This window comes from Haloferula sp. BvORR071, assembly GCF_000739615.1.
Taxonomy (GTDB): Bacteria; Verrucomicrobiota; Verrucomicrobiia; order Verrucomicrobiales; family Akkermansiaceae; genus Haloferula.
The window spans coordinates 54,899-111,860 of sequence record NZ_BATP01000045.1 but is presented as its reverse complement, the minus strand read 5'-3'; the positions used below and the strand labels follow the sequence as shown (position 1 = coordinate 111,860).

General features: G+C 62.7%; 50 protein-coding genes (2 of these 50 cut by a window edge). 15 read left to right on the top strand and 35 right to left on the bottom strand.

The window, feature by feature from the left end; genetic code table 11:
• The 4 genes from BV071_RS33585 to BV071_RS23875 all read left to right on the top strand — a co-directional run.
• Positions 1-168 carry the 3' end of a DUF1800 family protein gene (locus BV071_RS33585; RefSeq protein WP_265594797.1) on the top strand. The gene continues 4,821 nt to the left of window position 1, outside the view, so the window shows 168 of its 4,989 coding nt (coding positions 4,822-4,989); the start codon falls outside the window, past its left edge; the stop codon is at positions 166-168.
• 5 nt (positions 169-173) lie between these two features.
• A complete protein-coding gene (locus BV071_RS23885) occupies positions 174-779 on the top strand; it encodes a hypothetical protein (RefSeq protein ID WP_035612438.1) in 606 nt (201 codons plus the stop codon).
• Between the two features lie 44 nt (positions 780-823).
• Positions 824-2,290, top strand: a complete 1,467-nt coding sequence (locus BV071_RS23880; protein WP_035612436.1) for a DUF1501 domain-containing protein — start codon at positions 824-826, stop codon at positions 2,288-2,290.
• A 155-nt stretch (positions 2,291-2,445) separates the two neighbouring features.
• On the top strand, positions 2,446-2,976 hold the full coding sequence (locus tag BV071_RS23875) for a hypothetical protein (RefSeq protein WP_035612435.1): 531 nt from the start codon (positions 2,446-2,448) through the stop codon (positions 2,974-2,976).
• 9 nt (positions 2,977-2,985) lie between these two features.
• Here the strand turns inward: BV071_RS23875 and BV071_RS33580 are convergent, their stop codons facing one another.
• Positions 2,986-3,774, bottom strand: coding sequence for a trypsin-like peptidase domain-containing protein (locus tag BV071_RS33580; protein ID WP_265594796.1), 789 nt, complete (start codon positions 3,772-3,774; stop codon positions 2,986-2,988).
• 140 nt (positions 3,775-3,914) lie between these two features.
• On the opposite strand from BV071_RS33580, the gene BV071_RS23865 reads away from it, so the two are divergent.
• On the top strand, positions 3,915-4,658 hold the full coding sequence (locus tag BV071_RS23865) for a hypothetical protein (protein ID WP_265594795.1): 744 nt from the start codon (positions 3,915-3,917) through the stop codon (positions 4,656-4,658).
• Between the two features lie 18 nt (positions 4,659-4,676).
• Here the strand turns inward: BV071_RS23865 and BV071_RS23860 are convergent, their stop codons facing one another.
• The 4 genes from BV071_RS23860 to BV071_RS23845 all read right to left on the bottom strand — a co-directional run bounded on the left by BV071_RS23860 (position 4,677) and on the right by BV071_RS23845 (position 9,573).
• Positions 4,677-5,480: a DNRLRE domain-containing protein gene (locus BV071_RS23860; RefSeq protein ID WP_035612431.1), complete on the bottom strand. Its 804-nt coding sequence runs from the start codon at positions 5,478-5,480 to the stop codon at positions 4,677-4,679.
• A 4-nt stretch (positions 5,481-5,484) separates the two neighbouring features.
• A complete protein-coding gene (locus BV071_RS23855; RefSeq protein WP_035612429.1) occupies positions 5,485-7,740 on the bottom strand; it encodes a TonB-dependent hemoglobin/transferrin/lactoferrin family receptor in 2,256 nt (751 codons plus the stop codon).
• A 199-nt stretch (positions 7,741-7,939) separates the two neighbouring features.
• Positions 7,940-8,755, bottom strand: coding sequence for a DUF6607 family protein (locus BV071_RS23850; protein ID WP_081886197.1), 816 nt, complete (start codon positions 8,753-8,755; stop codon positions 7,940-7,942).
• Positions 8,756-8,799: 44 nt separating this feature from the next.
• Complete coding sequence (locus BV071_RS23845) at positions 8,800-9,573, bottom strand: PEP-CTERM sorting domain-containing protein (RefSeq protein ID WP_265594794.1); 774 nt, start codon at positions 9,571-9,573, stop codon at positions 8,800-8,802.
• Positions 9,574-9,782: 209 nt separating this feature from the next.
• Here BV071_RS23845 and BV071_RS23840 point away from each other — a divergent pair, with 209 nt between their 5' ends.
• The gene (locus BV071_RS23840) at positions 9,783-10,640 is read left to right on the top strand and encodes an AraC family transcriptional regulator (RefSeq protein WP_035612425.1); all 858 of its coding nucleotides are present in this window, start codon (positions 9,783-9,785) and stop codon (positions 10,638-10,640) included.
• A gap of 63 nt (positions 10,641-10,703) precedes the next feature.
• Here the strand turns inward: BV071_RS23840 and BV071_RS23835 are convergent, their stop codons facing one another.
• The 21 genes from BV071_RS23835 to BV071_RS23740 all read right to left on the bottom strand — a co-directional run bounded on the left by BV071_RS23835 (position 10,704) and on the right by BV071_RS23740 (position 33,798).
• A complete protein-coding gene (locus tag BV071_RS23835) occupies positions 10,704-11,525 on the bottom strand; it encodes a hypothetical protein (RefSeq protein ID WP_052573811.1) in 822 nt (273 codons plus the stop codon).
• 41 nt (positions 11,526-11,566) lie between these two features.
• Positions 11,567-11,779 (bottom strand): hypothetical protein, encoded by a 213-nt coding sequence (locus BV071_RS23830; protein ID WP_035612423.1) that lies wholly within the window; start codon positions 11,777-11,779, stop codon positions 11,567-11,569.
• A gap of 25 nt (positions 11,780-11,804) precedes the next feature.
• Positions 11,805-12,005 (bottom strand): hypothetical protein, encoded by a 201-nt coding sequence (locus BV071_RS23825; protein WP_035612421.1) that lies wholly within the window; start codon positions 12,003-12,005, stop codon positions 11,805-11,807.
• Positions 12,006-12,037: 32 nt separating this feature from the next.
• The gene (locus BV071_RS23820) at positions 12,038-12,421 is read right to left on the bottom strand and encodes a cytochrome C oxidase subunit IV family protein (RefSeq protein WP_035612419.1); all 384 of its coding nucleotides are present in this window, start codon (positions 12,419-12,421) and stop codon (positions 12,038-12,040) included.
• Positions 12,422-12,484: 63 nt separating this feature from the next.
• Positions 12,485-14,206, bottom strand: coding sequence for a cytochrome c oxidase subunit 3 (locus BV071_RS23815; protein WP_035612417.1), 1,722 nt, complete (start codon positions 14,204-14,206; stop codon positions 12,485-12,487).
• 62 nt (positions 14,207-14,268) lie between these two features.
• Positions 14,269-16,209 carry a cbb3-type cytochrome c oxidase subunit I gene (locus BV071_RS23810; protein WP_052573810.1) on the bottom strand — a complete coding sequence of 647 codons (1,941 nt, stop codon included), beginning with the start codon at positions 16,207-16,209 and terminating at the stop codon, positions 14,269-14,271.
• Between the two features lie 26 nt (positions 16,210-16,235).
• Complete coding sequence (locus tag BV071_RS33575; protein ID WP_052573809.1) at positions 16,236-16,994, bottom strand: cytochrome c; 759 nt, start codon at positions 16,992-16,994, stop codon at positions 16,236-16,238.
• A gap of 27 nt (positions 16,995-17,021) precedes the next feature.
• Positions 17,022-17,756 (bottom strand): cbb3-type cytochrome c oxidase subunit II, encoded by a 735-nt coding sequence (locus BV071_RS33570; protein WP_052573808.1) that lies wholly within the window; start codon positions 17,754-17,756, stop codon positions 17,022-17,024.
• 48 nt (positions 17,757-17,804) lie between these two features.
• Complete coding sequence (locus BV071_RS23795) at positions 17,805-19,328, bottom strand: cbb3-type cytochrome c oxidase subunit I (RefSeq protein ID WP_052573807.1); 1,524 nt, start codon at positions 19,326-19,328, stop codon at positions 17,805-17,807.
• A gap of 28 nt (positions 19,329-19,356) precedes the next feature.
• A complete protein-coding gene (locus BV071_RS33565; RefSeq protein WP_052573806.1) occupies positions 19,357-20,157 on the bottom strand; it encodes a cytochrome c in 801 nt (266 codons plus the stop codon).
• Between the two features lie 39 nt (positions 20,158-20,196).
• Entirely contained in the window at positions 20,197-21,576 is a 1,380-nt protein-coding gene (locus BV071_RS33560) for a hypothetical protein (protein WP_052573805.1), read from the bottom strand.
• Positions 21,577-21,596: 20 nt separating this feature from the next.
• Positions 21,597-22,301 carry a cytochrome c gene (locus BV071_RS23780; RefSeq protein ID WP_052573804.1) on the bottom strand — a complete coding sequence of 235 codons (705 nt, stop codon included), beginning with the start codon at positions 22,299-22,301 and terminating at the stop codon, positions 21,597-21,599.
• Between the two features lie 48 nt (positions 22,302-22,349).
• Positions 22,350-22,904 carry a DUF3341 domain-containing protein gene (locus tag BV071_RS23775; protein ID WP_035612415.1) on the bottom strand — a complete coding sequence of 185 codons (555 nt, stop codon included), beginning with the start codon at positions 22,902-22,904 and terminating at the stop codon, positions 22,350-22,352.
• A gap of 50 nt (positions 22,905-22,954) precedes the next feature.
• A complete protein-coding gene (gene nrfD / locus BV071_RS23770; protein WP_035612413.1) occupies positions 22,955-24,442 on the bottom strand; it encodes an NrfD/PsrC family molybdoenzyme membrane anchor subunit in 1,488 nt (495 codons plus the stop codon).
• A 25-nt stretch (positions 24,443-24,467) separates the two neighbouring features.
• Positions 24,468-27,788: a TAT-variant-translocated molybdopterin oxidoreductase gene (locus BV071_RS23765; RefSeq protein WP_052573803.1), complete on the bottom strand. Its 3,321-nt coding sequence runs from the start codon at positions 27,786-27,788 to the stop codon at positions 24,468-24,470.
• 78 nt (positions 27,789-27,866) lie between these two features.
• Entirely contained in the window at positions 27,867-28,580 is a 714-nt protein-coding gene (locus tag BV071_RS23760; protein ID WP_035612411.1) for a cytochrome c3 family protein, read from the bottom strand.
• Between the two features lie 295 nt (positions 28,581-28,875).
• Positions 28,876-29,214, bottom strand: a complete 339-nt coding sequence (locus BV071_RS23755) for a hypothetical protein (protein WP_035612409.1) — start codon at positions 29,212-29,214, stop codon at positions 28,876-28,878.
• Between the two features lie 12 nt (positions 29,215-29,226).
• Positions 29,227-31,626 carry a serine protease gene (locus BV071_RS33555; RefSeq protein WP_052573802.1) on the bottom strand — a complete coding sequence of 800 codons (2,400 nt, stop codon included), beginning with the start codon at positions 31,624-31,626 and terminating at the stop codon, positions 29,227-29,229.
• A gap of 51 nt (positions 31,627-31,677) precedes the next feature.
• Positions 31,678-32,340 carry a hypothetical protein gene (locus tag BV071_RS23745; protein WP_035612407.1) on the bottom strand — a complete coding sequence of 221 codons (663 nt, stop codon included), beginning with the start codon at positions 32,338-32,340 and terminating at the stop codon, positions 31,678-31,680.
• 78 nt (positions 32,341-32,418) lie between these two features.
• Entirely contained in the window at positions 32,419-32,571 is a 153-nt protein-coding gene (locus tag BV071_RS35670; protein ID WP_265594793.1) for a hypothetical protein, read from the bottom strand.
• Between the two features lie 96 nt (positions 32,572-32,667).
• Complete coding sequence (locus BV071_RS23740) at positions 32,668-33,798, bottom strand: hypothetical protein (RefSeq protein ID WP_035612404.1); 1,131 nt, start codon at positions 33,796-33,798, stop codon at positions 32,668-32,670.
• A gap of 95 nt (positions 33,799-33,893) precedes the next feature.
• Here BV071_RS23740 and BV071_RS23735 point away from each other — a divergent pair, with 95 nt between their 5' ends.
• Entirely contained in the window at positions 33,894-35,072 is a 1,179-nt protein-coding gene (locus BV071_RS23735) for a carboxypeptidase-like regulatory domain-containing protein (protein ID WP_035612403.1), read from the top strand.
• Positions 35,073-35,140: 68 nt separating this feature from the next.
• Positions 35,141-35,503 carry a hypothetical protein gene (locus BV071_RS23730; RefSeq protein WP_035612400.1) on the top strand — a complete coding sequence of 121 codons (363 nt, stop codon included), beginning with the start codon at positions 35,141-35,143 and terminating at the stop codon, positions 35,501-35,503.
• An 18-nt stretch (positions 35,504-35,521) separates the two neighbouring features.
• On the opposite strand, the gene BV071_RS23725 is transcribed toward BV071_RS23730, so the two are convergent.
• On the bottom strand, positions 35,522-35,692 hold the full coding sequence (locus BV071_RS23725) for a hypothetical protein (RefSeq protein WP_265594792.1): 171 nt from the start codon (positions 35,690-35,692) through the stop codon (positions 35,522-35,524).
• Positions 35,693-35,880: 188 nt separating this feature from the next.
• Here BV071_RS23725 and BV071_RS23720 point away from each other — a divergent pair, with 188 nt between their 5' ends.
• From BV071_RS23720 to BV071_RS23710, 3 genes are all read left to right on the top strand, one after another.
• Positions 35,881-37,134 (top strand): hypothetical protein, encoded by a 1,254-nt coding sequence (locus BV071_RS23720; RefSeq protein ID WP_035612396.1) that lies wholly within the window; start codon positions 35,881-35,883, stop codon positions 37,132-37,134.
• A gap of 204 nt (positions 37,135-37,338) precedes the next feature.
• Entirely contained in the window at positions 37,339-40,392 is a 3,054-nt protein-coding gene (locus BV071_RS23715; protein WP_052573801.1) for an autotransporter-associated beta strand repeat-containing protein, read from the top strand.
• 199 nt (positions 40,393-40,591) lie between these two features.
• Positions 40,592-43,948 (top strand): transglutaminase family protein, encoded by a 3,357-nt coding sequence (locus tag BV071_RS23710; protein WP_035612481.1) that lies wholly within the window; start codon positions 40,592-40,594, stop codon positions 43,946-43,948.
• 114 nt (positions 43,949-44,062) lie between these two features.
• Here BV071_RS23710 and BV071_RS23705 read toward each other — a convergent pair whose 3' ends face one another.
• From BV071_RS23705 to BV071_RS23685, 5 genes are all read right to left on the bottom strand, one after another.
• Positions 44,063-45,088, bottom strand: a complete 1,026-nt coding sequence (locus tag BV071_RS23705) for a hypothetical protein (protein WP_035612392.1) — start codon at positions 45,086-45,088, stop codon at positions 44,063-44,065.
• The gene (locus BV071_RS23700) at positions 45,085-46,584 is read right to left on the bottom strand and encodes a prenyltransferase/squalene oxidase repeat-containing protein (RefSeq protein ID WP_035612390.1); all 1,500 of its coding nucleotides are present in this window, start codon (positions 46,582-46,584) and stop codon (positions 45,085-45,087) included. The genes BV071_RS23705 and BV071_RS23700 overlap by 4 nt, the downstream gene beginning before the upstream one ends.
• A gap of 287 nt (positions 46,585-46,871) precedes the next feature.
• On the bottom strand, positions 46,872-48,080 hold the full coding sequence (locus tag BV071_RS23695; RefSeq protein ID WP_035612388.1) for a hypothetical protein: 1,209 nt from the start codon (positions 48,078-48,080) through the stop codon (positions 46,872-46,874).
• Between the two features lie 69 nt (positions 48,081-48,149).
• Positions 48,150-49,424, bottom strand: a complete 1,275-nt coding sequence (locus BV071_RS23690) for a phospholipase D-like domain-containing protein (RefSeq protein ID WP_035612386.1) — start codon at positions 49,422-49,424, stop codon at positions 48,150-48,152.
• A gap of 112 nt (positions 49,425-49,536) precedes the next feature.
• Positions 49,537-50,052 (bottom strand): hypothetical protein, encoded by a 516-nt coding sequence (locus tag BV071_RS23685; protein WP_035612384.1) that lies wholly within the window; start codon positions 50,050-50,052, stop codon positions 49,537-49,539.
• Positions 50,053-50,275: 223 nt separating this feature from the next.
• Here BV071_RS23685 and pyrF point away from each other — a divergent pair, with 223 nt between their 5' ends.
• Complete coding sequence (gene pyrF / locus BV071_RS23680; protein ID WP_035612382.1) at positions 50,276-51,055, top strand: orotidine-5'-phosphate decarboxylase; 780 nt, start codon at positions 50,276-50,278, stop codon at positions 51,053-51,055.
• A gap of 30 nt (positions 51,056-51,085) precedes the next feature.
• Positions 51,086-52,015, top strand: a complete 930-nt coding sequence (locus BV071_RS23675) for an MBL fold metallo-hydrolase (RefSeq protein ID WP_035612380.1) — start codon at positions 51,086-51,088, stop codon at positions 52,013-52,015.
• A gap of 7 nt (positions 52,016-52,022) precedes the next feature.
• Here the strand turns inward: BV071_RS23675 and BV071_RS23670 are convergent, their stop codons facing one another.
• Positions 52,023-52,667: a hypothetical protein gene (locus BV071_RS23670; RefSeq protein ID WP_035612379.1), complete on the bottom strand. Its 645-nt coding sequence runs from the start codon at positions 52,665-52,667 to the stop codon at positions 52,023-52,025.
• A gap of 111 nt (positions 52,668-52,778) precedes the next feature.
• Between BV071_RS23670 and BV071_RS23665 the strand changes: the two genes are divergently transcribed.
• The gene (locus BV071_RS23665) at positions 52,779-53,780 is read left to right on the top strand and encodes a metallophosphoesterase (protein WP_081886195.1); all 1,002 of its coding nucleotides are present in this window, start codon (positions 52,779-52,781) and stop codon (positions 53,778-53,780) included.
• 7 nt (positions 53,781-53,787) lie between these two features.
• On the opposite strand, the gene BV071_RS23660 is transcribed toward BV071_RS23665, so the two are convergent.
• Together BV071_RS23660 and BV071_RS23655 are read right to left on the bottom strand one after the other, a co-directional pair.
• Positions 53,788-55,557: a methylmalonyl-CoA mutase family protein gene (locus BV071_RS23660; protein ID WP_052573800.1), complete on the bottom strand. Its 1,770-nt coding sequence runs from the start codon at positions 55,555-55,557 to the stop codon at positions 53,788-53,790.
• A complete protein-coding gene (locus BV071_RS23655) occupies positions 55,554-56,681 on the bottom strand; it encodes a cobalamin-dependent protein (RefSeq protein ID WP_035612375.1) in 1,128 nt (375 codons plus the stop codon). Before BV071_RS23655 ends, BV071_RS23660 begins: the two co-directional genes overlap by 4 nt.
• Before the next feature lie 94 nt (positions 56,682-56,775).
• Between BV071_RS23655 and BV071_RS23650 the strand changes: the two genes are divergently transcribed.
• On the top strand, positions 56,776-56,962 hold the 5' portion of the coding sequence (locus BV071_RS23650) for a hypothetical protein (protein WP_035612373.1). Its footprint extends 353 nt past the window's final position; 187 of the gene's 540 nt are visible here — the first part of the coding sequence; it begins with the start codon at positions 56,776-56,778; the stop codon falls past the right edge of the window.

Sequence of the window (56,962 nt, the reverse complement as noted above, 5' to 3'; positions counted from 1 at the left end):
GCACTGGTCGACCACATGAACCTCCTGATCTGCGCCGGCTCCATGACCACTCGGACCCGAGGGATCATCGTCAACGCGATCTCCAACTCCGCGCTCACCGCCAAGGATCGCGTGGCGCTCGCCGCGTGGCTCGCCATGTGCTGTCCGGAGGGCAGTATCCAACGCTGAAACCGATGCGCGCGTTCCTCTATCTTGTGCTCACACTCTTGTTCTCTTGCCGCCTTTGCCACGGCGCGGAGGAGGCGGAGGCTGGCGGGAAACCTCCGGGAGAAACCCCGCTCACATCTCCCGGCAAGGCATTCTCGATCGTGAGGGTGAACAGGGAGCCGGCTTGGGAAGATCCACATTGTATCGCGGAGAAGGTGGTCTTCGCCAAGACCAGCCTTGGCGAGGCCCCTCTTGAGGTCATGACTTGCCGCGGAATCTACTTCGTCTCACCCGATGAGCGCTGGATTCTCCGCCATCAAAAGACCGAGTTGGGCAACAGCATCGCAATGCTCTACCGCGTCGAGGAAAACGGCCGCGTGGGTTCGATCCAAGGATTCGACGAAAGGATGTGGGCAGCTTCCGATGCTGTTTCGCCCATCAAGTTCAAGGACCTCTACACCGCTGCAATCTACAGGGTGAGCTGGTCTCCCGACTCGAAGACTCTCGTGCTCAAGATCGGCGGCTCCCACTTCTCAGACGGCCTCGAGGCCTTGGTCAGCTACGATCTCAGTAAGAACACATTTCAGGTAAAAACTCCGCCTGACAACCAAGACGAGCAAGGCACCAAGTAGCCGCCTGTCGCCCCCCGGACATCAGATTTCAAATTTCGCCACCCATGCGTAGCCGCCGCAAATTCCTCGGGGAAGCCAGTTGTGCCGCCATCGGCTCTACCTCGGTGCTATCCACCTTGCTGAACCTGACCATGGCCAACCACGCCGCGGCCCAAGGGGGCTTCGGCGGGCAGCGCAAAACCCTGGTCTGCGTCTTCCTCTCCGGTGGCTGCGACACCTTCAACCTCCTGATTCCCACGGATGCGCGCTATGCGGAATACGCGGCCTCCCGCTCGAACCTCGCGATCCCCCTCAACCATGCGGATCCGACCAAGAGCGTGAAGCCGCTCACCGGCACCGGCTTCGGCGTCCATCCCTCCTGCGGCAAGCTCGCCGAGATGTTCAATGGCACCGGTGCCTTCGCCGGCAAGAAGCGCCTGTCCTTCGTCTCGAATGTCGGCACCCTGATCGAACCGATCACCAACAAGCAGGCCTATCTCAACGGTAGCATCAAGATTCCCAAGGCGCTCTTCTCCCACCGCGACCAGATCGAACAGTGGCAGACCTCGGTCCCCCAAGGCATGAATGTGCTGAGCGGCTGGGGAGGCCGCGCGGCGGACATCATCCACTCCACGCTGAATACCGAGCAAACCGCCGGCTACTACATGCCGATGAATTTCTCGATGGCTGGCAACTCCGCCTTCCAGATCGGCCAGAGCGAAGGACAATTCGTCATCACGGGCGAAGGAGCGCTGAGCTTCACCGGTACCGGCGGCACGTCGCCCGCCCTCGTGGCGAAGGACCAGGCGATGCGAGATATCATCGCCAGCCCGGTCGAGGATCATTACAGCAATCTCTTCCACCGCACCCACGCCCGCACCACCGCCAATAGCGTGGAGCGCGGCGCGCAGTTCCAGCAATCCTACACCGCTCCCGGCACACTGAATGGCAAGAGCGTCGCCACGGTGGTGGCCAATGCGCCATTCCCCGCTCACTACATCTCCGCGCAATTCCGAGCCGCGGTGAAGACCATCGCCATCCGCCAGCAGCTCAAGCTCGCGCGCCAGACGATCTTCATCGAGTTCGGTGGCTGGGATCATCACGCCGAGCTGCTGGAGAATCACAAGAACATGCTCTCCGTGCTGGATGGAGCCCTCTATGCGCTCCAGTCCTGCTTCGAAGAACTTGGCCTGGCCAATGACGTGATCACCTTCACCTGCTCCGACTTCGGCCGCACCTTGCGCTCGAACGGCCAAGGCACCGACCATGCCTGGTCCAGCAATCAGCTCGTGATGGGTGGTCCGATCCTCGGTGGCCAGGTCCGCGGCAGCTTTCCCTCTCTGGTCATCGACGGTGCGGACGACATCGGCCGCGGTGGACGGATCTTCCCGAAGGTCTCCGCAGACGCCTATTTCTGCGAGCTGCTCCGCTGGTTCGGCGTGACAGCCGGTGACATGGACGATGTCCTGCCGAATATCCGGAACTTCTACGATCCGGCTAGTAGTGCCCATCCGGTCGGCTTCCTCGCCTGAACTTGGGCATGGCCGGCTCAGCGGAATTCCCCCGCGTCTAACCGGCCACAAGAACCGTTATCCGCGGTGGGTCGACCGATCCAATTTGCCAAGCCGGGCCGGCTAACGTACAGCTTGTCCAGCCCACCCTGAACCCTAGCCCTGGCTGCCCGGTCATGACCCACCCGCGCGCGCTGCTCATTGCTGTTACCCTTGCCCTGATCGCCCTCCTCGCCTGGCGTTTCTTTCCTTCTCGAAAGGCTGCCCCGCCCGAGACCTCTCGCGAGGACAGCCGTGGCCAGGGCATCGCTCCCGCCGCAGCACAAGGAGCGACGGCTGCGGAAAAGCTGCTTGAAGGCTACGGCGAGCCAGACACCTCGCCGATCGAAGACCTGCGCAAAATCCATCGCGTGATTACCGGCTACTTCTCGGTGGTGAAGGACGCCAGCCGCAACCCCATCGGCGGCAATCTCGATCTCGCCGCTGCCCTGCGCGGGGAGAACCCGAACCGCGAGGTCTTCGTGCACGATAGCAACCCGATCTTCGGCAAGGACGGCAGCATCGTCGACCGTTGGGGTTCGCCGATCGTCGTCCATCCGGAGGAGTTCCGGCGCATCGGCCTGCGCTCTGCTGGCCCCGACCGTTCGCCCTACACGATGGACGACCTCGTGCTCAGCCCGAACGGCGCGCAAGAACAAGCGAAGTGAAGTGATCACTCACTTTGGGGCCGCGGCTGCAGCAGCCGCCAGCGTCTCCCGCACAAAGCTCGCATGCAGGATGATGCCCATCCCCAAGGGCAGCTTGACCGTGCTCTCCTCGAAGGCGCTCGTCGTCTTGATCTCGTGATGGTGCTGGCCGATCACGATTCCCGCCACGCGCGGATGATCGCCCTCGCCTGGAATGAAGACCGGTCCGCCACTGTCGCCCGCGAAGGTGGTGAAGTCGCCCAGGAAGGTCGGGTGGCTCTTCTCCGGCAATAGCGGCGGACTCGCAAAAATCCCCTGCCGCGCCACCGGAAAGCCTGCACCATTCGCCTCGAAGCGCTCCGGAAAGGTCAGCACGAAGAGCGGGCTGCACAGGTGCACGCCCGAGGCCCTCAAGCCCGCTTCATCTAACAGTGCCGACTCCGGCAGACCTGCCACCTTCACCGGCAGCTCGCCCTCCAGCTTGAGCACCGCCACGTCCTCCTTCGCATGGCGTGTCCACAAGGCCTGCTCGCCACGGCGGATCGTGATCGTGTGGTCATGGCGACTATAGGATCCGTCCTCCTCGGCCTGGCGCAGCACCAAGGTGGCGGTATCCCCCTTCGTTCGCTCCAGCGTGTGTGCGCAGGTCACCAGATAGAGCGCCGGGTCGGCCTCGCGGCGCACCAATACGCAAGTCGAAGTCGAGTCCGGGTGGAAGAACTTGAAGGTTGCCCCCAGCATCTCCGTGGCGAAGTCCGTGGCCTTCGCACTCCGCAGCGTGAGGAAGGAAAGTAGTAGGGCAATCAGGACGCGTTTCATGGGCAGGCGGAGGGTACGCGGGAGAGCCGCCGCCCCTTTCATCCGGTAGCACTTTCCGTTTCCCACAAGCCGACAATCCAGCGCCAGACTTTCGCAAGGCCGCGGGAGCAGGCACCGTGGGTCGCGGCTATGGTGCTCACATGTCCGGAACATTTCATTCCCGCAACACCGGAGTCGCTCATCGTTTGCAAGGACCGCTGGCCCAAGTTCTCAACCATCTCTGCTTGCTCGGCGAGGGCACCCTTATCCTTCGCGAGGAAGGCCTGAGCCTCGCAAAGGTGACTTCCTTCGGCCTCTGCGTCACTGATGGCCGCCAAGGCTGGCATCTACTACGCGACGCCATCAGCGGCTTGGAGACCGATCTCTGCTCCGCGCGCAATGCTTATCTCCTGCCGGATCCCGATGACGGCGTGCCCGTCTTCGCCACTGCCGGCATCAGTGGCGAGGTCGATCTCTCGCTCCGCTTCGAGTCGCTGAACTGGCGCTCGCGGCCGATTCTCGGATTGCTCGACCAATGTCAGGCCATCCCCATCGATCCGCGCGAAGGCCGCTGCCTAGGAGCGGGTGCGTGGCTCGACGATTGGAAGACGAGCAGCACCCTCACCCAGACCACCGATTGGAATCTACTTTCCGCGCTCGACGCCTGCCGCTGCCTTGAGCTGGAGATCCACTCCGGCCTGCATCGTTGCGCTGTCGCCTTCCGCCCCGCTTTCCTTGATACCGATGGCAGCGTCATCCGCATCGCCGATGCCAGTCGCAAGCATGTGGTCTTCGCCGATGCCGGCAGCGCCGAACTCCATTTCCAAAGTCTCGCTCCCGGTCACTTGAAGATCTGCCGTGAGAGTCGTCGCCAAGCCGTTCGCTTGTCGGCCCCCGCGGCCTGATGTGATGCGAGGGGGCGCCTATTTGCTCAGGCGGTAATATTTCGAGCCTCCGCTCACAGGCTGTGTCACCCGCCACAAGCCGCTCGCCGAAGTCGCGCTGGCTCCGCTGGCCACCCACGGCCCTGCGGGAGATAGCGCCTCCTGCAAGACCCACCCGCTGCTCCCGCTCACCGGCCATTCGAGCGCGACTTGGGCGTCCTGCTGGGTGAGGGATAGCACCGGCGGCACGGCAAGCGGCTCCGCCCGTGTCACCACCAGTTGCGGCTTGAAGTTGGTCAGCTCCATGGAGGCGAACTCGACGTTCAGCCACGGCTCCGCGCTTTCACTCTCCGGCTTGAGTGCCACCCCGTAATTCGGTTTCGCTCCGGAGGCCCACTGCTTCACCAGTTCAGTGATGTCGGCTTCCACCCACGCGTCCTTGGTTGTCGCCGTCATCACCAGGGTTCCCGCCAGCTCCTGCGGTTGGATGTTATTCCAGCGCAAGGTGGTGTTCAGGTTCCACGCCGTACCTTGACGGTGGATGGAAACATTCCCCGGTCGGTAACCACCGCCGTTCGTCGAGTTCGGGATCATCGAGAACAAGCGGATCTTGGCCGTGCCGATCTCCGCTGCGGGTATCGTGAGCGATGCAATATTGAACTGGATCAGCGAGCGGTGCCCGTGAGCCTGATTCGGATCCGCGCCCACATTCAGCGAGTCCGGCGTAAAGGATGGCGCATCGAAGAAGGCATAGACATCGCTATCCTGGGAAGGAGTGAGCGTCACGGTCTCCGCGGCGGCGCTCCCCAGGAGCGTAAGAAAAGGCAATGCGGCTTTCATCATCTTGTTAGAATGTCTTGGTGATCGAGACGCTGAAATTCCGGCCGGGCGCGGTGCTACGATCCGTGGTGCCATTGCCACCGAGGTGGCCGTTGCCACGGCGCACCGATCCCCAGGCCCAGTATTTCTCGTCGAAGATGTTGTTCAGCCCCGCATTGATCGCGAGCGTCTCGGTCGGCTGCCACCAGGCCGCGAGATCCAGCGTAAACCACGCCGGCGGCCGGAAGAAGGCCCCTTGGTTGGTGCTGTCGTCAACGCGGTCGACCTCCGCGGTATAGATGCCGGTCAAGCGCGCGCCGAACTTGCCATTCGGATCTTCGTATCCGGCGAATGCGGCGGTTTTCCATGGCTCGATCGAATTGAGAGGGACGTCGTCCGTTAGATTGGTACCGATCGTCTTGCCGGTGCTCAGCCCGAGTTGCCAGCCCTCTACCTTGCTCGACCAGTAGCCAAGATTATGCACACCGCCGAGTTCGAAGCCGTAGATCTCCGCCTCACCGCGGTTCATCGTGGTCACGATCTCGCGGCCATCCTCATCCAGTTCACCGGTGAAGACTCCGTTCTCAATGAAGTCGCGGTAGCGGGTATAGAAGAGCGCCGTCTGGAAGCGCCCGGCACTGCCTTCCGCCTTGTAGCCCAGCTCGAAGGAATCGCTCTGCTCCTCCTTCAAATTCGGATTCGGCACGGTCAGGGCACCAGCCGGACTACCTCCGGACGGCGGGTGATCAAAGATCATCGACAGCTCCTCCGCAGAAGGATTGCGTACCCCACGCGACCAGCTTCCGTAGACCTGCATGGTATCGACTGGCTTCCATGCAAGGTTCAGCCGCGGCGCGATCGAGAAATTCTCATACTCATCCGGCGGCTCTTGCGCGAAGCGCCCCAGGCTTGCCAAGCGATCCAGATATTCCTGATTCGGATCCGGCTCGATCTTCTGCCAGTCAAAGCGCAGCCCCGGCGTAATGAACCAGCGCCGCGCGATCTTCACCTCATCCTGGAGGAAGAAGCCAAGCCGCGTGGTATCGGTCGGCGCGAAGGCCGTCCGATTGTGGTCCAAGGGCGCGCCGGAATCGACGCGAGTGTAGCGGTTGTCGCCGCCCTCAATCGAGAAATCGAGACCTGCCATCACCGCGTGCAGCACGGCATCCTCACTGCCGAAGTCCCGGCGAGCCGTTGAATTCACACCGGCGATATCCGTATCGAAGTTGATGCGCTGCTGCCGGGTGCGCTGGGTCCCCGGAATCGGCACACCGCCGATCACCCGCGGCTTCGACGCCGAATCGTTGTCGCTCTGGCTTCCTGCATGCTGCCAGTAGACCAGGCTATCGAGTTGATCCACCCAGCCGGCCTGTGGCGTGTATTGCCACTTCAGGCTGGCGCGCTGCCGGTCCAACAATTGGTCATTGTAAACGTGGTCTGTGAAGACCGGGAAGGGCGAGACCACCGCACTCCGCGCATTGATCGAGGTATCGCGCTCGAAGATCTCCAGGGCCAGCTGCAGGAAATGCTCATTCGTCCGGTGCTCCGCCTTCAGCAGCGCGGAGTGCGAGGTGAAGTCCGTGGGATTCGGCGGCTCCACACCGTTGTTCGCCGTTTCCTGACCCTCGCGTCCGGCATACAGCAGCATCACCGCGGTATCGCCTTCCTTGAAAGCTCCGCCGAACTGTCCTGCCACACTCTCATTCACCGAGAAATACTGGGCTCGCGCCAAGCCTCCCACCTTGTGACCCTTCAGCAGACTCTCCGGCTCCGGGGTCCTGAAGGTGACCACGCCGCCCAAGGCATCGCTGCCGTAGAGAGCACTGGTACCGCCCTTCAAGACCTCCACCAGATCGAACATCGCCGGGTCGAAATAATCCCGGCCAATGCCGCCCGCACCGTCGCCGCTGCCCATGTCGAAGGAAGTGGAGACGTACTCTGGCGGCTGGCGGATTCCATCCAGCTCGATCGCCACGCGGTTGCCCTCTGCGCCGCGGATGTTGATGCTTCCGTAGCCGGATTGCCCGTAGGCAAAGGCTCCATCACCGCTGGCGAAATCGAAGGGCAATGAAACCGTCGGATCATACTTCGCAAAGCCTCCGAGATCCTGTGCGCCGCTGCGCAAAAGGTCATCCGCAGTGATCTGCAGCACCGAACCACTGGCATCGATCCACGGCTGCTCGGTCCGAGTTCCGACCACCACCACCTCATTCAGGCCGCCACCCTCATCCCCGGCGGCGGACTCCTCCTCAGGATCCGCCGCCGGAGCGGGTTGCAGCGCCATACCAATGGCGACAATTACCAGGAAAGATAGTGGAAGGGCTGCCCCCTTCAGGCGGGGCGAGTCTCCGGAGAAAATCGACATCATTGAATCGAGGGGATGTCCCCGCCGCCACTGCGCGGCAGGGATGGATCCTTCACTGCGCCACCACAAAAGGCTTCAGCTTCTCGCGGATCTTCGCGAGGTCCGGTGCCTTGCCGTCTTACGTCTCTTCCACCAGATCCGCGACCACGTCCATGAGCAGCCCGGGGTCGGCCTTGGTTTGCACTTTGACGCTGCCTTGGGCGGCGTAGAACTCCTCCCAGACTTGACGCACATCTTTCCAGAAGGCGGAGGTCTTGTCCCAATAGGCATTCGCCTTGGCGAAGTCATGGTCCTTCACCTTAGTATAGGGATTGAAGCCGATCTCCCGCACCAGCGGATACTCCTTCCCTTCACGCTTCACCCACTTGGTGTTGTCCTGCTCGTGGAACCAACCCTCGGAAGTGATCGTGTGGCGGTTGGTCACGACCAGGAGATCGTAGTCCTCGCGCTTCTCTTCGCGCCGCGGCTTGGGTCGATTGGCCTGAGCGGTCCACTCGCTCGCTTGCTCATGATGCTCCCAGGCAGCGATGCCCTCGTAGCGCGGCGAATCATCGACCTGCGTCACGCGCTGGCTCCACTTGCCCTTCACCTCGGCGGGCTCGATCTTCTTGGTAGTCCACACCCGGTTGCCCTGAAATTCGAGGATCTCCGTGTCCTCATAAGTCCAGATCTGGGCCCAATGCTTCACCACCGCCGGCCCAGCCAACAGGATGTGCTGGAGGATGATCCGCTTCCCGGAGTCTTCCACCACCTTCACGGTCTCGAAGGCCTCCTCTTCGTAGGGCTTCTCCACCGGCTTGTAGTCATCCCGCAGCGAGAAGGTCTCCCTAAAGTAGAAGCCCACCTTGAACTCCCCCGCCATCGCGAGGATCGCCTTGCGATCCTGATCGAACTTCTCGTCGGCGGCAGCTGGCAGAACGAGGGCCAGCAACATCGAAAATACTATAGGTCTCATAGCTCCTATCAGTCTTATGGGGCCTATCGGCGGCGACGGATCAGCAGACCCACACCCAGGAGCGACAGCAACATCCCCGAAGGCTCCGGCACGATCGCCGTATCCGGTGCATAGCCGCTGCTCGAGAACACAGTGTCCACCTGCAGGTCGGTCACCGACAGCACCGAGCCACCGCTTGAGCCCTCTTGCCCGAAGATATCCACGGTGTAGCTGGCCGCATTGCCCGGCAGCTCCCACTTCGCCCACCACTGGGCCGTTCCGCTGGCATTCCGGGTGATCAGATACTCCGGTTCGATGCCATTGATCTCGCCGAAGCCGAAGCCATCCAGCGCGCCACTGAAACCAAACAGCGCGCCGGACAAACCGGAGCCCTGGATAATGATCGTCGTGAAACCTTCAGTCCCCACCGTTCCGGCGGTCGGGATGTGGAGTTGCAAGTCGGCACCATTGATGGTGTTCACATCGGAGTAGATGTTGTTGCTGCCGGAGACGATATCGATGCTCGACCCTTGGGTGATGAACCCGGCGCCAGGCAGGCCACCCGGGTTGATCGAGGGCGTGCCATTGATAATGTCCGGGCTGGGATCCGGCTCACCCACCGCTGGCGGCGGATTGCCATCCCAAGTGCCATAAGCCCAACCGAAGTAGGTCGCCGCGGGACCATTCCGGAAGGAGGGGGCAAACAATCCGGTCCCCTCGTACACCACAAACGCGGCGGAGGCGCTGGGGCCAGCCAGAACGGCGGCAAGCGCAGGCAAAAGGAAGAGCGGGCGGCGAGAACGGCGGGGTGCTTTCATGTGTTCGGACGGCTGGCTGCAGCCGATGCGCGATGCTCCCGCGCGCTCCCCCACTCCGCTCCCGCCGACTTGCCTTTCCGTGGCGATGGCTTGCGCCCGGCCCTCCTTCCCTATAAGCCGCCGCTAGTCCGGCGCAATCTGGCGACATCCCGAAATCTTCTTCTTGCGACTCAATCGCAATTAAGGCCCAATCTGCCCCGAGCCACCCCATGTCTGCCTTCCTCCACCCCACCATTCTTCACCAAGGAGAGGGCGTTGCGGTCACCGGCATCGACGTCGAGCTCACTCACGCGGTGGATTGGAGCGCCCTCCTTCGCCCCGCCACCGGGCATTTGGTCCTGAATCTCGACGGCCACGCGGTGATTTTGGGTCACCGCATCCGCCTCGGCATCGTGCCTGGCACGGTTTCCCTGTTGAGACCCGGCGAGCGCGAGAGCATTCACGCCAGCCGTCTGCCCGGCGGTGGCCGCCACCGCTTCGTGGTCCTCTCCGCCACTCCTGCTTGGCTGGAAACCAATTTCGGAGACTCCGCATCAGCCCTGCATCCGGTCTTGCAAAGCGCTGACCCAAGCGGTCTCCCGCAGTTCGGCCAACTGCGCTCCATGAACCTCGCGGAGCGCGACCTCTGCGAATCCCTGCTCCAGCCGCCGGTCCCCCGCTCGCTCCGCGCCGCTTGGTTCCGCGGCAAGGGCCTCGAATGCTTCAGCCTATTCGGTGCAGCCCCAAAGCCGGGCAGCACCTCCAACGATCCGCTCCGTCAACGGATCGATACCGCCACCCTCTGGCTGCGCGAGCACTTCCGCGAAGACCTCGACCTGCACGCCGTCGCCCGCCACGTCGGCTGTGCGCCGCATTACCTGAGCCGTCTCTTCCGCCAGCACAGCGGCAAGACGCTCAGCCAGAAGCTCCGCGAGATCCGCATCGACCGCGCGGCCGTGCTGCTGCGCGACGGCAGTTGCAATGTCACCGAGGCCGCCTTCGAGGTCGGCTACAATAGCCTGAGCCACTTCACCAAGGCCTTCGTTACTGAGAAGGGCCAACGCCCCTCCGACTGGCGGGCGGGCTAGGCACGAAAAAGGGCGGAAGGATCTTTGCCCCTCCGCCCTTGGGAAATCTCTTCTTGGTGTGCCTTAGCGGCTCACCGTCTCCACTGCCGGAGCTCTCTGGGCTTCCGCCGTTGCGGGAGCCGCCGGAGCGTGGGTCTTCAGCGCGGAAGCCGACTGCTCGTCAAACCAGCTTTGGAAGGCCTTGTTTTCCACCACTTCCATCTGGCCGACCATGTTGCCGTGACCTTCGCCACAGAGCTGGGCACAGACGACTGCGGTTTCCAGCGTCTTGATCGGCGTGAACCACATCGGGATCTCCTTGCCGGGGATCGCGTCCTGCTGGATGCGCATCGGCACGATCGCGTAGTTGTGGATCACATCGTTCGAGGTGATGGCCAGAATCGCCGGGCGGTCCTTGGCGATCTTCAGGGTCGGCGTGATGAAGTCGTCCTGGGCGTTCGGATCATCGAAGTCGATGCCCGGGTCGCTGTTGCTGGTGATCTTCTGCGGATTGATGCGGCCGAACTTGCCGTCCTTGCCGGCATAGTGGTAGGTCCAGCCGAACTGCCAGCCAACCACCCGCACCCGGATCGGGTCGAGCTTCTGCACGTCCGTCCAGCTATCCGTGCGCTCGTGCCAGAGCGGAAAGGCGAAGCCGAGCAGCAGCACGGCCTCAATGATCACCACCGCGATTTCGAGGTGGCTCGAGATGTGGTTGCGCACGCCGTGATACGAGGCACGCGGATGCACCGAGGCCCGGAAACGGATCAGGCAGTAGGCGAAGAACAGGAACCACCCGGCGCCAAGCGCGATCATGAACCAGTGGACCACGTCAATCAGGTGATCCACGCGGCCGCCGTGGGCGGAAAAGCATTCCGGGATGCTGAGGAATTTCGAAGGACTCATGAAGATCGGTCGGTCGGTCGGGAAGGAAAGAGAAAGGAGAACTAGTGCGGGGCCAGATCACGCGGATCGCAGAGCTCCGGGTCCAGGGTTTGGGCGCTGCGGCGGGCCATCCGCACCAGGAAGAATACCACGGTGCCCAGCATCGGCAGGATCACTCCCAGCATGAAGAAGATCGACCAGCCAGCGGCATTGGTCGTGTCGTTCTGGTTGTTGAGCTGGCAGGTCGCGCAAGCGATCAGGGAAAAGCTGTCCATGGCCGTTCGAGGGTGTTCGGTTCGGTTAGACGATGATCTTGCGGGCCTTGCGGTAGAAATAGACCCCGTAAACCGGCATCCCCAGAGCCGCGGCCGCGCTCACCGCGCCGAGTCCTGTAATGATCGCCGTGCGGTCCGCCGCGAAAGCGAAGGCCCAGACCGCCAAGAACGCGAAGAGCAAGGTGCTCACCGTCACGAAAACAATATGGAAAGCTTTCAGGGACATACGCTTGGGCGGTTGGAATTAAGGTTCGTTGCTTACCGGTTTTCCTTGAAGGGCACCACGTGCTCCGAGCCCGGAACGCCGGTCTTGAAACCATTGTAATGGATCGGATCCCACTTCGCGAGGCCGATGAGGGCGACCAAGAAAAACGCGGCGACCAAACCAAAGCCGAAAAGCCAGTAAACCAGGCGCCGCTCGTGGTTAAGGTGCATGAAGATCAGCGCCACCAGCGTCGCCTTCACCGTGGCGATCGCCAAGCCGATGCAAAGGTCCGCGGTGTCGAAGCCATGCTGGCCGAAGTCCAGCCACGGGACCATTGCCACCGCCACCGTGAGCAGCGTGCCGCCGAAGAGGACAGCGCCGATCAACAGGTAAAGCCGGACGGCCTTCTTGATAGCTTCTGGAGAATCACCAGCCATGGGAGTCGATTAGAAGAGTGGGAAAAAGAATCAGATCGTTCGGACCTCGCGATCCGGGAAAACTTACATCAAATACAGGATCGGGAAGAGGAAGATCCACACCAAGTCCACGAAGTGCCAGAACAGGCCGCCCACTTCCACGCGGTTGGCCAACCACTCCGGGTTGCTCAGATACATCTTCTTGCCGAAGAACAGGTAGTAGGCGAGCACCAGCGCGCCACCGATGACGTGCAGGCCGTGCAGACCGGTCATCGTGAAGTAGATCGCGTAGTAGGTGTTCCATGCCGGCGCGAACTTCGAGGCGAAGGCCACCTGCTCGCGCGGGATTTCCAAATGCGGGAAGGCATGTTGCTCGGCGCGGCCTTCGTAGTTCGGGCCGAAGAATTGCTCCTTGGGCTGGGTGTCCACGTGCGGCATCACATACTTGCCCGCATCGATCTTGATATCCGCCAGCGGAGTGGTCGCATAGTAGGCCATCTCCTGCCAGTTGATCCGGTACTTGTCCTTCTCGGTCGGCACCCGCTTGTGGGCGGCGAGCTCGGCAGCCAAGAGCCCCACAGCCTTCTGCTGCTTCTCCCAGATCTCCTTGAGCTCCGGGTTCTTTGCCATCACCCAGCTTTCTTCGATCGCCTTTTCGATCGCACCGTCAGCAGCGTCGGAGTGTTCGTCCACGCCCAGCTTCTGGCGGACCTTCAGTGCCAGGTAGCGGAAGTCGAGCGCATCCACGTAGTGGAACACCATCGGGCTTTCCTCAAGCTTGCCGGTCAGGGCCGTGCCGTCGCGCAGGGTAGCGGGGCTGCCGTTTTCCTGGATGTCACGCGGGCGGAAATGGAACACTGTCTCCGGAGCCACCGTGAAGGCAATCGCGGGCTGCTCGTGATGCAGGTCGAGCTGGCTTTCGTCGATCTTCACGTCCGGCGCCAGTTGGCGGTCGGTCTTGCCCGAGGAGTTTTCGTCGGCCACGGTCCAAGCCTTGCGGAAGGCGGTGATCCGCAAGTCGGCATTGTGGGCGCGGGCGTCCTTGTGCAGCTCGGTGATGCGCTCCAGCAGCTTCATCGAAAGCGCACTACCCTTGGCGAAATTGTCAGCGCGGGAAAGCGGGGTGGTCGCCGGCTCGGTGTTGCCGTCCTTGTCCACCTTGACCTGCTCACCTTTACCCATCACCACGTCTTCCTTCAGCGTCACGGCCGTGCCGCCAGCTTCCGCGTGGGCGATGATCTCCTCCACCCAGTCGTGGTGGTAGCGCACCGTGTTGAAGCTCACTTCACTGGTGCTATAGTTGATCGTGTCTTCCTCGATCTTCTTGCCGTGGTGGTTCAGCGCGAAATCCTCTTCCTTCGGCTGCTCGCCGTGGCCGACGTGCACGCCTTCCTTGAGCTCAAAGCCCAAGTGACCTTCGAGGATCGCATAGTCCTTCAGGCGCACCGCCTGGTGGTGGAACTTCACGTTGTACTCGATGCCCTTCAGCACCATGAAGATCCCCGCGCAGACCACAGTGATCGCCATGAAGATCTGGAACTGGCGCCACTTGCGCAGCTTCAGCGACATCCACGCAAAGATCACGGTCACGGAGGAACCGATCAGAACGAAGGTGTTAATCAGACCCGGCAGCACCGGCAGGGTGCGCTCCGGCCACGGATAGTCCGCACCCAGGCGCAGGAAGATGTAGGCGGAGAAAAAGCCGCCGAAGAGCATGACTTCCGAGGCCAGGAAGAGCCAGATGGCGATCTTCGAGTTGACCAGCCCCGTGTCCTTGCGCGGGGTGAAGATGTAGGGGATTTCCATGGGGAAAAATGTTCAGCTTCCCGCTTCAAGCCCGCAGGCTTGAAGCCGGATCGATCTCAGGCTCAGTGGGCGGAAGGATGGGTGGATGCTTGGCCGGGCAGCTCAGAGGCGGCAGGAACGGCACCTGCCTCACGCTTGGGCTCTTCCCACTGCGGCAGATAGTCATCCTCGCAGTCGGGGCGGCTGTATTCATACGGGCCGCGGTAAACGGAAGGCTCGGTCAGGAAGTTGCCGTGGCCCGGAGGCGTCGGCGTCGCCCATTCCAGCGTCGTCGCGTCGTACGGGTTGTCGTTCTCGACCTTGCGGCCGAAGAAGAGCGAGCCGAACAGGTTGATCACGAAGGGAAGCTGTGCCAGTGCCATCGCCCATGCCGCCATCGACATCAGGATGTTCAGGTCGATGTGCTTCTCGACGATCAGGCTGAAGACGTTCGTGCTGCCCTCGCCGCTCGGCATGTAGGCATCACCACCGTTATACCAGCGGCGGTGGAAGCCGGCCATCCCCTGCGTCAGCATCGGGAAGAAGATCAGGTTCATGCAGATCAGGCTCGGCCAGAAGTGCAAGTGAGCGAGGAACTTGCTCATGTGCTTGCCAGTGATCTTCGGATACCAGTGGTAGACCCCTGCGAAGAGGCCGAAGAGAATCCCTGGCGCCACCACGTAGTGGAAGTGGCCGATCACATAGTAGGTGTCGTGCAGGTGCAGGTCCACCAGGTTGAAGGCCAGCGGCAGACCGGTCAGACCGCCGATACCGAACATCGGCAGGAAGGCGCAGGCCCAGATCATCGCCGGGGTGAAGCGGATCGAACCGCCCCACAGCGAGATGATCATCGAGGTGAGCAGAATCACCGACGGGATCGAGATCAGCACCGTGGTGGTCTGGAAGAAGGTCGAAACCACCGGACCCATGCCGGTCAGATACATGTGGTGAGCCCACACGATGAAGGACAGGAAGCCCAAGGTCATCACCCCGTAGACCATCGCCTTGTAACCCCACAGCGGACGGCGGGTGTTCACCGGAATGATTTCCGCCACACAGGCGATCGCCGGGAGCAAGAGAACGTACACCTCCGGGTGACCGAGGAACCAGAACAAGTGCTGGAACAGCAGCGGCGAACCACCACCGGAAAGGTCAGCCAGGCCCTCGCTCTTCGAGAACAGGCCGGAAGGCATGAAGAAGGACGAGTGCGAAACCCGGTCCATGAGCTGCATAATGCCAGCGGCTTCCAGCGGAGGGAAGGCCAGCAGGAGCAAGAAGCCTGTTACCAGCATCGCCCACACGAAGAAGGGCATGCGCATCCAGGTCATCCCGCGGGCCCGCAGGTTGATGATCGTGGTGACGAAGTTTACCGAACCGAGCAGCGAGGATGAAATCAGCAGCACCAGACCGATCAGCCATTGCGTCTGACCGGCCAGCCACTGGTTCACGATCTGCCCGTCAGCGAATCCCGCCAGCGGTGAGTAGTTCGTCCAACCGGACTTGGCCGCACCGGACTCCATGAAGAAGGAAAGGCACATCGTCAGGCCGCCGAGCAGGTAGAGCCAGTAGCTCGTCATGTTCAGCTTCGGGAAGGCCATGTCCACCGCACCGATCTGGAGGGGCGTGACGTAGTTGCCAAAGGCACCGAAGCCAAGCGGCACAATCCCAAGGAACACCATGATCGTGCCGTGCATGGCACCGAACATGTTGTAAGTCTCACCCGTCACCTTGCCGTCCACCAGCCAGCGTGCCTTCCACGTGTCCGTGAAGATCCAGGCCATCCACTCCGGCAGCGGCCGGTGCGGGTAGGCGATGCTCCAGCGCATCACCATCATCAGGTAGAAGCCGAAGGCCAAGAAGGCCATCGCCGTCAGGCCATACTGGATCCCGATCGTCTTGTGGTCCGTGGAGAAGACGTACTTCTTCCAGAACCCCGGATCGTGATGGTGATGGTCATCGTGACCGTGACCATGGCCGTGCTCATGGTCGGAGTGGTGATCGGCGTGTGCGGCGTGGGCGCTCATGCTTGGCGTAAAGGGAAAAAGTCAGGTTACTTGGCGACCGCCTCGAGGGTGATCGGATCGACCATGTCGTCCGCTTTGACGGCGGCACCCGACAGGGTCTTCTTGTGATCGGCGTTCAACTCGTCGCCGGTGACGGCTGCACCGGCCTTGGCGCGGCCGGCGGAAATCTTGATGGCCTCGGCGGCCTGGGCCTTGCTCACCACATCGCCAACCTTGTTGCCGAAGTTGTTGCGGACGTAGGTCATCACGCAGGCGAGGTCTTCGGGGCTCATGCCCGCGCCCTGCGCTGGCATCACGCCGAAGGTCTTGCCATACGAAGTCGGTCCGGTCAGGCCGTTGAGAACGATCATCGCAAAGCGCTCGTTCTCGCCCTGCGCGAAGGCGGAACCCGCCAGCGAAGGATAGGCATTGCCGTCACCCTTGCCGTCCGGGCCGTGGCAACCGCTGCACTTCGAGTAAATCTTCGCGCCTTTCTTGGAGTAGGCTAGGACGGCGGTCATTGGCTCAGCCTTCGCACCATCGTCATCCGGAGGAATCACCTGCACGTAGCCTTCGCGGACCGTATCCTTGTAGGAGAACAGCGGCGTGCCGTAGCCGAAGGCAGTCCAGCCGGCGAACATCACCGGAATGAAGCACAGCGCCATCACCCACATCGAGACCGGCTCGGCACCGTTCTCGGTGAGCCGGTTTTCACGGGATGCCGCGGCCGCACCGCGGAGGACGCGCTCGTGGGCCTCGGTGACATTCACCGATTCCTCGAGGTCGGGCTTGGTAGGATCGTGCATCGGAAAGGAAAAAGGAAAATTGCGATGTTAGCCCTTGGGAGCGGCGGCGGGGGCGGCAGCCTTGGCACCACCCTTCGGGGCGGGCGGCAGGTGGTTCATCGAACCTGGAACCGCGTCGTCGTGTTTCATGGACATCAGGTAGTCCACCAGCACATCGGCTTCAAAGCTCGGCACCACGGCTTCGCCATCCTTGACCACGATGGCGTTGGCCGGTGTCTGACCTTGGATCTTCTTGGTCTCGAACAGGAAGGGGAAGGACGGGCACTTCGAGGTCACCAGCTTCGGATTCGCACGCGGATTGTAGAGATGGTTCAGCAGCCAGACCTTCGGATCGCTACCCTTGGCATACTCCTTCTCGACCCGGAGGCCGACATTCGAAAGGTCAGGACCAAAGCGGTTCTCCCCGATCTGGGCGAACTTCTCGAATTGATAGTCGAAAATGTTCGATTGGCGGCGGGTGTCGCCACGCTCCTCGTCGCTCTTCAGGCCAGCCCAGTCCGGACGGCCCAAGTCATTGCCAGCATAGACCGGACGGATGAGCTGGCTGTGGCAGTGATAGCAGCCGTTCGCGGCATAGACTTCCGAACCGTTCACCAGACGGCCGGTCGCTTGTGGCCTGTAAAGGCCATCCTTGCCATCGGTCGCTTCATTGTATGCCACCGGCTTCAGGTGGTGCATCATGAAGAAAGGAATGATCACGATGGCCACCCACGGGACGAGGAAGCAGGCAGTGAGGCCGAATGCGAATTGGCGGAAGCTCATGAAAAGTGATTTTGAAATCCCAGTTCGGAAGTTCGAAACGTGAAGGTCTTAGTGGGCGTGCGGATGCGGATTCTGGATCACCGTGCCGGGACCGCCGTTGTCGATATCCCCTTCCGGACCGTGGGTCGCGTCGTGGAGATCATCCGCGTGGTGTGCACCCAGCAGGGTCGGGTGCGAGCTGCGACGGCCGAGGCGCAGCCACATCAGCGTCAGGTGGAAGAAGAAGAAGACGTTCGAGAAGAGCAGGAAGCACCAGGCCAGCGTGGTTGCCACCGCATAGGGGTTCGCACGGGTCATCGCGTCTTCAAAGGGCTGCTTGTAAGCCTCCAGGCCGATGCCCTGCATCGCGCCACCGAAGACTGCCACCAGCACCACGAGCGCCACTCCGTAGATCGAGAAGTAGAAGTGCATCTTGATCAGGCGGCTGGACAGCCACTCACGGCGGGTGATGCGCGGCACCACGAAGTAGATCACGCCGAAGGCGATGAAGCTGAAGAAGCCATACAGGCCCAGCAGATCGAAGCCGTAGTTGGCCATCGAGAACTGGGTGCCCGGCAGGACCGCCGGATTGTTCAGGAACACCGCCGCGCCACCCAGCACCAGCAGGCCGATCACACCGGCCAAGGTGAAGTGCAGCGAAGGGCTGTTCGCCACCGTTTCCGGCGCACCGGAGGCGGTCTTGAGAAGATTCACCGATACCGCGATCGCCGGGATCGCGAACAGGATCGTCGCAGCGGCACCGAGGTAAGGCAGGAAGTTCGGGATCGGCGCACCGGCAAGCTTCTGCATGCCAGCCCAAGGAGCGATGATCGCCAGCGACCAGAAACCAAGCGAGGACAGCGAGTAGCTGTAAACCGGGCGACCCGTCACCTTCGGCACCAGATAGTAGGCAGCCGCGATGCCAGTCGGCACGAAGAACAGCAGCAGCATCCCGGAGCGATACCAAGCGTTGATCGCCGCAGCCATGACCGGGTTACCGGCGAAGGCGTGGATCATCAGGTGCGAGCTGGCGAAAACCCAAGGGAACCAGATCAGTGCCGCCAGAATATACCACTGCGAGATGAAGACGTGACCGGCGGGGCGCAGCTTGAACTGGACCATCGACCAGATTGCGATCGCTGCATAGGCGAGCAGCATCGGCACCCAGGCGAAGACCGGGAATTCCATCCACGGCATGCCTGTTCCTTCACCGGCAAGAATCGAGATGAGGCCCAGCGAGATCGCAAAGTTCCAAACGTGGCCTGCCACCAGAATGATCCCGGCTGCGCGGCATTCCTGGCGCGAGAGGCGCGCCATCAGCCAGATCAGGGCCCCGAAGGCCGCCTGGCAACCCCAGCCATAAACCAGCGCCGAGATGTGCGCGCTCTGCACCCGCCCGTAGGTCAGGAAGGAGCAACTGGAAAGGAAATCCGGGCTGTGCGTCTTGGCCGAGGCGATGATCCCGAGCAGGATCGCCACTGCCAGCCATGCGGCACCGCTGGTGAAGAAGAACATCACCGGGTGGCGCAACGACAGGTCGATCTCCGCGCGCCGTAGCGCGTCGTTCACCGGAGTCTGGGATGGTGTGGACATGGGAAATTCGTGGGAGTCGTAATTCGGCTCAGGGCTTGGTCGGCTTGATCAGGTCGGCCTCGGTCAGCGGCGGCTTGCCGGTTTCCGAGCGCAGTGCCTTCACTTGATCCGGCAGGACAGGACCAGCGCTGTGGCCAAAGCTATTGCGGACGTAGGTCAGCACGTTCGCGATGGTGGCATCATCCATCGCCGCGATCACCGGCATCATCGGTGCGGCGAAGGTCAGCTCCTGACCGCCAACGTGGATCGGGCCAGTCAGGCCGCGGAACTGGATGCGGATGAGGTTCGAAACCGGGCCGTCCACCCACTCGGAACCCGCCAGCGGCGGACCGACCATCGGGGTGCCCTTGCCGTCCATGCCGTGGCAGGCGGCGCAAACCGTAAACATTGCCTTGCCCGCGGCCATTGCGGCTTCGTCCGGAGCAGTGCCAGCAGGCGGGCTCATCTTGTCGATAGCGCCGAAGTCCGCATCAGCCGAGGTATTGACGGCAGGCCCACCCGGAATGATCTGCGCGGGATCCTTTACCGCCACACCCTTGGAGGCCACCAACTCCTTGCCAATGATCGGAAACACATCGTGCGGCGGCACCTGCACAACCTTGCCGGCTTCCACTTCCTTATAGGCCAAATTCGCAGCTTGGGCAGACTTCACCTTGGCAGCCGCCTCATAGCGCTTCGCCGCAGCAGCTTCTTCAAGCGGGTTGGACTCCGCTTTGCCACCACCGAGCAGCTTCAACGCTAGCAGGATCACCGCGAAGAGCGAGAACACGCCGAGCGCCCACCAGAAGGCGACGAAGCGGATCAGGGGATTGTCGTTTTGGGAAGACATCGCTGAAAATGGGCGAGGTAGAAAAGTGCCGGAAAGGGATCAGTTGGAAACGTTGGCGGACTCGAGGATCCGCGGGTCACGGTGCGGGTAGGTCGCCGTCTGAGACAGGGCCCGCAGGTAGAAGAACAGGAAGCCGGAGCCCACCGCCACAAAGGCGAAGATGTCACCCCAGAAGGCACCCGGAATCACGGTCGTGATGCCATCGGGATGCGCATCGCTCTTCAGCGGGAAGATATCGGGAAGCATGTTGCCCAGGGAGACCGAGCGCTCCGGGATCACGATCAGGTAGTGATCGAGGATGTGCATCACCAGGGTGTAAGCGCACACGATGCTCAGGAGCTTCGGGTTCTTCTTCAGCCAGGCCTGGAGCAAGATCACGAAAGGAATCACGAAGTGGCAGAAGACCAAGGCGATGCTGCCGGTGTTCCAGCCTTCCGTGTTACGGATGGTAAACCATTGGGTTTCTTCCGCGATGTTCGCATACCAGATCAGGAAGAACTGGGAGAAGGAGACATAGGCCCAGAAGATCGTGAAGGCCAGCAGCAGCTTGCCCATGATGTGGTAGTGCTCGGGGCCCACTACGCGCTTTAGGTAGCCGCCCTTCTGCAAGAGCGTCGCGGTGATGATGATCACTGCCATCGAGTTCAGCGCGGCACCGGCGAAGAGGTAGACACCCCACATCGTGGAGAACCACTCATACTTCAGGCCTTGCAGCCAATCGATGCCGGCGAAGGTGATGGTGATTGCGAAGATGATCAGGCTGTAGCTGGAACGAGCGCGGGCCTTGAACAGGTTGCCGGTGCCCGGATTCGGGTCCACGTCCTGGGCAGTGGAGAGCTTGCGCAGACCATTGATCACGAGACCCATGCCGATGAAGTAGAAGGCGAAGCGGATATACCAGGCCACCTTGTTCATGTACCAAGCCTTGTTCACCAGCAGGGCTTGACCCTGTTCTTCCAAGCCATGCTTCACGGAATCACTGCCGTAGAAGCCGAAGAGGAAACCATCGAAGGGACTGCCACCCGCGGCGTTGTGGATGTTCATCCACTCGAAGAGCCACTTCTGGACCTGCGGGAAGAGCAGCGGCGCAGCGAAGATCGCCATCCACGGGAAGACGGCGCCGAGGTTTTCCATGATGCGGCGGACCGAGGTGCCCCAGCTCGAATTCGAGACGTTGTGGAGCAGGGTCCAGAAGCAACCGCCGATCGCCAGCGTGAAGAAGAAGAAGAGCGCGAAGAGCCAAGAGTAGGCGAAAGGACCGGCGATATTGGGCGGCGCAACGAACAGCAGGTAAGCGCTGATCAGGCCCGTGATCGCGGCCGCGCCGCCGGCGATGCGCCGGACCGAGTCCAGCTTACTGCTGGAGATCCGCTCGCCTTCCGCCGGGATGTCGGCTGATGTGACAAAGTGATGAGACATCTCGTTGGGGAAAAGGTTTCTTACTTGCCTGCCTTGGCTTGCTGTTCGGCGATGCCCTTGTCGTAGGCGGCCTTCACCGCACCTTCATAGGGAGCCTTGCGGGCGTATTGCAGCGTGCGGACGTAGGCGATGATCGCCCAGCGGTCGCGCAGCGGCACGTTGTGTTTGTAGGAGCCCATCTGGCCCTTGCCGTTGGTGATCACCTCAAACATCCGGCCGTCCGGATAGACCGTCTGCTTCTTGGTATCGTCGGTCAGGTTGGCGATGCCGGGAACGCCGAACTGGCCGGTGATCCCCTGCCCGTCCGCCGACTTGCCGTGGCAGATCGAGCAGTTGATGTTGAAGGCTTCCTCGCCGCGGCGCAGGAAAGCACCCACGTTCTCGTCGGTGAGCCCAAGCTCCTCGGGCATGCCGTTGGCGTAGTAGCCGTCGATCCCGCCGGTTGCGTAGTAGCCAGTGCCACCGCCGAATTCCATTTCTGGAATGCCGCCGATCTCTTTCGAGCCTTCGGGATTGAAGCCCAGTGCCTGCGTGCCGTGCACCGGCAAGCGCCCGCCCTGGCCGTCCGCGAAGAAGTCATCCGGCTTCTGCGCCTTCAGCTTGTCCTGCTCATCCATGTCCGGGAACAGGCGGAAGGGTGCGTTCGGGCTCTTCGAACCCCGTGCCGGCATCAAGCCGATGAACAGGGCCGCGATAATCGCGTAGGCGATGAAGAAGTATTTCACGGCGAAATCGGTATTCGGAAGGCGGTAAGCGGAAAGGGATAGCGAGGATCAGTCCTCCTCTTCGACGAGTTCGATGCTCTTGCCACCGATCTCCTCAAGGAAGGCCCGGGTCTTATCGAAGTGGAACTTCGGGTCGCGCGCTTCGAGCGCGATGAAGAAGGCGTCGTCCGTCGCGCGGTGGAATTGGCGGCTGGCGAACAGCGGGTGGTTGAGGCGCGGCAGCTTCATCAGTGCCAGCAGGCCGAAGAGCGTGGTGAAACCCGAGAACAGGATCGTCAGCTCGAACATGATCGGGAAGAAAGCCGGCACGGTGAAGAGGTTGGCCGGCTTTGCTTGCACCACCGTCGGGTAGATCTCCACCTGGGTGATGTAGGCCAAGCCGAAGCCGGTCGCGGTCCCCAGCATGCCGCCGAAGAACACGAACCACGGCAGGATCGAGCGCTTCATCCCCATCGCCCCATCCAGTCCGTGGACCGGGTACGGCGTGTGGCAATCCCACTTGCGGAAGCCGGCATCGCGCACCTTCTCCGCCGCCTTGTACAGGGCGGAAGCGCTGCCGAACTCGGCGAGGTATCCGTAAACTCGTTTGCGGGTGGTGCTCACGTTCTAGGAATTCTTAAATCTGAAATTTCAAATCACTGGCCCCGGGCGGCTCATGCCTTGGCATTCGAGTGCAGCTCGTGCTGATAGGAAGGGATCGTCTGGACCCCTTCATCCGGATGGTCGTGGTGGTCGTCGAAGTGCGGGTCGGACTCCTTGAGGGTCCACTTCACTTCGGCAATGTTGATGCAAGGCAGGAAGCGCAGGAAGAGGAGGAAGAGCGCCAGGAACATGCCGATGGTGCCGATGAACAGGGCCATCTCCACGTAGCTCGGGCTGTAGGACTTCCAGTCACCCGGCAGGAACATGCGCGCCAAGGTGGTCACAATGATCACGAAGCGCTCGAACCACATGCCGGCGTTCACGCACATGGAGACTCCCATGATTACCCACAGGTTCTCGCGAGCAGCCTTGAACCAGAAGATCTGGGGCGACAGCACGTTGCAGCTCATCATCGCCAGGTAAGCCCACCAGTAAGGACCGGTGATGCGATACTTGAAGGCGTCCATCTCATACTTCGCACCCGAGTAGTAGGCCACGAAGAGCTCCATCAGGTAGGCGTAGCCGACGATCGTGCCGGTCAGCAGGATGATCTTCGCCATGTTGTCGATGTGCTTCATCGTGATCAGGTCGTGCAGGCCGTAGATCTGGCGAGCTGGGACCATGATGGTGAGCACCATCGCGAAGCCACCGAAGATGGCGCCTGCGACGAAGTACGGCGGGAAGATGGTGGTGTGCCAGCCGGGAACAATCGAGGTGGCGAAGTCGAAGGACACGACCGAGTGCACGGAAAGCACCAGCGGGGTCGAGAGCGAGGCCAGCAACAGGTAGGCCATTTCGTAGTGGCTCCACTGGCGGTTACCACCGCGCCAGCCGAGGGAGAAGATGCCGTAGAGCATCTTGCGCAGGCCCGGCTTGCAGCGGTCGCGGATGGTCGCGAGGTCCGGCACCATGCCGAGATACCAGAAGATCAGCGAGATCGTGAAGTAGGTCGAAACCGCGAACACATCCCACAGCAGCGGCGACTTGAAGTTCTGCCAGATCGCGTTGGCGTTCGGGATCGGGGCCAGGAACCAGGCCATCCAGACACGACCGACGTGGAATGCCGGGAAAATGCCGGCGCACATCACCGCGAAGATGGTCATGGCCTCCGCCGCTCGGTTAATTGACGTTCGCCAATTCTGCCGGGTTAGGAAGAGCACCGCGGAGATCAGGGTTCCCGCGTGACCGATACCGATCCAGAACACGAAGTTGGTGATGTCCCAACCCCAGAAGACGCGGTTCGACATGCCCCAGACACCGACACCCGTCGAAACGAGGTAGGTCAGGCCCATGCCGACGCCGACCATCGCGATCAGCGCGCAGGGGATGAAGAGCAGCCACCACAAGAAGGGCTGGCGGTTCTCCACCACGCCGACGATGCGCTCGGTGATCCAGTGGTACGAACGACCGCTCAGGATAAGGTTCTCGCGCTCCAGCACCGGGATCTTTGGTCCCTGCCGCGTCTCGCTCGGCGCATGTTCTGTGGAAGTGGCTCCCATGGTAATTGGAAATTGGAGATGCGTCTTAGTGCATGTGGATCGTCGCCTTGCCGATGGAAGGCGCGTCCGGCATCGTCGGATTCGGATTCTTCACCCGCGCCAGGTAGGTCGTGCGCGGCTTGGTGCCGATGTAGTGCAGAAGCTCGTAGTTGCGCTCGCTCTTCTTGGCGCGGCCCATCACGGACTTATCCTCGTCGAGCAGGTTGCCGAACTCGATGCCACCGGCCGGGCAGGCCTCTTGGCAGGCGACCTTCACGGAGTCCACTGGGATCCGCAGGGTCTCGTTGCTCACGCTGAGCTGCGAGGAACGCTCGCCGGTCAGCAGGACTTCCTGCTTCTGGCCGCGCTTCTGGCGGATCTTGGCGTCCTTCAGGCGCTGCACGCAGTAGGTGCACTTTTCCATCACGCCGCGCATGCGGACCGAGACGTTCGGGTTGCGCTGCAGGTGCGGCGCGGTCCCGACTTGCTTCTCGCCGAAGGGACCCTTGTAGAGGTTGTGGGCGATCAGCGGGTTGCGCTTGTTGTAGTCGAAGAAGTTGAAACGGCGGGCCTTATACGGGCAGTTGTTCGCGCAGTAGCGGGTGCCGATGCAGCGGTTGTAGGCCATCACGTTCAGGCCTTCCTGGTCGTGAACCGTGGCGTTCACCGGGCAAACCGTTTCGCAAGGCGCGCTTTCGCACTGCATGCAGGCCACCGGTTGCGGAACCAGCGCCGGGTTGCCGAGGTCGAAGACGTCCTTTTCCTTGCCGGCCTCGGGCTTCTCGATGGCGAAGTAGCGGTCCATCCGGATCCAGTGCATTTCGCGGCCCTTCATGACCTGCTCCTTGCCCACGATCGGGATGTTGTTCTCGGCCTGGCAGGCGACGAGACAGGCGTTGCAGCCCATGCAGGACGACAGGTCGATCGTCATCCCCCACTGGTGAATCTTGTCACTCAGGTGGGGATCACCCTTCTTGTCTTCCTGCTTGTAGAGAGAAATGTTTTCCGGCGCGTGGGCGTCGTTGCCCTGCTTCGCGACGTTCTGGAGCTGCTCGGCGAAATCCCCCTTCTTCTCGTCCTCCATCGTGGAGATCTCGCGGGCCAGCGCGCGGCCATACATCGCGAAGTGCTCCTGCACGAGGGCCAGCGGATACTTGCCTTCCGCCTTCTCGACGCTTGCGCCGGTGGCGAAGTACTTCGTCTCCGAGTGGCGCAGCGGGTAGGCATTGAAGCCCGAGTTCACACCCACCAAGCCGACGTGGCTGGCCGGGGAGTTGCCCTTGGCATTCCGGTTGAACTTGTCTTCCTTGTCGAAGCCTTGGCCGTAACCCAGCGGGATCACCACCGTGTTCTCGGCTTGGCCGAAAGCGATCATGGCTGGCAGGACCAGCTCTTCGCCGTTGACCTTGACCTTGATCAGCGGACCGGTGCGTTGAGGACCTTCCGCGTCCGGGCTCTTGGCCGCACGCTCGGTCTCCAGTTGCACGATCTCATCGTAGATCCCGAGGTTCTTCGCGGTCTCCGGCGCGATCAGCGCGGCATTGTCCCAGGAAATCTTCGAGATCGGATCGGGGGCTTCTTGCAGCCAGCCATTGTCGATCCAACGGCCGTCATAGACCGAACCGTCGGTCGAGAAAATCACTTCCACTCCGCTCGCCGCCGGCGGCGCCGAGATGGTTCCAGCCGCTGCGGTGAGCTCAGCCGATTCGTAAGTGGACTTGGCGTGGAAACCGTCGCGCAGCAGCTTCTTCCAAGGCTCGTCGCCCTTGCCGCCGATCGCTTCGAAGGTCGCGCGCACCGCGTCGTAGGCCGGGGAAGGCTTGCCATCCGCGGTCTCGCCGGTGATCAGCTTGCCATCGGCGGTCAGCAACGCTGCCAGCAATTCCAGCTCGCTCACGCAATCGCCGTAGAGCGGCAGGATCATCGGCTGCACCACGGTGTAGACCCCGGTCAGGGTCCGCCCGTCGCCCCAGCTCTCCAGATAGTGGGTTACCGGCACGTGCCAAGTCGCCTTGTGGGCGGTGGCATCGGTGCGGCTGCCGAGATGAATCACGGTCTTGGCCTTGGCCATCGCGGCCTCGAATCCAGCATTCGCCGGCGCATCGTAAACCGGGTTGGCCGGGGTCAAAAGGAACAGCGTGTCGATCGCGCCGCCCTTCAGCTTTTCCACCAGCCCGTCGAAGTTGCCGAGACCGCTGGTATCGCGCTTCACGCCCTTCACCGCCGCGCTGCTGAGCGCCGCGTTGATGGCCAGCGCAATCTGCTGCACCGCAGCCGATTGGCGGGAACCGGCCAGCACCACCGACTTGCTGCCGGAGGCCTTGAGGTCGGCGGCCAGCGCCTTGATCCACTTGAGATGCTTCTCGTCAGTGATCGCTTCCACCGCGGAGCCGGCGTTCACGCCCAGTTCGCGGGCGATCTGGGCGGCCACCCGCAGCACTTGGCTCGGGGCCACGCGCAGGCGGTGGTCGGCCATACCACCGGTCATCGAGTAGACGCTCTCCACCACGTAGAGGCGGTTCATCGAATCCGGATTGGCCTTCTTGTCGTAGGCCGCGCCTTCCGGCTTGCGGCGATTGAAGAAGGCACTGGTCTTGCCTTGCCCGTCGAGGCAGAGGAAATCGCTGTCGAGCGAGAGGATCTTATCCGCTTTCTCGAAATCAACCACTTGGGCCACGCCATCGGCGAGCACCTGGGTCCCTTCAAGCGCCTCGTAGGCGAAGAACTCAGCGGCCTTGAACTTGGCCTTCAGGTCCTTGATCAGGCGTGCCCGGGTCGGGGAATCATCGTGGCCGAAGACGAAGGCAACTTTCGCCGCGCCATCCGCTGCCACCGTCGCCAACACCTTCTCGAACTCCGCGCGGCTGGAAGCCTGGGCGTTGTTGAGCACCGTGCGCGAGCGTGAGGGCGAGTAGAGATCCAGCACCGAGGCCTGAGCGAAGGCATCCGTGCCGCTCATGTCCGGGTGCAGCGAGTTCGGCGCGACCTTGGTCGGGCGGCCTTCAAAAGTGGTCACCACCAGCGGCACGGCACCACCGGGGCGCGGCATGCTGGATGCGTAGTAGGTCGCCTTGCCCGGGATCACCCACTCCGGCGCCTTGTTGTAGGGAATGATGTAGCTTTCCGGGCGACGGCAAGCGGCGAGGCCGAAACCTGCCAGTGCGGTCGAGGCGCCCATCAGCTTCATGAAGGAGCGCCGGGAAACCTCGGCATCTTCCTCATTCGCCATTTCCGCCACGCCCTGCGGGAACTCGCGCTCCATCCAGGAGCGGAAGTGCGGGGTGTCCTCAAGCTGACCGACGCTCCGCCACGAAACGGTGGTTTCATCGGCGGGAACTTCGGGGTGTTGCCAGATGCGCTTGCTCATGGGCGATGGATCGGACGAAGAATCAGAAAAAGAAGGAAAGGAATCGGCTCGTGCCGCAGCGGGAACGAATGGATCAGATCAATGGTGGCAGGTCGCGCAGGTCTCCTTGGAGTGGATGTTCCAGTGCTCCTTGAGCACCTTGCCGAGATCCTCGGGCTTCTTGACGCCCAGGTTCTGCATTTCCGCCTGATGCTCGTTGAAGTAGACTTGCGGGTCGTACTTCAGGTTGAAGACTTCTTCCAGCGGACGGAGGTGATTCTCCGGCGCGCGGTGGCACTCCAGGCACCAGCCCATCGAGAGGCTGTTCTTCTGGTAGACCGTTTCCATGCGATCCACGTCGCCGTGGCAGCTCTGGCAGGAAATCCCGCGGTTCAAGTGCGCGGAGTGGTTGAAATAGACGTAGTCGGGCAGCTTGTGGACCCGCACCCACTTCACTGGCTTGCCGAAGTCCGGGGACTTCAGGGTCGGATCCATGCGGTCACGCAGCGGCTGCAGCTTCGGGCTGTCCTTGCGGACGTGCTGGTGACAGTTCCAGCAGGTGTTGCTGCCCGGAACGTTCGAAGTGCCCGAAACATCCTCGAAGGAGTGGCAGTAGCGGCAATCCAAACCCAACTGATCCACGTGAATTTTGTGTGAAAACGGGATCGGCTGCGAAGGCTGGTAGCCCGCGGCAAGGGTCTTCGGCGTCGCGTAGTAAGTGAAGGCGAAGACCGCGCCAGTGGCCACGGCACCTGCACAAATGGCGATTTTCAGGGGCAGAAAATTGGTCCAGCGCGGGAAGAAATTGGCCATGACAGTGCTGCGACGAGGTGCTCGGCGGGGAAAATCTGGGTGCTTGTGAAATTTTTCACAAGCGTTTTTGCAGTGCAACCGGAGTGTATTTCCGGCGGCGGGCGAGAAGGTTGATTAGACCACTCCGCACTGGCAACCGGAAAAACCTCAAGGAATCCAAAAACCCTCCGAACGAATGAGGAAGCTTCATGGTTTCCCCACCCCAATCGCCGAAAACGCAATGGATTTCCCTGCATCCCCACATGTCAGCCGGGAGACTTGGAGCCATCGTTAGCCCAGCTCGGCGGGCTGAATCTCACCCCTCCCCTGCCGATTTCCAATTCAAGCCCTTCTCATCCCGCCACTTACGAAATTCGGCGAATTGCTCCTTCTTCGGCAGTTCCTTGCGGGAGGGATTTTCCTCCAGGAACTTGGCGAACTGCTTCTTCTGCTCGGAGTTCTCCTCCTTCTTCTGCGTCAGTTCGGGGCCGGCCGCCGGCCCGGCATCCCGCGCGGCGATCATCCGCGCCAGCCGCGAGACCTTTCCGGAGAGCGCCAGCACCACAAGCAGCAACAGCACTTGGAAAAGCAGCAGCCCGCCCAAGAGCGCGGGCACAAACCAGGTTTCTTCGTAAATCGGGATCTCAGGCGGCATGACTGCGGGCTATCAGGGGTTCACTCCGGTGGCGATCACATACGAGCCCGATTCAGTCTCCTTGTAGGTGGCGGCGCGCAGCAGGTAGCGCTTGCCCGGTTCGGCGGTGAATTCCACCCGCGCATTGTCGAGCCCGCCCGCCGGGCCGCCGCTGTCGGCCTCCTTCACGATTTGCAGCGTGCTCGCATCCAAGACGAAAAGGTAGGCGTCGAAACTCCCCGACGCCAAGGTCACGAACACACTCGTCGGCGAGTTCACCGCATCCAGCAGATAGTCGCGCTTCGGTGTGAAGTAGTGTTCGTCGACCTCGGAGCTCTTGCCCAGCTTGCCCGCCGCCGTGGCCCCGAGCGCGATCGTCGCCAGCGGCGTCTTCGGGCTCAATTTCGGCACTCCCCCGCTCAAGCCGTAGGTGCCGGTGTCATTCTCCTCCGCGGAGGAAGCGCGCACCGTATAGGCTTTCCCCGGGATCGGTAGGAAGCGCAGCACCGCGTTGTTCGACTTGAGGTTCAGGTTGTCATTCCCGGTCACCAGCCTGCCGCTCTCCGCATCCACCAGACCGATGAAGTCATCGATCCCTGCGGCTCCGCGGCCCTTCGAGTTCATCCTCAGTTCCAGCATCTTGCCCCAGGCCTCGAGAGTCAGCTCCAGACGATAGTCGTCCTTCAAATATTCCCCGCCGGGGAGGAAGAAGGGATCATAGGCATCGTCCACCGTGATACGGCCCTTCACACTCTTCGGCTTACCCGTCGCCGGAATCGTCAGTGCCGGAAGGGCGGCCTGCGCCGCGGAGTTCCACAAACTCAGCTCGTAGTCGCCACCCGCTCCGCCGACACCCACGACCTGCACCAGATAGTCGATTCCCGGCTGAACAACGAAGCTCAAGCTCTCGTCCTTACCGGTCCCGCCGCCGGCATTATTCCCGTAGGAAGTCTGCAGATCCACGCTCCGGTTTGCGGCGTCCTGAAGAATCAGCCCGGCATCGAAATCATTCGAGCGTAGCGTCACCGTCGCTGTTTGGCCCGGGGTCATGCCCGTCAGGCGGTAGCCTTGGTAATCCGTGGGCGGAACTGGCGCTGGAAAGAGGCCCGTGTTATCAAAAGACCCATTAACGCCGCTACCAAAGGTGATCAACCGCGGCCCGCGCTCCACTCGCTGGGCAACCGCTGCCCGCACCCGGAAGACCCCGGTGTCCTGCGCCTGCGGCAGCTGCACGGTCCACCGCAAACGGTCACTTGCGATCTGCTCCACGCCAACGAAAGTCGCCGCCTTTGCCGTCCACGGTCCCGCCGTGGATGGCGCATTCTCGAGGATATAGTCAACCTCTCCGGACAGCGCCGGGCGCACCCAGGTGAACTTTGCAAACCCTCCGCTCACCGTCTTCTCCAGCACATGCCCGGGCAGGGCGAAGTCCTCGAAGTTCGTGAAACCATTGCCATCCGGATCGCGCAGCTCGCCGCTGCGGCCATTCGCCAGCTCCCAAGCCGCATAATTCGGCAAGGTATGGCCGAGGATGAAGCGGCGGAACTTCTCCACCCGCGAGTAAATCCCATACGCATCCGGAACCGCGCAGCCTTGGTCGCTGCCGAAGCTCACGATTCCCGCCTGCATGAAGCCGGTCGGACTCGCCGCCGAGGGCACCAGCAGCGGGCCGCCGCTGTCGCCCGAGCAGGAATCCTTGCCACCCGCCTGATAGCCCGCCGGCAGCATGTTCTCGGTCAGGGTGCCCTCGTAGGCCGCCGTGGCGTTCGCCACCGCCAGATCCACGATCGGCACCTGCACCTCCTGCAATTGCGCCGGGTACTGGCGGTTGCCATCAGTCGTGTCGCCCCAGCCGGTCACTGTCGCGAAGGTCCCGGGCACCGCCAGTTCCGCGGCATCAAGCATCGGGATTGGTGTGAGTGAGGCGTTCGCCGGTTGCGCCAAGCGCAGCAGCGCGAAGTCCTGGTCCAGCGTGAAGTCATTGAACTTCGGCGACATCACAATCTCCGCCACCGGGATCCGCTGGACTCCTGCGGAGCTGTTCAAATTCGTCGCCCCCAGTACCACTTCCAGATCCTCCGCCTTGCTGCCGACGACACAGTGCGATGCCGTGAGCACCCAGTAGGGATGGATCAGGGAGCCGCCACAGAAGAAAGCATCGTAGTTGCTCGGCTCATCCGCGCTCACCAGCGCCGCCATCCACGGATACTCGCCGCTCATGGCTTGGTTGCCGCCGATGATCCGCGGCACCCGTGGCAGCGGGCTGAAATCGCCCCCGGCCCGCTCCGCTTTTTCCTCCGCCGCTTCCCGCTTGCGACGGATTTCCAGCGGCGTCACCCGGTGACGTCCCGGCCCCTCCTCGGCCTTCACCGCACCCGGCAAGATCGCCAGACTTCCCAGAACCGTCGTCAAAAGGGTGGTCCGCAGCAGCATGGGCGCACCATCTCTACTGGAGGCCAAAGGTCGAGCCGACTTTCCAGAATATCAGGACCTTCCGCTTTTCGCGAATTGCAGAATGCCAGCTTGGATCATTGGGGTCCGCCGCGATCCCCTCACCAGCCACCAAGATCCCAGCAGCCCTGCCAACATGACCCCTGCTGGCAGCGCACGACCCGGCAGCCATGCGTCCCACCTCGCCAACGGCTGATGATCGACGCTTGCAGCGACATCCAGCCCGATCCCACCGCGCTCCTCCATCAGCCTCCGGATGTAGGCATCCGATCCTGGTGGACTATAGCTCGCCAGTAGTTGGTGATTCTTGAAGTCATAGGCCTTTTGGAAGGGATCGGGCTGATTGGCCCGATACTCCGAGCGTACCGCGATCACTGAGCCGTCCCCGCTCCAATGGATCATCCGCGGCGGTTCATCGAAGGGCACATAGCGATCAACCTGCGCCGGTTCCCAAAAGGTCCAAGGCCAGTCCACAACCTTCAGGTCAAGCCCTCCCCCGCCCTCACCGGAATTGCTCACCTTGACGAGGACACGATTCGAATCGCAGGCAGGCCCCCGCAGCTCAATCTTTCCAAGCTGCGGACTCCAGAAGCGCCAGACGAAACAGGCAGCATAGAGCGACACCGGGATCAGCAGCACCGCGAGCGAGATCCGCAGCGCCTTCCGCCACCCATGGTTCCATCCCGCCTCGTTCATCGCAGCGGACAGTCCATCGTGACCGCGAAGCCACGAGGAAGCGCCGGTGAAATCCCCGGGAAATCCCAATGCGAGCCGTCAGCGCGGCGCGACCGCAGAGCCCGATGCCGGAGCCGGCAACTGGTCATCTTCCCGCGCCGCCTTTTGCTGCACGAACCACAACACAATCAGCGCCACGACGCCGCCCAGCAGCAGCAGCGCGAGGATCTTCCCCTTGATGTTTCCTTTCATCGGCAATCGCTGGCTGGTGCCGCATCGGACTCCGCCATTCTCTCCGCCACGATCCAAAGCAGAAGCCGGATTCGCGCGCAAGCAAGTGCCCGCAGCCTACCTCGCGCCGCTCTCCTGCCGGCGCTCTTCCACTGCCGCCGCCATCGCCTCGCGGGCCTTCCCGGTCGGCATCTCTGCCACCACCTTGGCGGCCTGATCGATGTCTTGCCGAGCCAGACCCCGGCCCAGCATCTCAAAGTAGGTTCCGGCGTCTGCCTCCGGCAGCTTCCAGCCCCAGGCCAGCGCCTCGCCATTGCTGCGGTTCAGCGCGATGCTGGCCATCTGGTTCCAAAGGCCCCGCCGCGTTTCCGCGCCAATTTTTCCGCGTGCCATCATACCGAGGAAGGCCTCCGGGCCCTCGTCGCCCGTGCCCAGCAACTCAGTTAGATTCGCCTCGAGGTAGCGATCAGCGGCTGCCTCGCCGAAGTCCGCACGAAGGATCCCGGGATCACGATACACTCCAGCGTGGGCATCAAGCTCGCCCGCGCCGAAGGTCAAGGAGCCACGGAGGTCGTAGCGCTCCGCTTCGTTCCCTGAAGGGAGGTCCTTGGCGCACGCCAAGAGGTCCACGGCACTGAACTTCGCCTCGTCGAGGGAGTGAAAACACTGCGCAAGATCCTCGATCTCCTCTTGGCTGCCCCAAGCCTGCACAATCGCGAACAACTTTTTCAGATTCGGAGAATCAAGCTCCGGCAGTCCGTCGCGCACCGCATCTTGGCGGCGATCCCCCGGGCCCAGCTTCGCGAGCATCTCGAAATACTTGGCCGGCTCCCTGGCAGCGAAATACTGAGCGTATTGAGCATAGACCGCCGATCGCTCGCCTTCCGGAAGTTCGCCAATCAGTTCCAGCAGGGTCCCAGGCTCCACGGATCCTTCCGGCATTGCTGAAATCGCGCCCAACAACTCGTGCTTCCGCGCTGCATCCTTCGTCGCCTTCAGTTCCGCCACCTTCTCGCGCGCCGATTTGCGGTATCCCTCCAACTCGTAGTCGCTGGGTTGCGCGGCGGCCCGGGCTCGATCCCCAGCGGGAGCTTCCGCCACGTATCGCCATTTTTTGACTTCGCTACGCAGTGCCTCGTTCTCACGCAGGACGCGTTGCTGCGCCGTCCACAGCAGCGCCAGCACTGCCACATTGGCCAGCAGGAGCAGTGTGAGGAGCGTTTCCCGGATCGGTCCTTTCGTCAGCATGCAATGTCGTGGGGATAACTCCGCCCGCACAGTTCCTTGTCGGTCGCTGCTCGGCTCTTGAGCAAGGAGCACGAAATGCTTCGTATCACCGCCAGATGAAAATTCGCCCACTCGCCGCCCTGCTGGCCATCGCTTCAGGATCGTGGATGGCCATGGCGCAGGCGGAGGAGGACAAGCCCACCAAGGTCGCATGGCGCACGATCGAAGTCAGCCTCACCGACACCGCAGGCAAGCCCGCCGCTGACGTGCCGGTCGATTTGGTCGGCGTCGCCCGCCAGTCGATGTACAATCCCGCGAGCCTCGATGAAGGCGAGGAGCCGCACCCGGGCTGGCACTTCAAGACGGATGCCGGCGGGCACTGCCAGGTGCGCCTCGGCCGCTTTTCCTGTTACAAGGCCAAGGAACTCACCGGCGAAGATCTACCGGGCTGGGGAACCTATCACCTCGTCGCCGATGCCGGGAAGGCGGGCTTCGTGATCAGCCCGCGGATCTATCACCCGGAGAACGACGTGGACGGAGCAAAAGAGGAGGAGCAATTGGAGCAATCCGAGGCCCGCGATGAGCTCGGCGAATTTCTCCGCCGGCGCCGGCTGCTAACCGAAGACAGCACGCCACTTGCGCTCCAACTCCTGCTTGCCATGCGCATCACCGGCATGCTCGTAGATCCAGCCGGCAAGCCCCTTGTCGGCCACGTCACTGCGTGGACAGATCTGCAGATGGAATCCCATACCGGCTACGGCGGCGGGATACTCCGCCGCGAGACGGATAGCGATGCCAGTGGCAAGTTCGCGCTCGAAGGCGTCTATCCAGCGACCTTCCAGTTCTCCGCCCGGATCGATATGAAAGACGACAAGGAGCCGGTTTGGATCAAGACCCGGCTCCGCACCCAGTGGGTCGATACGATCGTGGACCGTATCACGCCGCGCGAGGACGAAAAAGAAATCGAGATCCGCTGCGTGATCGCGCCGGAAAGCCCCCACCTTTTCCACGGCCACATCACCGGCCCGGATGGCAAACCCTTGTCCGGCGCGAAGGTCACTGCCGGCATTTCCCGCCACAGCGAACCCCTGAGCTACTCGGACGACCACAACTTTGAATCGACCACGAGCGGTGAGGACGGTGCCTACGAACTGCGCGCCTCCGCGCCCTACTTGCGCTTCATCACTGTGGCAGCCCCGGGCTTCAAGGAAGCGAACGAGGACTTCGAATCGAGCGAACCGGTCTTCGGCGCGCCGGGAGAATATGACTTCAAGCTGGAGAAGGAAGGCGAGTGAAGCGGCGTGGTGGAAAATTCCCGTTCAATTGCAGCAGCCGACTTTGCGGGACTTGAATAAAAGTCCCCATGCCCGGTGGTCAGGACAAGCTGCGAACCCACACGATCGAGGCCGGCCTCCACGTCGCCGGGGGGACGCATCGGACGTCCGGCGAGCCGGAACACCGCAGGCCCAAGGTCCTGATGCTTCCAGGCGCGCTGCGCCTTATCTTCTTCACCGCGGGCCTCGCGATGCTGTTCGCCGGCCTCACCGGCTGGCCCATTGATGAAGTCGCGAAACAAGTCTTGCTCGACATCGCAGGTGCCCTGACTGCCGTCTTCTCGATCTTCGGGCTGCGCCGGAGCCTCGACGCGATTCTGGATGCGACGAGCGCCGAAGGTGCCGGGGCTCTGCTCGAACTCCTCTTCACCCTCATCGGGCACCTGTTTTGAGCTTGAGCGGCAGACCGCTCAATACCGGCGTCCGTCCTCCCTTGCCTCCAGATCGGCCAAGCGCTGGTTGAGATCCTGCAAGCAATCGAACAAGCCGCGCAAGATGGCACACAGGCGTTCCGCCGGTGGCAGATGCGACGGGTCCACGTCGCGGCCCAAGAGGCTTTCGAATTCGGAATGATTGTCCATTGGGAGGAAAAAATGGCGCGTGAAGCCGTGAACAAGTGCCGCCGTGATGGCAAGTTCGCACTGTAGCACTACCAACATGGGGTGCTTTTCTTCCTCCACGCGGAGTGTGGAAAATCCCCCGCCCTTTCCACCGCCCGGAGGTCATTCTCGGATAGCCGGGCCCCCCGCGATTTGTTACCACGCGCGGCATGAAGTCCCGGATCTGCCGCGCCATCCTCGCGATCGCGCTCATGGCCATTGCTCCCTTGCAAGCGCAGGAGGTCGAGCGCGGCACGGCCGCGCCGCCAGCTCCTGCCGCCAAGGTGGAAGCGAAGCAGGAGAAGTATATCCCCGGCGTGGCCCTCAGCCAGGGCATCACCGAGATCACCGGCGTGGCAATCTCGCCGCTGCTCGGTGTCAGCGCCGTGGGTGCCTGGCGCTACTGGCATACCGATCCCGCCGCACGCGCCGATCTACCCTGGTTCTGCCAGCCTTGGGCTTGGGGCTGCGGGCTGGCGCTGCTGGCTTTGTGCTTCCTGAAGGACTCGCTCGGCACTGCCATGCCCGGCGTACTGAAGAAGCCCTTCGACATGGTCGAACTCTTCGAGAACAAGGCCAGCGCCCTCGTGGCCAGCGCCGCCTTTGTGCCCTTCGTGGCCAATGACATGATGCAGCACTTCAAGGCGGAGCACCCGGAGGCAGCCGGCACCGCGGTGCCGGCTGCCGCCGTCTCGCTCTTCGGGCAGAGCTTCGCAACGATCGATTTTCTGTGGCTGATTGTGCCGATCTCGATCTTCGCCTTCCTGCTGGTCTGGATCTGCAGCCACGCGATCAACGTGCTGATCATCCTTTCACCCTTCTCCACACTGGATGCCCTGCTCAAGCTGGTGCGCTCCTCGGTGCTGGCCTCCGTCGTCCTGATGTATGTGGTCGCCCCGTGGCTCGCCGCCCTTGCCTGCCTCGTCATCATCGCGCTGGCCGCGTGGCTTGCGCCTTCCGCCATGCGCCTCGCGATCTTCGGCAGCCGCTTCGCTGCGGATATCCTGCTGCCCGGGCGGGGCCGGCGCCGCGCCGCGCCGGAGAGCCCGCACGCTTTCACCTTGGGCCGCCTCGGCGACCTGCCGGCCCGCACCGGCGGCCGGGTGGTGATCCTGGACAATGGTTCCGCGGTCTTCCGCTATCGCCGCATGTGCTTCCTTGAGGAACGCAGCGTGCCCCTGCCGGATGGCCACAAGCTGGTCGCCAAGGGCCTGCTCTCGCCCTCGCTAGTCCAGCGCAAGGAAGCGGACAAGGAGACCGAGATCCTGCTTTTCTTGCCGCGTTATCGCGGCCATGAGGAAATGATTGCCGGACGCATGAAGTGCAATGGCGTGCGCGATCATGCACTTTCCCGTGGCTTTGCTGCGGTGAAAGGCTGGCTGAAGGATGTGCTGCGGAGCAGCAAGCGGATCGCCTCCACCTGAGTCGAGCGGAGCCCCCTCCAAAGGGGGATGTCCCAGGTCGCCGGATCCCCGAGATATGCGGGGCTTCCCGTAGTTGTCTGACATCTACGGGGGAAATTGAAATGCGTTCGCCAGGACAAACGTCTGGTGAATGCTCGTTCCGGCCGAACCCAACCCAACAACTCAACCCCACGGCCGGGACGGAGAACCGTACCCATCAAATCCATGACCCCGCGCCAAGCTCTCCTAGCCTTAGCCTCAACCACCGCCCTCTTCAGTCTCCCCGTCTCCGCCGCTCCGCTCTACTGGGACGGCACCGACACCACCGCCGATGCCGATGGCGGTGCCGGCACTTGGGATGCCGCCACGACCCCTAATTGGGACAGCGCCGCTACGGCCGGCACCAACAGCGCATGGCCCGCCACGGGCACCGACAACGATGCTGTCTTCGGCGGTGCCGGCGGTGCCGTGACCATCGCTGCCGGGGGTATCTCCGCGAACGATCTCAGCTTCCAAACCACCAGCTACATGGTGGGAGGTGGCAGCCTGACTTTCAACAACGCCACCAACAATATCATCACGGTTGCCAACGGCACCAGCACCACGATCTCCTCGGCGATCACCGCGATCACGGGCGCAGTCACGACCGCCGGCACTGGCACCCTGAACCTCAGCGGCACCTACGCGGGCACGGGCAAGAATTTCACCGTCTCCAGCTCCACCGTGAATCTCTCTTCGCCTTCCTTCGCGATCAAAAAGTTCATCGTCGGCAATGGGGCAGGCAGCAGCCCGGCCACGCTGAATCTCACGGGCGGAACCGTCACCACCAGCAGTGACAACGTCGGTGCGGGGGATGGCGTCAGCGGCACAATCAATGTTCAAGGTGGATCGCTGGTCCTCGGCACAGGGAGCCTCGCCCTCTTCCTTGGCACCGGCCCTGTCACCGGCACCATGAACATCACCTCGGGCAGCGTCACCGTGAATGCGGGAGCACTCTATGTCGGCCCCGGTTACAACGGAGCCCAGACCACCGCTTCGACCGGGATTCTGACGATCTCCGGGACCGGCAGCTACACCCACGCCAGCGCCGGCGTGATCAAGCTCACCAACGTGGCAGCCCAAACCGGCACCATCAACCTGCTGGCGGGCGGAACTTTCAACATCAACGGCGTCGCCATCAACAAGGGGGCGGGCAATGCCACCTTCAACTTCGATGGTGGAACCCTGCGCTCGACGGCCGGCAGTGCGAATCTCTTCACCGGCGGGCTCAACCCGGTCATCAATGCGGGCGGCGCGATCGTGGATACCAATGGCTTCTTCGACACCATCAGCACCAATCTGACCGCGGGCACCGGCACCGGCGGTCTGACCAAGCAGGGTGCAGGCGTCCTGGGACTCGGCGGCGTGAACGACTACACGGGCGATACCGTCATCCAAGGTGGTAACCTGGTCGCAAACGTAATGACTGCGATTCCGAACCCCGCCAAGGTCTCGGTCGCAAGCGGAGCCGGTTACGGGGCGCGTCTCGGCGCGGCCAATGTAAGCGATGCCGATTTCCTGACCTTGATGGGCGCGGCGGTTTTCGCGCCGGGCTCACGTGTCGCCGTTGATAGCGGCGGCGCGGACACGGTCCTGACCACGAACATCGGCACCGTCACCAATCTCGGAACCAATATCACCCTGGCCAAGGTCGGTGCGAATACCCTCACGGTGGACCTCACCACCCAGACCTTTACCGGCGGCATCGTCTCCAGCGGTGGCATCCTGGCCCTGAATACCACGGGCACCTATAGCTACGGTGGAAACATCACCGGCAACCAGACGCTGAACATCGTGGGAGCTGGCAATCTCAGCCTCACCGGCACCTCCGCCATCGGCCAGTTCAACAAGCTTGGCACCGGTACCCTAACCATACCCTCGGGCTCGCTGACCATCGCGGCGAACCAGAACTTCTACGTGCACGAAGGCACCTTCCTCCAGACCGGAGGAACGGTGAACAGCGGTTCTTACTCCGTGATCGGCCGCACCGCCGCCACCACCGGCGAGTATGTGATCAATGGCGGGACCTTCAACGCCAGCGGCGGAGCAGGCGTCTCCCGCAACATGGTAATCGCGGAGCAGGGCAGCACCGGCACCCTGACGATCAATGGAGGCACTGTGAACGCCACCAACAGCACCGGCGGAAGCGCCATCGGCGGCATTTTCTACGGCATCCTCATGGCTACCACCGCGGCGGACAATGCGACGCTCAACCTGAACGGCGGCACCCTGCTGCTCAGCCGCGTGGGCACCACCACCGCTCCCGGGGGGACTTCCACCGTCAACTTCAACGGTGGCACCCTGAAGCTGAACAACAGCTTCACCAACGTCATGCAGGGCCTGACCCGCGCGAATGTCCGCAATGGCGGCGCGGTGATCGACACCAATGGCAAGGACGTGGCCATCAACCAAGAGCTGAAGCACTCGGAAATCCCTGGCGACGCCGCCGTTGATGGCGGCCTGACCAAGCTCGGCGCGGGCGTGCTCGACCTGAGCGGGTTCGAGACCAACTACACCGGCGACACCACGGTCGCGGAGGGCACGCTCCGGCTGCACTACGCCACGCTGGCCGACGACTCCAACGTGAAGATTGCCGGCGGTGCCACGCTTGATCTCCTCACCGCGGATATCGACACGGTGAAGACCCTGACCATCGGCGGCGTGCCTGCCGCAGTGGGAACCTGGGGCGGACCTGACGCCATCGGGGCGGACTTCACCTCGCCGTCGATCACCGGTGACGGCCTGATCAAGGTTACCCAACTGGCCACAGCTTCGAATTACGATTCGTGGGCATCCGCCAATGGGCTGACCGGCCCCGATGCACTCGCCACCGCCGATCCGGACAAGGATGGCACCAGCAACCTGCTGGAGTTCGCGCTCAACGGTGATCCGAAGAGCGGTGCCGACCAAGGCAAGCAGGCAAGCTCCCTCCAGGATGCGTCCGCGCCAGCCGGCAAGGAGCTGACCTTGACCATCGCGGTCCGGGATGGTGCGACCTTCAGCACCGGAACGGGCAACGCCCAGACCGCCACGGTAGCCGGGGTCGTCTATCGGGTCGAAGGCTCGCTAGGGCTGGCTGGCTTCGACTCCGCCGTGTCCCACCTCTCCGTCTCGGACACCGCGCCCGGCCTGCCTTCGCTGGCTGGCACGGACTGGGAGTACCACACCTTCAAGCTGGATGCCTCCGAGGGCTTGGCGGGCCACGGCTTCCTGCGCGTGAATGTGACCGCGGCACCTTGATCCAAGGGCGAACTTCCGGGCCGCGCGACTTCAGGTCGCGCGGCCTTTTTGCGTATTTGTCCTTCACTCCCAGCCGATCCGACTGATTCTCAGCATCTTGCCCCGCCTCGCAAGATACCCCGGCCTTCTAGAGGCGGAAGGGTCATGCATCGGTCCTTGCATGATTTGGCATGGCGGGCGCTACATGGGCATCCACCCCATGGCAATTCGCGTCGGCCTTCATCACCTCACCGAGTATCGTTACGACCGCGAGGTCAACCTGTCGCCGCACGTGATCCGGCTCCGCCCCTGTGTCCACTCGCGCACGCCGATACTCGCCTACTCGCTTACGATTGAGCCCGCGAACCACTTCCTGAATTGGCAGCAGGACCCCTTCGGCAACTGGAACGCCCGGGTGGTTTTTCCGGAGAAGACCCGCCACCTGAAGATCGTGGTCGACCTAGTGGCGGACATGACCGTCATCAACCCCTTCGATTTCTTCCTAGAGGAATACGCGGAAGAATTCCCCTTCCAATACCCACCAAACCTCGCCCACGAACTCTCGCCCTACCTGAAGATCCGGGAGAGCGGCCCGCGCCTAATGCAATGGCTGGAGGGCATCTCCCGGGAGAAGCGTCGCACTATCGACTTCCTGGTCGATGTAAACTCGCGGATCAACCAGGCGCTCGGCTACGTGATCCGCCTGGAGGCCGGGGTGCAGAGCTGCGAGCAGACCTTCGAGGTCGGCAAGGGCTCCTGCCGCGACTTCGCCTACCTGCTGGTGCAGGCACTGCGTCACCTAGGACTCGCGGCGCGTTTCGTCTCCGGCTACTCGGTGCAGCTCACACCGGACGAGAAGCCGCTCGAAGGGCCCGCTGGCGTCACGGAAGACGTGACTGACCTGCACGCTTGGGCAGAGGTTTTCATCCCGGGTGCCGGCTGGGTTGGGCTTGATGCGACTTCGGGCCTCTTTGCAGGAGAAGGCCACATTCCCCTCTCCTGCACGCCGGAGCCGGCCAGCGCCGCGCCAGTGGTCGGCGGAGTCGATCCCTGCGAGAGCGAGTTCATCTGGGCGAACGTGGTGACCCGCGTCCATGAGGACCCGCGGGTGACCAAGCCCTATTCGGATACCGAGTGGGACGCCATCGATGCCCTGGGCGCAAAAGTGGACGAGCTGTTAGACGCCGGTGATGTCGCGCTGACGATGGGCGGTGAGCCGACCTTCGTCTCAATCGACGACATGGAAGGCGCGGAGTGGAACATTTCCGCGGATAGCCCGGCCAAGCGCAAGCTGGCGCTGAATCTCCTGAATCGCCTGAAGAATGTCTTCGGCCCCGGCGGCCTACTGCACTATGGGGAGGGCAAGTGGTACCCCGGCGAGCCACTGCCGCGCTGGGCCTACACGGTGGTCTGGCGCAAGGACGGCGAGCCGCTGTGGAAGGACGAGCGCCTGCTGGCGGACCCGAATTCCAATCCCGGCCACGGCATTGAGGACGCGCGGCGTTTCGCCACCATGGTCACGGACGAGCTCTCCTGCCAGCAGGGCCACCTGATCGCGGGCTTCGAGGATGCCTTCTACTATGCCTGGCGGGAAAGCACCCTGCCACTGAATGTCGATCCCTACTCGGCGGATCTGGATGACCCGCTGGAGCGCCGCTACTTGGCGAACTTACTAGACCGCGGGCTCTCGAAGCCGACTGGCTTTGCCCTGCCGGTGGAGTGGGATGCGGAGAAAGAGATTTGGCAAAGCGCGCTGTGGACCTTCCGCCGCGGCCGGATGTCGCTGACCCCCGGCGGTTCGCCGATGGGCTTCCGCCTACCGCTCGATTCGCTGCCGAAGGTCGATGAGGAAGCACGGACCAAGCAGGCCCTGTTAGAAGCCTCGCCGCTGGAGCCGGTCAAGGCGCTCCCTGCACACGGCGCGCTGCTGCCGGCCGGCCGCACCCTGCAGGCCAGCACGCCCTTCACCCCGGATTCTCCGGAACCCGCGGATTCCGGCAAGCCACTCACCCAAACCGCGCTCTGCTTCGAGCCGCGGAATGGCAAGCTCCACGTTTTCTTCCCGCCGGTCACGCATCTGGAGCATTACATCCTTTTGTTGGAAGCGGTGGAGAACGTTGCCGCGCGGCTCAAGCTGCCGGTCGTCATCGAGGGCTACGAGATGCCGTGGGACAAGCGAGTGGACCGCATCAAGGTCACGCCCGATCCCGGGGTGATCGAGGTGAACGTCCACCCAGTGACGAACTGGCGCGACCTCGTCGAGAACACCACCACGCTCTACGAAGCCGCAAAGCAATCACGCTTGGGCACGGAGAAGTTCATGCTGGATGGCCGCCATACCGGCACCGGTGGCGGCAATCACGTGACGCTCGGCGGCGCGACCCCGGAGCGCAGCCCCTTCTTGCGCAAGCCGGGCCTGCTGCGCAGTCTGATCACCTACTGGCAGCACCACCCGGGCCTTTCCTACCTTTTCTCAGGGCTTTTCCTGGGCCCTACCAGCCAAGCCCCGCGGGCCGATGAAGGCCGTGACGATCGCCTTTTCGAACTGGAGATCGCCTTCGAACAGCTTCCCGAAAGCGGCGATCCGCCGTGGATGGTGGATCGCATTCTGCGGAACATGCTAACCGACCTGACGGGCAACACGCACCGGGCGGAATTCTGCATCGATAAGCTCTACGCTCCCGGTGCTGCCAGCGGCCGACTGGGCATCCTGGAGCTGCGGGCCTTTGAGATGCCGCCGCATGCGCGAATGTCACTGGTGCAGATGCTTTTGGTCCGCTCACTGGTCGCGAAGTTCTGGAACGAGCCTTATCACAAGAAGCTGGTCCGCTGGGGCACCGAGTTGCACGACCGCTTCATGCTGCCGCACTTCGTCCGGCAGGACCTCATCGATGTGGCGGCAGATCTGAAGCTTTCGGGCATCCCCTTTGAGGCCTCATGGCTGGAGCCCTTCCATGAGTTCCGCTTCCCGGTCTATGGGCGCGTCTGCCACGATGGCGTGGATCTGGAGATCCGCGCGGCGCTGGAGCCCTGGCATGTGCTAGGCGAAGAGAGTGGCTCGCAGGGCACGGCGCGCTATGTGGATTCCTCGGTGGAACGCGTGCAGGTGAAAATCCGCAACATGGTGGAAGGCCGCCATGTGCTGGTCTGCAATGGTCGCCGGATTCCACTGCAGGCGACCGGGCGGCGGGGCGAGTTTGTTGCGGGCGTGCGCTACAAGGCTTGGGATCCGTGGTCCGCGATGCATCCGACGATCGGCGTGCACACGCCACTGACCTTCGACGTGATGGACATCTGGAACCGGCGCTCGCTGGGTGGCTGCGTGTATCATGTCGTTCATCCCGGCGGCCGGAGCTACGACAGCTTCCCGGTGAATGCGTATGAGGCGGAGTCGCGAAGGGTGAACCGCTTCTGGCAGCATGGGCATACGTCCGGCGTGATGGAGCCTGCCTCTACCGGTGGGTTTGGGTATCATCGCGTGGAGGACCGCGCGGGTGGACCGGCGGTGACTTACACGGAGGTGCCAATGGAGGATCCGACGATGGAGTTCCCGGTGACGCTGGATTTGAGGAGGTAGCTTTTCCCGTAGGCGCGTTGGTGACAACGCGGCACGGTCCATGAAGGCGCTCATTGCCACGGAAGAAAGGAGCCACCTTTCCGTGGCTTCCGCGTTCTCACGAACGCGCCTACATCAAGCAGGCAGAGCTTCCACCGCCAGAGCAGTGGCCACGATCGGACAGTCTTCGCGCATCTCCCCTGCGCGATTCTTCCAAGACCCGTCTTCTTCACGCGCGGCGACCAAGGCATCTTCAGGAACAGACTTCACCGCCGGACAAAGCTTGCTCGTCACCTTCAAACTACGAGCTGTATAGTAGCACAAATCCGCGGGCGCATTCTTGCCACCCACTGCGCCCCAGCGGAATTTCTCCAGCCACTTCACCGCGGCCTTCACCCGTGGCGAATCCGCTGACTCCCCGCAGTGCAGTATCGCCCGCAGGCCATCGGCGGTGGCACTGGCGTAGGAAAGATAGCACATGACCCCGCGGTTGTCTTTGCCGGCTTGGCCGGCCTTGTTGCGGGCGGGGTCGTCGGGCATCTGGAAGAATCCGCCGTCATCGAAGGTGGTCTCTCCGATTCCGAAGTTCTGGCAGGATTTCACGAAGGCCAAGGCACAGGAGAACAGGGCGGCATCCTCCAGCTTGGCCGACTTCAAGCCATCGACAGCCATCGTGGTGGCGGCAAGATTCGCCTGCTGCATCGGTGCCAGCTCACCGGTCGCAGGCGGTGCCACAGTCGAGTAGGACCAGCCGCCGGTACGTGGGCACTGGAGTTCCTGCAGCTTGCGCCGCGCGAACACCGCCGGAACTGCCAAGCCGGGACAAAGGGGGGCAGCCTCCAGAATCGCGGCAGCATGATGAACGGGATACTCTTCAAGGATGGCCGCTCCTTGCCCAGTGATCCATTCCGCTGCTTTCCGGCAGACTTCGGCCGCCTCGGCATCTCCCGCCAAGGCCCGCAGCACCAGCGGAGTAAGGGCCCGGCCATCCCGAAAGGCTCCGTAGGTGGAGGAGCGCCACGCGCCGTCTGCGGACTGCATCGAGACGAGCCACTGAATCGCGCGACTGCGCGGAGAGAGCTGCGATCCGCCCGCGCGAAGCGGCGGCCACCCCGCCAAGGGGGCAGCCACCAGCAGACGGAGGAATGCGGCGCGATTCACGGTGCGGGCTTCTTCTCTTCTTCCCCGTTCTTCGCGACCGGCGGAGTCACCGGGGCAGGAGCCCGGTCGGTCATCAACACCATCAAGGCACTCGCGGTGCAAAAGGTCCGCCCGGTGATGCAGTGCTGCCCAGCCCAGGAACCGTCGGCATTCTGAGCACCATTGACCGTGGTGGTCATCGACTTGTCCCACTTGGTCCACTCGTCGCCGCCTTTGTTGCGGAGAGCCTCGCCGATGTTCATGTAGCTGATGAACTCCTCGCCGCCGTTGTTGCCAAAGCCGCTCACAAAGCCGGCCTCAGAGGCTCGGCCGGCGACCTGCTGAAGCAGGACCTTCTGGTCCGCATCGGAGCGGTCGAGCTTCGCGATCTCCTGCTTGGCCTCGTCTCTTTGCTGCGGTGTGGCTTCCGGCGCGTTGGCGGCCTTCTCCAACTCACCACGACGCGAAACATTGTTCGCAGCAAACTTCGACATGCCGCCGAGCTTCGAGGCATAGCGATAGATCTCCACGCCTGCATCCGCCACACCGGCGCTACCGGACACAGCTCCAGTCGCGCGGTCCAAGCCCTCGGCGTTCTGGCGATGGTCCTTGTCCAGCGCCGCGAGATCCACCTTCGCGCCTGCGGCCCAGGCCGAATTCAGGGCACCACTGCACATCCCCTGCGAGAGGGTGGAGGCCCAGCCGCTGTTGCCCGCGAAGGCTCCATTCTCCTGCTGGTGCTTCTGGATCTTCGCCACCACCTTGTCGAGCAGCTTGGCCCGGCGATCCTCATCAGAAGCGTTCGGGAAGCGCCCCTTGAGATCGGAGAGGATCTGCGCCGCGAGGAAGGTGTCCACATAGCGGCCGATCTTCGATTGAAGCTGGGTGTCGCGGACATCGGTCACGTAGAGGCTGTCGCTGTCCGCCGCTTCGACCCGCTTCAGGATGAACTCGGCGGCCTTCCTGGCGTTGTCCGCATACTCTCCGGTATCGAGTTTCGCTCCGGCACGGAGGAAGGCCTGCAGGGCAATGGCGGTGTTGCCGATGTCCGAGGGGTCGGGCACGTTGTCGCCCTCGACCCTGCCGTTGCCTTCACCTTGGTTCTGCACATTGATCCGCCAGCCGCCGCCTTGGCCCCAGCCGCCATCGGAGTTTTGTTTCGAGACCAACCAAGCGAGGCCCTTCTTCACGGGATCGCCCAAGGGCTTCGGCGGAGGAAGATCGGCGGGCTTGGGAGTATCGGTCGGCTTTGCCTGGGCCGTGCTTGCCGTATCGCTCGGCTTCGCGGGATCGGCAGGTTTGGCTTCCACGGTGGCGGAGGCGGTCGCTGGCGGAGCCGGATCCACTTTGGCAGGGGCAGGGGCAGGAGCAGGAGCGGGAGATGCCTCCACCACCGCTTGGGCAGGCGGGGCATCCTTCGTGACTTCGGCAAGCGCCGGAGAGGGCAAGGGCTCGGCGAGGAGGAAACGGGCGGCGAAGAGCAGGCTCGCCGCACATGGCAGAATTCTCAGTTTCATGGCGTCTCAGAGTCATCCGCGAAGCTGGATTGCCCCGCGTCCATAAGGGAAGACACCGCCGCCAGACCTTTCTTTGGTAAAGGGTGCGTAAATCGCGAACGGGCAGAGGGGGCCTCCTTCAAAACATTGAAGGAGGGACGGGATTTTGTGACGGGAGATTTCGCGGCTAGGACACTGGGTGCACCGACTTTAGTCGGCCTCACCGGTCGGCAAGCGCATACATCACCCGTGCCGACTAAAGTCGGCGCACCCTGTGGTGACAAAAGCGGCCTTCAAAGCCGCTCATCTCAAGCCTGCACATCGAGCGGCTCCAGCCACTTCACGGCATCGATAAGCGGCTCGGAGAGCAGCTTCTTCTTCGCGCCGTTCTCGACGAGGTGAAGGTTCTTGCCGTCGCTCCATGCGATCCGGCCGTCCTTGGCGATGTCGTAGGCCAGCACGTGCTTCGCCATTACCGTCTCCGTGCCATCCGGAGAACGCTTCACGAGCTCCCAGTCCGCGGGAGCCAGCGCACCATCCGGGCCATTCGCCGCGGAGGCTTTCTGGACATCGATCATCCGGCCGTAGATCCACATGCGCACCGGCTCCGGGCCCTGAGCCTTCGGCCCGCCTGCGCTGGTCAGAGGCTTCTTGCTGACCATCATCGAGAAGATCTGGAAGAAATCGACCATCGCCCGGATGATCCGGAATGGAAAAAGGACCGCATCCTTCAAAGTCACCCACAGCGGCGGGCGGACACCGTGCGGCCCCTCATAATTACGACGGATATAGTACAGGTTCCCCGCCACATCGGCGCGAGGCGAGAGCAGATCCTTTTCCGGATACTCCACCAAAGTCTCCAGCTCGCCGGACTTCAAATCGATGCGGTGGATCGAACTCGGCCCGAGGCCGCGCACCGCGCCATTCGGATCGCGAGATAGACCCGCGGAATGATAGACCACCGCCTCTCCTCCGGGCACCCAGCTCGGTGCCGCATCGATCGAGTCACCTTCAGTGACCGCGCGGGCATTGCGGCCATCCGCATCTAGCACGGCGAGACTCGACGACATCGGCTCGCCGAAGCGGCAGACCAAGCGGCCATCGTCCGGATGGCGGTCGAACTCGGAGGCATGAAAGCGCTCGCGATGGAAGACGCGGCGCTCGTAGCCTTCCTCGAAATCATACTCCAGCACCGCACCCACCACGCCGGTCCACAGAGCATAGACCATGGACCCGGGGCGCTCGCCTCCCTCCACGGCAACAATCTGCGGCCGCAAGGAGGGACCCGCCATCGAGCGCCGGCCCCAGACCGAGGAGCGCCCAAAGGGATTCATGCCGCCGGCACCTTCCTCACCCTGCAGCCAGGAATTCTTCTCCGCCGAGCGCTGCTCGCGCCGCTCGATTTCCGCCGCGAACTCGCAATCGTGCCGCTTCGATTGGCCATCCATGCGGGCCAGGATCAATCTGCCGTCGGCGATCAGCGCGATGCTTGGTTCCATGTCCATCAGTGCAGCCATGGTCTAACATGGCAGAACCGGGGTGTAACTGGAATTCGCGCCGGAACTCTTGAGAAACGGCTCTAAACGTCAAAGTTGCGACCGCAGCAGCGCGGCAGTTCCGCCGACAAGCTTCTCGCCAAGCGAACGGTTCTGCCAATCGTCATAGGTGAACTCCCCTGCGCGCGCAACGTCGCAACTGAAGACCTCCACTTCGCGCCGCGTGAATTCCTCATCGATGACATTCAGGTTCGCCTCGTCGTTGATCCGGAACGAACGGTTGTCGAAGTTCGCCGATCCCACGGAGGTCCAGAGATCATCGATCATCATGCACTTGCAGTGGTACATCGTGGGTTCGAATTCGTATACTTTCACCCCTCCCTCCAGCAGGCGGCCCAACCGTTGCCGTGCCGCCAGCCGAACCGACTTGGAATCGATGGTCCGCCCGGGAAGCAGCACCTCCACGCTCACGCCGCGCTCGACGGCTTCCAGCAGGGTTTGGGTAGTCAGATCGTCGGGCAGGAAATAGGCATTGCCGATCTTGATGTTTTTCTCGGCAGCGGCGATCGACAGCAGGTACATCAAGCGAGCGCTCTCGCTACCCTCCATCGGGGAACTCTTGAACATCTGGCAGCGCAGCTCACCGGCCTCATGCAGCTCCGGGAAATAGTCCTCCCCATGCAGCACCACGGCACGCGTCTTCATCCAATTGTCCAGGAAGGCCGCTTGCATCTGGGCGACCACGGGGCCCTCAACCCGGTACTGGGTGTCGCGGAAGTGTTCAGGATCCTCAGCATCGCCGTCCCAATTGTCGGCAATACCCACGCCGCCCGTGAAGCCCAGCCGGCCATCGATCACCAGCAGCTTGCGGTGCGTACGTTCATTGGTCCGGGCGAGATTCGCGGTATGATAGAGTTCCAACTCCACGCCCGCACGAGTCATCCGCCGCAGCGCCTCGCCATTAACGCAATCACAGCCCACGCCATCGATCAGCACGTGCACCTTGACGCCCTGCCGGGCTTTGGCCGCCAGCGCATCCGCAAAGCGGTCGGCGATCTCTCCCTCCCAGTAGATGAAGGTTTCAAAGGTAATGCTTCGCTCGGCCTCCGCGATTGCGGCGAGCATGGCAGGGAATATCTCGCGGCCATTCTGCAGGGGCTTGACCGCGTTTCCGGAAAGAATCGGCGGCCCGAGCAACTGGCTCATCGCTCGCTCGAACTGCGGGTCGGAAATCCCATAGCGCTGAGCGATGCGGTGGGTGATCTTTTCCTCCCCGGATATGAAGTTCCGGACAATGATGGTCAGCGCCGCTGTCGCCGCTGCGGTGATTCCGATGGTCCAGAGGTGGTCGCGGCCCTTGCTCATTGTTCATATTGCGCCGGGATCTTTTAATGCGCCAGTATCATTCGCTGTCATCGCAAGCACGGCAGGCCAAGTGGAAAACCTGACCTGCCGCAAGCGTGGGACGATTGATTTCTCACCTGCCGTCGCCATCCGCGTCACCGGGAAGGCGGCGTTCCACACGGTGCCAACCCGCACGCACGGCGTGCTTCGCCTTCTCCCAAGTCAGGCGGGATCCGCCCTTCGTTTGGTCCCATTCGCGGGCGAGATGGGGTTCAGCATCTTCCCAAGTGGTGCCGCGGCTCGCAGCCCCCTCGTAACCGGCCCGGTAGGCGGGATCGTAATCGTCGTAGCTGTATTCCGGATCCGCCCACTCCTGGCGGGCGTGGTTTTCACGCCAATAGCTGGCTTCCTCAGTGGGATTGACCGCCTCGGCTCCCGCCTTGCCGGCGGCGGCCCCGGCGATACCCCCCACCACCGCGCCGACGACGGCACCCACAGGACCTCCCACCGCGCCGATCGCTGCTCCGGCCGTGGCTCCGCCCGCGGTGCCGACTCCCACCCCTACCGGATGGCTGCCGGGCTCCCCGGTGATCGGGTCTTCATTGCGGGCGTCCGCGCGGTCCTGGCTGTCTTTTGGAATCGTTTTCATGGATTTGCTGGCAGATTTGCCGCGTCACTCTTCGCAAGCGATGTGCCACGGGCTCTTTCCCTGCGGAACGAGGCTTGCAGCCCCGTCCCGTCCGCCACCGCCGTTGCATTTCAGCGATCCTACGGTCATTCCGCACGGGTTGGGCCGATCAAGCGGCATCCCGGAGCGAATCGCCTTGCAGCGTTGCTCTTGCCCCGCTTCCCCCACCTGCTAAAATACCCCCATGCGCTACCGCGAACGCCTTTCGGCGCGAATCGCCGCCACCGGTTCCCGTCTTTGTGTTGGCCTCGACCCCCGGCCCGGCGCGGGCGGGATCGAAGCCGTGCCGGATTTCCTCAAGCAAGTCGTCGACGAGACCTGGGAGCACGCGGCCGCCTTCAAGCCAAACATGGCCTACTTCGAGGCGATGGGCCTGCGGGGAATCGAGATCCTCGAGAACCTGCTTGGCGCGATGCCCTCCGAGGTCCCGGTGATTCTCGACGCCAAGCGCAGCGACATCGGCGAGACCCAGAAGTACTATGCGCATAGTTACTTCGCCCACTGGAAGGTGGATGCGGTAACGCTGAATCCCTTCCTCGGCTACGACTCGATCGAGCCCTTCCTCGGCTGGGAGGGTAAGGGCATCTACCTGCTGGCCGTGACCTCGAATGCCGGCTCAGCTGACTTCCAGCGCCAGACCTTGGCCGACGGACGCTCCGTTTTCGAACTCGTCACCGCTCTGGGCGAACGCGCCGCCGGGATGGCGACCGATGTCGGCTACGTCGTGGGCCTGACGAATGCCGGGGGGGTCCTCAGCAAAATTCCGGATGCTCCGCTGCTGGTGCCCGGACTGGGTGCGCAGGGCGGGGATCTTGCGGATCTAGCCGCCGCCGCCCGCAGCGCACCGGACGTCATCAATGTCTCGCGCGGAGTGCTTTACGCGGATGATGGCTTCAGCTTCGGCGAGCGCGCCAAACGCTGGGCGGAGCGGATCGCACAATCCTATCAAGAAGCGGTCGCGTGAACCGGTATCCACGCTAGTTTGCGGCCGTCGATGCTCCGGAAAAATCCATATCTGAAGTCGGGCAAGATCACGGCCCACTATTCGGGAATCCTCCCTCAAAAGGGTTGGCCGGGGCGCAACTACAAGTTCTTCCGGCACCGCATCGTCCCCGGGATTTTCCAAAAGCGCGGCGGTGCCGAACAGGAGCCCGTGCTGACAATGCCGGACAACGGCTGCGTGCGGGTGACATGGATCGGCCATGCGTCCTTCCTGCTCCAGTTCTCGGATCACTCGGTGATCGTCGATCCCAACTGGGCGAAGTGGCATGGCTTCGTGAAGCGCTTGCGTGAGCCGGGTCTGCCGCTAAAGGCAATCCCCGAGCTGGACTTGGTACTGGTCAGCCACGCGCACTTCGATCACCTCCACAAGCCCAGCCTCAAGGTCCTGCGCTCTCGTGGCGGAATCGTGGTCCCGCAGGGCAGCGCCAGCCTGGTCCGCCGCCTCGGCTTTCCCGCCGTGCACGAGATCAAGGTCTGGGAGAACATTGAGTACAACAACCTCAACGTGATCCACACCCCCAGCCATCACTGGGGCGCCCGCTACATTCATGACACCCACCGCGACTACGGCGGCTACATCATCGAGTCCGGCGGGAAGAATGTTTTCCACTGCGGCGACAGTGCTTGGTTCGACGGCTTCGCCGAAATCGGCCGCCGCCACCAGAATATCGATGTCGCGTTGATGCCGATCGGGGCCTACGACGCGCCGAGCGGCCGGGACGTCCACATGAACCCGGAGGAGGCGGTCCGGGCCTTCGCCGAGCTGGGAGCGAAGGTCCTGATCCCGATGCACTACGGCACCTTCCCGCTGGGCAACGAGCCGATCGGGGAACCGGTCGAGCGACTCTTGATGGAGGCGGACCGCCTCGGCATCAGCGAGAAAATCCTGATTCCGGAAGAGGGCGTGGGGATCGAGTGGTGAGATGACCTCAGGTCAGATCCGGGGCATCTGTCTTCCGCCGATACCAAGCCTTCCGTTTCTTGGGGTCGCTCAAGCCGAGCATCAGGAGCCCGCCGAAGCCGAAAGCCCAGGCAATCATTGGATGGGTGAGAACCATCAGCGGCCATGGGGTGGGCAGTGAGCCCTTCTGGCCTTCTCCATGGAAATCCTCGTAGGACTGGGGAGCATAGGTGCCTGCATCCGTTAGAACACCATCGGGATTCAGGAGGAAACGCTTGGCTCCGCGCGAGGCCCAAATCTCCAGGGTTTCCGCGTCGATCAGGCGGGCCTCGAAAAGGCCGCCGCCGACAATGCTCCAGCCACGGCTGAAGTGACCGCTGGCATCGTAGAGTTGAATCCTTCCCGATGGCTCGTGGAAGGCCAATTGCCGGCCATCGGCCAGGCGGATGATCTGGGCGGAGTTCCCTACGGGCCACTCCACATCGCCGGGCATCTCATACAGTGAAACCGCGCCAGTCCCGGCAAAACTGCCGGCGCCGATGGCGAAAAGGACGCCGCCAATCAATCCGATGACCCGACGCATTCCCCGCCTGCGCTTCCACGCACCGATACCCGCGCCCAAGCCGAGGAGAAACAGCACCAGCGCGAAAAAGGCAGCCCAATAAGCAAGCACGCCCGCAAGGTCCCTGCGATGCGGCACAACTGCAAGACTTCTGCCTCCGCCCATGCAAGGTGACGGGATCGCGGCAATATTCCCACTTTCCACGCCGTATTCTTGAGGCCGATGAATACTCCTCGTTCCTCGATGACCCGCCGCGACGCACTCAAATCCGGGCTCATCTTCAGCACCGGCCTGCTCAGCGCAGGCTGGCAGAGCCGCCTACATGCCGCCGAGCCACAAACCAGCTTCAGCAAGAAGGGCCTGCACTTCCTGGCGGTAGGCGACTACGGCACCGGCAAGGAGGCGCAAAAGAAGGTCGCCGCGCAGATGAACCAATTCGCCGGCACGCTCGATGCCCCGCTGAGCTCGGTCCTCGCGCTGGGCGACAATTTCTATGGGATGCTGGATGAAGCGCGCTTCGGGCCGCACTTTGAGCAGATGTATTCCAAGCAGCATCTCGATTGCCCCTTCTACGCCTGCCTGGGCAATCACGACTACGGCCCGCAGTATGATTCCAAGCAAGGCCGCGTGAAGGCAGACATGCAGCTCGACTACGCGAAGAAAAATCCCAACTCGCGCTGGAAGATGCCCGCCAAGTGGTTTGCGGTGGAGTTCCCGAATCCTGTGACACCATTGGTTAAGATCATCTACCTCGACGGCAATTTCGCCGAAGGCGCAATGACCCCACAGGAGAAGCTCGGCCAGAAGCGTTGGCTCGATGAGGAGCTCAAGAAGGAGAACAAAGCCAAGTGGACCTGGGTGGTCACCCACTTCCCGATGTTCTCCGACGACACCAAGCGCAAGGACAACCAAGGCCTGATCAAGAACTGGGGACCGCTGCTGAAAACCAACGCGATCTCACTCTACCTCTCCGGCCACGATCACAACCTGCAGCACCTCCAGGTGCAGGACTACCAACCCAGCTTCCTGGTCAGTGGCGGCGGCGGTGCCACCACCTACGAGACTACCGCTTCTGCGCGCGGCTATTCCAAGCAGATCTTCGGTTTCAATCACATCCACGTGGACGAGCAGAAGATCACCGTCCAACTCATCGACGCGGATGGCAAACGGCTGCACGCCTTCGAGCGCGACCTCGGGGGCAAGGTGAAGGTGCTGGGAGCCTGAAACTCCCTCAGACCAGAGGCCGAAACTTACCCACGGCATCCTGAAGCGCGCGGGTAATCTGGCCGAGCGAGCAACACTCCACCGTCTGCAGGAGTTCCGTGAAAACATTCCCTCCCTCGCGCACAACCCGGGCGAGGCGTTCAAGCGCAGCCGGGGCACTATGGCGGTTGCGATCCTTGAAGGCTCCCAGCCGTGCCGCCTGCTCGCGCTTCCGCTCCTCGGGAATCCTCACCAGCCGCGGCTCCGGCGGGGCGGCATCGCCACAGTAACGGTTCACCCCGATCACCGGACGGGTGCCATCAAGGATCTGGCGCTCGTAGCGGTAGCTCGCGGACTGGATGCAGGAACGCTGGTAACGCTGCTCCATCGCTTCGAGCACTCCGCCGAGGCCGGCGATGGTTTCGAACTCGGCGAGGACGGCGTCTTCTACCACGCGCTCGACCTGCTTCATCCCCGGTGAACCGGCGAGTAGATTCATGGTGTGGCGGAAGAGCCCGCTTTCCTCTAACAGGATCGACTGCGCGTGCGAGGCCAGCCGGGCATATTCTTCACCCGGCGTGGTGAAGGGCTCGTCCGCACTGTTGCTGTGGCAAGAGTTGGTGGCGTTCATGCAGGCCAGCAGCAGCTCGATCGCGGTGCGAGTCAGGTTGTTCTTGTACTCTGCGGAGACCAGCGAGCGGCCGCTGGTCTGGGTGTGGAGCTTGAAGAGCTGTGCACGGCCCGAGGCGCCGAACACATCGCGCATGCCAATCGCCCACAGCTTCCGGCAGACGCGGGCCAGCGCGAGGAATTCGACATCCAGCGAGCAGTCCAGGAAGAAGGACAACCGCGGCGCGAAGTCATCCACCGCCAGACCACGCTCGCGCAGCATCGCCACATAGGCGAAGCCATTCGACAAGGTGAAGGCGGCCTGCTGCACCGGCGTGGCCCCGGCTTGGGAAATGTGATAGCCGCTGATCGAGACCGGATACCACTTCGGCATGCGTTCGACGCAATGCACGCACATGTCCAACAGGAAGCGCAGCGAGTCTCCCACCGGGAACAGCACCTCGTTCTGCGCCTGCACCTCCTTGAGGATATCCGCCTGCACGGTTCCGCGCAGGAGCGCTGCGGCATCGGGACCGAAGCGCCGCTTGGCCGCCGCCACGAACATTGCCAGGATCGCTGGAGCAGGGCCGTTGATGGTCATCGAGACCGAGGTCGTGGGAGCAGTGAGATCGAAGCCCGCGTAGAGCTTCTCCATGTCCTCCACCGTGTCGATCGCCACGCCGCCCTCTCCGATTTTACCGAAGACTCCCGGCTCATCGCTATCCATGCCATAGAGAGTGGGCCCGTCGAAGGCGGTGCTCATGCGGTGCGAGCGCTGGTTGTGGACGAGCAGGTGGAAGCGCTCATTGGTATCCTCCGCGAGACCGAGTCCTGCAAAGAGCCGCGTCGGCTCCTCCGCTCTCTCGGCCACATCGGCTTGGCCGCCAGCATCAAGCGGATCCAAGTAGAGTTCGGGATAGGCGGAAGAGAGAAAGGGAAACTCGCCGGGCAGCCCCTCGCCATGGAGGAAGCGGGCGATCGCCCCGGGTTCGTCGAGCTCCGGCAAGGAGAGGCGCGGCAAGGAGAGGCCCGTGGGCGTCTCGGCGTGGGGAATACGCGCTTGGATTTCGCGCCAGCGGGCGAGCAGGACTTCTCCAGCAGCGGGATCGCGCCGAGCCTCGGCCACGCGATCCTCCACCGTCGCGTTGAAGCGGCGCACGGCATTCGCGATTTCAGCCAAGTCGTTCATGGGCGCGATGAAGGAATGAATTCAAGCAGCCGCGCGACGCCGGGATCCGCATGGCGACTGGCGACGGTCGGTAGCAGCGGCTTGCCGGGAGCAAAGGTCGCGAGATAGCGCCCGATCTCCGCCACTGCGGTGGCACTGCCCGGACGGTCGTGTTTGTTGGCGACCACGATCTCGGCAGCCTCCAGCATCAGGATCTTCTGCAATTGCAAGCGCGCGCCGTAGTCTGTGTTCATCACCAGCAGGCGCAGATCAACCATCCCCGCCGGGAAAGGCAGCGCTTCTTGGCCGATGCCCACGGTCTCGACGATGATCAGATCAAAGCCGCTCTCCGCGCTAGCCAGCCATGCCAAGGCCGGTTCGCTGGCGGGAGATAGCCCACCCTGCCGCCCACGAGTCGCCATGCTGCGCAGGAAGACCCGGTCGTCCTGAGCATAGACCATCGTGGCCCGGTCCCCCAAGAGTGCGCCCGCCATCATGGTGCTGGGATCGTGCGAGAGGATGGCAACGCGGTGGCGCGGAAATCTCTCAAGGTATTGGCGCACCAGTTCATCGATCAAGGTAGTCTTGCCTGCCCCGCCGGGACCGGTGATGCCGAGCACCGGTGCTTCACCCCGCGGTGGAGGCTCGCGGCCTGGGTCCACGCCTTCTTCCAGGCAGGTGATACGGCGGGCGAGCACCAGCGGATCGGCGGACGAGACCTCGATTGGTGGTGCTGCCACCGTCCGCGCAAAGCGGCTGCGGATGTAGGCCGTCATCTCGTCAAAGGTCGCGCCAGGAAGGAAGATCCGATCGGTTCCTTCTTCATGCATCCGGGCGGCATCGCTAGGAGTGATGGTGCCGCCGCCACCGCCGAAGAGACCAATCTCCGGTCGCCCCGCATCCCGCAGACCCGCCGCCACTTCGCGGAAGAATTCGATGTGCCCGCCATTGTAGCTGGAGATGCCCACGGCAGCGACATCCTCCTGCACCGCAGCACGAACGATCTCCCCTACCGCACGATGGAAACCCAGATAGACGACCTCGATCCCTTGGCGGATCAGCTCAAGGTTAATCGCCGTGATCGCGCTGTCATGGCCGTCGCAGAGCGGAACCGCAGTGAGCACTCGAACGAGAGTCCCGGCCATAGAGCAACATAGCAGGGATTTGGAAAAATGCCGCCGGATTCCTTCGACGGCCGTTGAGCGGAGCTAACAAACCTGCTATCGGCAGGAAGATCCCATGACCTTCCGCACTCTCTCCCTGTCCGCCTTGCTCCTGATCTCGGCATCTCTTGCCTCCGCCCAAGAGACCGCCTCCGAGAAGCGCGAGGTGGTATGCGCGGAGAATGCGCTCGGGTTCGACGCCCTGATCTTGAGGGAAGATCAATCGGACGGTGCGGGCGTAAACAAGCTGCCGAAGGGCACCA

What these genes read in the sequence shown, in the direction of transcription:
- BV071_RS23885 (WP_035612438.1), top strand. Translation starts at nt 174, where the DNA reads ATGCGCGCGTTCCTCTATCTTGTGCTCACACTCTTGTTCTCTTGCCGC.
- BV071_RS23880 (WP_035612436.1), top strand. Translation starts at nt 824, where the DNA reads ATGCGTAGCCGCCGCAAATTCCTCGGGGAAGCCAGTTGTGCCGCCATC.
- BV071_RS23875 (WP_035612435.1), top strand. Translation starts at nt 2,446, where the DNA reads ATGACCCACCCGCGCGCGCTGCTCATTGCTGTTACCCTTGCCCTGATC.
- BV071_RS33580 (WP_265594796.1), bottom strand. Translation starts at nt 3,774, where the DNA reads ATGAAACGCGTCCTGATTGCCCTACTACTTTCCTTCCTCACGCTGCGG.
- BV071_RS23865 (WP_265594795.1), top strand. Translation starts at nt 3,915, where the DNA reads ATGTCCGGAACATTTCATTCCCGCAACACCGGAGTCGCTCATCGTTTG.
- BV071_RS23860 (WP_035612431.1), bottom strand. Translation starts at nt 5,480, where the DNA reads ATGATGAAAGCCGCATTGCCTTTTCTTACGCTCCTGGGGAGCGCCGCC.
- BV071_RS23855 (WP_035612429.1), bottom strand. Translation starts at nt 7,740, where the DNA reads ATGGCGCTGCAACCCGCTCCGGCGGCGGATCCTGAGGAGGAGTCCGCC.
- BV071_RS23850 (WP_081886197.1), bottom strand. Translation starts at nt 8,755, where the DNA reads ATGTTGCTGGCCCTCGTTCTGCCAGCTGCCGCCGACGAGAAGTTCGAT.
- BV071_RS23845 (WP_265594794.1), bottom strand. Translation starts at nt 9,573, where the DNA reads ATGAAAGCACCCCGCCGTTCTCGCCGCCCGCTCTTCCTTTTGCCTGCG.
- BV071_RS23840 (WP_035612425.1), top strand. Translation starts at nt 9,783, where the DNA reads ATGTCTGCCTTCCTCCACCCCACCATTCTTCACCAAGGAGAGGGCGTT.
- BV071_RS23835 (WP_052573811.1), bottom strand. Translation starts at nt 11,525, where the DNA reads ATGAGTCCTTCGAAATTCCTCAGCATCCCGGAATGCTTTTCCGCCCAC.
- BV071_RS23830 (WP_035612423.1), bottom strand. Translation starts at nt 11,779, where the DNA reads ATGGACAGCTTTTCCCTGATCGCTTGCGCGACCTGCCAGCTCAACAAC.
- BV071_RS23825 (WP_035612421.1), bottom strand. Translation starts at nt 12,005, where the DNA reads ATGTCCCTGAAAGCTTTCCATATTGTTTTCGTGACGGTGAGCACCTTG.
- BV071_RS23820 (WP_035612419.1), bottom strand. Translation starts at nt 12,421, where the DNA reads ATGGCTGGTGATTCTCCAGAAGCTATCAAGAAGGCCGTCCGGCTTTAC.
- BV071_RS23815 (WP_035612417.1), bottom strand. Translation starts at nt 14,206, where the DNA reads ATGGAAATCCCCTACATCTTCACCCCGCGCAAGGACACGGGGCTGGTC.
- BV071_RS23810 (WP_052573810.1), bottom strand. Translation starts at nt 16,209, where the DNA reads ATGAGCGCCCACGCCGCACACGCCGATCACCACTCCGACCATGAGCAC.
- BV071_RS33575 (WP_052573809.1), bottom strand. Translation starts at nt 16,994, where the DNA reads ATGCACGATCCTACCAAGCCCGACCTCGAGGAATCGGTGAATGTCACC.
- BV071_RS33570 (WP_052573808.1), bottom strand. Translation starts at nt 17,756, where the DNA reads ATGAGCTTCCGCCAATTCGCATTCGGCCTCACTGCCTGCTTCCTCGTC.
- BV071_RS23795 (WP_052573807.1), bottom strand. Translation starts at nt 19,328, where the DNA reads ATGTCCACACCATCCCAGACTCCGGTGAACGACGCGCTACGGCGCGCG.
- BV071_RS33565 (WP_052573806.1), bottom strand. Translation starts at nt 20,157, where the DNA reads ATGTCTTCCCAAAACGACAATCCCCTGATCCGCTTCGTCGCCTTCTGG.
- BV071_RS33560 (WP_052573805.1), bottom strand. Translation starts at nt 21,576, where the DNA reads ATGTCTCATCACTTTGTCACATCAGCCGACATCCCGGCGGAAGGCGAG.
- nrfD (WP_035612413.1), bottom strand. Translation starts at nt 24,442, where the DNA reads ATGGGAGCCACTTCCACAGAACATGCGCCGAGCGAGACGCGGCAGGGA.
- BV071_RS23765 (WP_052573803.1), bottom strand. Translation starts at nt 27,788, where the DNA reads ATGAGCAAGCGCATCTGGCAACACCCCGAAGTTCCCGCCGATGAAACC.
- BV071_RS23760 (WP_035612411.1), bottom strand. Translation starts at nt 28,580, where the DNA reads ATGGCCAATTTCTTCCCGCGCTGGACCAATTTTCTGCCCCTGAAAATC.
- BV071_RS23755 (WP_035612409.1), bottom strand. Translation starts at nt 29,214, where the DNA reads ATGCCGCCTGAGATCCCGATTTACGAAGAAACCTGGTTTGTGCCCGCG.
- BV071_RS33555 (WP_052573802.1), bottom strand. Translation starts at nt 31,626, where the DNA reads ATGCTGCTGCGGACCACCCTTTTGACGACGGTTCTGGGAAGTCTGGCG.
- BV071_RS23745 (WP_035612407.1), bottom strand. Translation starts at nt 32,340, where the DNA reads ATGAACGAGGCGGGATGGAACCATGGGTGGCGGAAGGCGCTGCGGATC.
- BV071_RS35670 (WP_265594793.1), bottom strand. Translation starts at nt 32,571, where the DNA reads ATGAAAGGAAACATCAAGGGGAAGATCCTCGCGCTGCTGCTGCTGGGC.
- BV071_RS23740 (WP_035612404.1), bottom strand. Translation starts at nt 33,798, where the DNA reads ATGCTGACGAAAGGACCGATCCGGGAAACGCTCCTCACACTGCTCCTG.
- BV071_RS23735 (WP_035612403.1), top strand. Translation starts at nt 33,894, where the DNA reads ATGAAAATTCGCCCACTCGCCGCCCTGCTGGCCATCGCTTCAGGATCG.
- BV071_RS23730 (WP_035612400.1), top strand. Translation starts at nt 35,141, where the DNA reads ATGCCCGGTGGTCAGGACAAGCTGCGAACCCACACGATCGAGGCCGGC.
- BV071_RS23725 (WP_265594792.1), bottom strand. Translation starts at nt 35,692, where the DNA reads ATGGACAATCATTCCGAATTCGAAAGCCTCTTGGGCCGCGACGTGGAC.
- BV071_RS23720 (WP_035612396.1), top strand. Translation starts at nt 35,881, where the DNA reads ATGAAGTCCCGGATCTGCCGCGCCATCCTCGCGATCGCGCTCATGGCC.
- BV071_RS23715 (WP_052573801.1), top strand. Translation starts at nt 37,339, where the DNA reads ATGACCCCGCGCCAAGCTCTCCTAGCCTTAGCCTCAACCACCGCCCTC.
- BV071_RS23710 (WP_035612481.1), top strand. Translation starts at nt 40,592, where the DNA reads ATGGCAATTCGCGTCGGCCTTCATCACCTCACCGAGTATCGTTACGAC.
- BV071_RS23700 (WP_035612390.1), bottom strand. Translation starts at nt 46,584, where the DNA reads ATGAAACTGAGAATTCTGCCATGTGCGGCGAGCCTGCTCTTCGCCGCC.
- BV071_RS23695 (WP_035612388.1), bottom strand. Translation starts at nt 48,080, where the DNA reads ATGGCTGCACTGATGGACATGGAACCAAGCATCGCGCTGATCGCCGAC.
- BV071_RS23690 (WP_035612386.1), bottom strand. Translation starts at nt 49,424, where the DNA reads ATGAGCAAGGGCCGCGACCACCTCTGGACCATCGGAATCACCGCAGCG.
- BV071_RS23685 (WP_035612384.1), bottom strand. Translation starts at nt 50,052, where the DNA reads ATGAAAACGATTCCAAAAGACAGCCAGGACCGCGCGGACGCCCGCAAT.
- pyrF (WP_035612382.1), top strand. Translation starts at nt 50,276, where the DNA reads ATGCGCTACCGCGAACGCCTTTCGGCGCGAATCGCCGCCACCGGTTCC.
- BV071_RS23675 (WP_035612380.1), top strand. Translation starts at nt 51,086, where the DNA reads ATGCTCCGGAAAAATCCATATCTGAAGTCGGGCAAGATCACGGCCCAC.
- BV071_RS23665 (WP_081886195.1), top strand. Translation starts at nt 52,779, where the DNA reads ATGAATACTCCTCGTTCCTCGATGACCCGCCGCGACGCACTCAAATCC.
- BV071_RS23660 (WP_052573800.1), bottom strand. Translation starts at nt 55,557, where the DNA reads ATGAACGACTTGGCTGAAATCGCGAATGCCGTGCGCCGCTTCAACGCG.
- BV071_RS23655 (WP_035612375.1), bottom strand. Translation starts at nt 56,681, where the DNA reads ATGGCCGGGACTCTCGTTCGAGTGCTCACTGCGGTTCCGCTCTGCGAC.